At 69.8% G+C, this 55,228-nt stretch carries 55 protein-coding genes, 1 tRNA gene and 5 pseudogenes (1 of these 61 cut by a window edge); 30 read left to right on the plus strand and 31 right to left on the minus strand.

From position 1 onward, the window contains the following. A pseudogene (locus ACFWB8_RS08075) lies at positions 1 to 104 on the plus strand (IS5/IS1182 family transposase); the annotation flags it as partial. A gap of 400 nt (positions 105 to 504) precedes the next feature. Here ACFWB8_RS08075 and ACFWB8_RS08080 read toward each other — a convergent pair. Then, positions 505 to 581: transfer RNA gene (locus ACFWB8_RS08080), tRNA-Met, on the minus strand. A 376-nt stretch (positions 582 to 957) separates the two neighbouring features. Between ACFWB8_RS08080 and ACFWB8_RS08085 the strand changes: the two genes are divergently transcribed. Continuing rightward, positions 958 to 1,119 carry a hypothetical protein gene (locus tag ACFWB8_RS08085; protein WP_037792689.1) on the plus strand — a complete coding sequence of 54 codons (162 nt, stop codon included), beginning with the start codon at positions 958 to 960 and terminating at the stop codon, positions 1,117 to 1,119. Between the two features lie 378 nt (positions 1,120 to 1,497). Here ACFWB8_RS08085 and ACFWB8_RS08090 read toward each other — a convergent pair whose 3' ends face one another. Continuing rightward, entirely contained in the window at positions 1,498 to 2,505 is a 1,008-nt protein-coding gene (locus tag ACFWB8_RS08090; RefSeq protein WP_385223657.1) for a Gfo/Idh/MocA family protein, read from the minus strand. Between the two features lie 450 nt (positions 2,506 to 2,955). Here ACFWB8_RS08090 and ACFWB8_RS08095 point away from each other — a divergent pair, with 450 nt between their 5' ends. The 4 genes from ACFWB8_RS08095 to ACFWB8_RS08110 all read left to right on the plus strand — a co-directional run bounded on the left by ACFWB8_RS08095 (position 2,956) and on the right by ACFWB8_RS08110 (position 5,546). Next, a complete protein-coding gene (locus ACFWB8_RS08095; RefSeq protein ID WP_385223658.1) occupies positions 2,956 to 3,639 on the plus strand; it encodes a hypothetical protein in 684 nt (227 codons plus the stop codon). Positions 3,640 to 3,733: 94 nt separating this feature from the next. Then, positions 3,734 to 4,270, plus strand: a complete 537-nt coding sequence (locus ACFWB8_RS08100; protein WP_385223659.1) for a hypothetical protein — start codon at positions 3,734 to 3,736, stop codon at positions 4,268 to 4,270. A 426-nt stretch (positions 4,271 to 4,696) separates the two neighbouring features. Next, on the plus strand, positions 4,697 to 5,131 hold the full coding sequence (locus tag ACFWB8_RS08105) for a hypothetical protein (RefSeq protein ID WP_385223660.1): 435 nt from the start codon (positions 4,697 to 4,699) through the stop codon (positions 5,129 to 5,131). Positions 5,132 to 5,180: 49 nt separating this feature from the next. Next, the gene (locus ACFWB8_RS08110; RefSeq protein ID WP_385223661.1) at positions 5,181 to 5,546 is read left to right on the plus strand and encodes an iron chaperone; all 366 of its coding nucleotides are present in this window, start codon (positions 5,181 to 5,183) and stop codon (positions 5,544 to 5,546) included. Between the two features lie 721 nt (positions 5,547 to 6,267). Here ACFWB8_RS08110 and ppk2 read toward each other — a convergent pair. Both ppk2 and ACFWB8_RS08120 read right to left on the minus strand, forming a co-directional pair. Next, positions 6,268 to 7,257, minus strand: coding sequence for a polyphosphate kinase 2 (ppk2, locus tag ACFWB8_RS08115; protein WP_385223662.1), 990 nt, complete (start codon positions 7,255 to 7,257; stop codon positions 6,268 to 6,270). Positions 7,258 to 7,650: 393 nt separating this feature from the next. Continuing rightward, a complete protein-coding gene (locus tag ACFWB8_RS08120) occupies positions 7,651 to 8,301 on the minus strand; it encodes a TetR/AcrR family transcriptional regulator (protein ID WP_385223663.1) in 651 nt (216 codons plus the stop codon). 63 nt (positions 8,302 to 8,364) lie between these two features. Here ACFWB8_RS08120 and ACFWB8_RS08125 point away from each other — a divergent pair, with 63 nt between their 5' ends. After that, positions 8,365 to 8,850: an SRPBCC family protein gene (locus tag ACFWB8_RS08125; RefSeq protein WP_385223664.1), complete on the plus strand. Its 486-nt coding sequence runs from the start codon at positions 8,365 to 8,367 to the stop codon at positions 8,848 to 8,850. Positions 8,851 to 8,882: 32 nt separating this feature from the next. Here ACFWB8_RS08125 and ACFWB8_RS08130 read toward each other — a convergent pair whose 3' ends face one another. Further along, positions 8,883 to 9,827, minus strand: a complete 945-nt coding sequence (locus ACFWB8_RS08130; protein WP_385223665.1) for a LysR family transcriptional regulator — start codon at positions 9,825 to 9,827, stop codon at positions 8,883 to 8,885. A 118-nt stretch (positions 9,828 to 9,945) separates the two neighbouring features. On the opposite strand from ACFWB8_RS08130, the gene ACFWB8_RS08135 reads away from it, so the two are divergent. Next, complete coding sequence (locus ACFWB8_RS08135) at positions 9,946 to 10,758, plus strand: inositol monophosphatase family protein (protein ID WP_385223666.1); 813 nt, start codon at positions 9,946 to 9,948, stop codon at positions 10,756 to 10,758. 59 nt (positions 10,759 to 10,817) lie between these two features. Then, positions 10,818 to 11,471 (plus strand): NADPH-dependent F420 reductase, encoded by a 654-nt coding sequence (locus ACFWB8_RS08140; protein ID WP_385223667.1) that lies wholly within the window; start codon positions 10,818 to 10,820, stop codon positions 11,469 to 11,471. Positions 11,472 to 11,487: 16 nt separating this feature from the next. Here the strand turns inward: ACFWB8_RS08140 and ACFWB8_RS08145 are convergent, their stop codons facing one another. Together ACFWB8_RS08145 and ACFWB8_RS08150 are read right to left on the minus strand one after the other, a co-directional pair. Next, positions 11,488 to 11,709 carry a hypothetical protein gene (locus ACFWB8_RS08145; RefSeq protein ID WP_385223668.1) on the minus strand — a complete coding sequence of 74 codons (222 nt, stop codon included), beginning with the start codon at positions 11,707 to 11,709 and terminating at the stop codon, positions 11,488 to 11,490. 233 nt (positions 11,710 to 11,942) lie between these two features. Then, positions 11,943 to 12,212: pseudogene (locus ACFWB8_RS08150) on the minus strand (phospholipase A2); the annotation flags it as partial. A gap of 45 nt (positions 12,213 to 12,257) precedes the next feature. Between ACFWB8_RS08150 and ACFWB8_RS08155 the strand changes: the two are divergent. Next, positions 12,258 to 12,947: a D-Ala-D-Ala carboxypeptidase family metallohydrolase gene (locus ACFWB8_RS08155; protein WP_385223669.1), complete on the plus strand. Its 690-nt coding sequence runs from the start codon at positions 12,258 to 12,260 to the stop codon at positions 12,945 to 12,947. Between the two features lie 797 nt (positions 12,948 to 13,744). Here the strand turns inward: ACFWB8_RS08155 and ACFWB8_RS08160 are convergent. Further along, entirely contained in the window at positions 13,745 to 14,020 is a 276-nt protein-coding gene (locus ACFWB8_RS08160) for an isoamylase early set domain-containing protein (RefSeq protein ID WP_385223765.1), read from the minus strand. Positions 14,021 to 14,224: 204 nt separating this feature from the next. Between ACFWB8_RS08160 and ACFWB8_RS08165 the strand changes: the two genes are divergently transcribed. After that, a complete protein-coding gene (locus ACFWB8_RS08165) occupies positions 14,225 to 14,446 on the plus strand; it encodes a hypothetical protein (RefSeq protein WP_385223670.1) in 222 nt (73 codons plus the stop codon). Between the two features lie 217 nt (positions 14,447 to 14,663). On the opposite strand, the gene ACFWB8_RS08170 is transcribed toward ACFWB8_RS08165, so the two are convergent. Together ACFWB8_RS08170 and ACFWB8_RS08175 are read right to left on the minus strand one after the other, a co-directional pair. Beyond that, on the minus strand, positions 14,664 to 14,912 hold the full coding sequence (locus tag ACFWB8_RS08170) for a hypothetical protein (RefSeq protein WP_385223772.1): 249 nt from the start codon (positions 14,910 to 14,912) through the stop codon (positions 14,664 to 14,666). A gap of 67 nt (positions 14,913 to 14,979) precedes the next feature. Beyond that, a pseudogene (locus ACFWB8_RS08175) lies at positions 14,980 to 15,138 on the minus strand (IS5/IS1182 family transposase); the annotation flags it as partial. A gap of 259 nt (positions 15,139 to 15,397) precedes the next feature. Here ACFWB8_RS08175 and ACFWB8_RS08180 point away from each other — a divergent pair. From ACFWB8_RS08180 to ACFWB8_RS08190, 3 genes are all read left to right on the plus strand, one after another. After that, positions 15,398 to 16,039, plus strand: a complete 642-nt coding sequence (locus ACFWB8_RS08180) for a DUF4937 domain-containing protein (RefSeq protein ID WP_385223671.1) — start codon at positions 15,398 to 15,400, stop codon at positions 16,037 to 16,039. A gap of 365 nt (positions 16,040 to 16,404) precedes the next feature. Beyond that, positions 16,405 to 18,363: an amino acid transporter gene (locus ACFWB8_RS08185; RefSeq protein WP_385223766.1), complete on the plus strand. Its 1,959-nt coding sequence runs from the start codon at positions 16,405 to 16,407 to the stop codon at positions 18,361 to 18,363. A gap of 54 nt (positions 18,364 to 18,417) precedes the next feature. Continuing rightward, positions 18,418 to 18,585, plus strand: coding sequence for a hypothetical protein (locus ACFWB8_RS08190; RefSeq protein WP_385223672.1), 168 nt, complete (start codon positions 18,418 to 18,420; stop codon positions 18,583 to 18,585). 22 nt (positions 18,586 to 18,607) lie between these two features. On the opposite strand, the gene ACFWB8_RS08195 is transcribed toward ACFWB8_RS08190, so the two are convergent. From ACFWB8_RS08195 to ACFWB8_RS08205, 3 genes and pseudogenes are all read right to left on the minus strand, one after another. After that, a complete protein-coding gene (locus ACFWB8_RS08195; RefSeq protein ID WP_385223673.1) occupies positions 18,608 to 19,309 on the minus strand; it encodes a CorA family divalent cation transporter in 702 nt (233 codons plus the stop codon). Between the two features lies 1 nt (position 19,310). Beyond that, positions 19,311 to 19,569: pseudogene (locus ACFWB8_RS08200) on the minus strand (cation transporter); the annotation flags it as partial. Positions 19,570 to 19,711: 142 nt separating this feature from the next. After that, the gene (locus tag ACFWB8_RS08205) at positions 19,712 to 20,962 is read right to left on the minus strand and encodes a PP2C family protein-serine/threonine phosphatase (RefSeq protein ID WP_385223674.1); all 1,251 of its coding nucleotides are present in this window, start codon (positions 20,960 to 20,962) and stop codon (positions 19,712 to 19,714) included. A 1,067-nt stretch (positions 20,963 to 22,029) separates the two neighbouring features. On the opposite strand from ACFWB8_RS08205, the gene ACFWB8_RS08210 reads away from it, so the two are divergent. Further along, entirely contained in the window at positions 22,030 to 24,210 is a 2,181-nt protein-coding gene (locus ACFWB8_RS08210) for a SpoIIE family protein phosphatase (protein WP_385223675.1), read from the plus strand. Here the strand turns inward: ACFWB8_RS08210 and ACFWB8_RS08215 are convergent. Further along, positions 24,198 to 24,377, minus strand: a complete 180-nt coding sequence (locus ACFWB8_RS08215) for a hypothetical protein (protein ID WP_385223676.1) — start codon at positions 24,375 to 24,377, stop codon at positions 24,198 to 24,200. The genes ACFWB8_RS08210 and ACFWB8_RS08215 overlap by 13 nt on opposite strands. A gap of 145 nt (positions 24,378 to 24,522) precedes the next feature. On the opposite strand from ACFWB8_RS08215, the pseudogene ACFWB8_RS08220 reads away from it, so the two are divergent. The 3 genes and pseudogenes from ACFWB8_RS08220 to ACFWB8_RS08230 all read left to right on the plus strand — a co-directional run. Then, positions 24,523 to 25,593: pseudogene (locus ACFWB8_RS08220) on the plus strand (BCCT family transporter); the annotation flags it as partial. A 224-nt stretch (positions 25,594 to 25,817) separates the two neighbouring features. Beyond that, positions 25,818 to 26,042 (plus strand): hypothetical protein, encoded by a 225-nt coding sequence (locus tag ACFWB8_RS08225; RefSeq protein WP_385223677.1) that lies wholly within the window; start codon positions 25,818 to 25,820, stop codon positions 26,040 to 26,042. A 461-nt stretch (positions 26,043 to 26,503) separates the two neighbouring features. Continuing rightward, complete coding sequence (locus ACFWB8_RS08230) at positions 26,504 to 26,719, plus strand: DUF6243 family protein (RefSeq protein ID WP_385223678.1); 216 nt, start codon at positions 26,504 to 26,506, stop codon at positions 26,717 to 26,719. Between the two features lie 252 nt (positions 26,720 to 26,971). On the opposite strand, the gene ACFWB8_RS08235 is transcribed toward ACFWB8_RS08230, so the two are convergent. The 4 genes from ACFWB8_RS08235 to ACFWB8_RS08250 all read right to left on the minus strand — a co-directional run bounded on the left by ACFWB8_RS08235 (position 26,972) and on the right by ACFWB8_RS08250 (position 30,166). Continuing rightward, complete coding sequence (locus ACFWB8_RS08235; RefSeq protein ID WP_385223767.1) at positions 26,972 to 27,370, minus strand: STAS domain-containing protein; 399 nt, start codon at positions 27,368 to 27,370, stop codon at positions 26,972 to 26,974. 627 nt (positions 27,371 to 27,997) lie between these two features. After that, entirely contained in the window at positions 27,998 to 28,735 is a 738-nt protein-coding gene (locus ACFWB8_RS08240; RefSeq protein WP_385223679.1) for a class F sortase, read from the minus strand. Beyond that, positions 28,732 to 29,559: a hypothetical protein gene (locus ACFWB8_RS08245; RefSeq protein WP_385223680.1), complete on the minus strand. Its 828-nt coding sequence runs from the start codon at positions 29,557 to 29,559 to the stop codon at positions 28,732 to 28,734. The genes ACFWB8_RS08240 and ACFWB8_RS08245 overlap by 4 nt, the downstream gene beginning before the upstream one ends. 166 nt (positions 29,560 to 29,725) lie before the next feature. Then, entirely contained in the window at positions 29,726 to 30,166 is a 441-nt protein-coding gene (locus ACFWB8_RS08250; protein ID WP_385223681.1) for a ribosome-inactivating family protein, read from the minus strand. A gap of 771 nt (positions 30,167 to 30,937) precedes the next feature. Here ACFWB8_RS08250 and ACFWB8_RS08255 point away from each other — a divergent pair. Continuing rightward, positions 30,938 to 31,225, plus strand: a complete 288-nt coding sequence (locus ACFWB8_RS08255) for a hypothetical protein (protein ID WP_385223682.1) — start codon at positions 30,938 to 30,940, stop codon at positions 31,223 to 31,225. A 510-nt stretch (positions 31,226 to 31,735) separates the two neighbouring features. Continuing rightward, complete coding sequence (locus tag ACFWB8_RS08260; protein WP_385223683.1) at positions 31,736 to 31,975, plus strand: hypothetical protein; 240 nt, start codon at positions 31,736 to 31,738, stop codon at positions 31,973 to 31,975. A gap of 100 nt (positions 31,976 to 32,075) precedes the next feature. Here ACFWB8_RS08260 and ACFWB8_RS08265 read toward each other — a convergent pair whose 3' ends face one another. Then, positions 32,076 to 33,473, minus strand: coding sequence for an MFS transporter (locus ACFWB8_RS08265; protein WP_385223684.1), 1,398 nt, complete (start codon positions 33,471 to 33,473; stop codon positions 32,076 to 32,078). 101 nt (positions 33,474 to 33,574) lie between these two features. On the opposite strand from ACFWB8_RS08265, the gene ACFWB8_RS08270 reads away from it, so the two are divergent. Then, positions 33,575 to 34,102 (plus strand): winged helix-turn-helix transcriptional regulator, encoded by a 528-nt coding sequence (locus ACFWB8_RS08270; protein ID WP_385223685.1) that lies wholly within the window; start codon positions 33,575 to 33,577, stop codon positions 34,100 to 34,102. 516 nt (positions 34,103 to 34,618) lie between these two features. Here ACFWB8_RS08270 and ACFWB8_RS08275 read toward each other — a convergent pair. Together ACFWB8_RS08275 and ACFWB8_RS08280 are read right to left on the minus strand one after the other, a co-directional pair. After that, positions 34,619 to 35,086, minus strand: coding sequence for a hypothetical protein (locus ACFWB8_RS08275; protein WP_385223686.1), 468 nt, complete (start codon positions 35,084 to 35,086; stop codon positions 34,619 to 34,621). Positions 35,087 to 35,164: 78 nt separating this feature from the next. Next, complete coding sequence (locus ACFWB8_RS08280) at positions 35,165 to 35,869, minus strand: hypothetical protein (RefSeq protein WP_385223687.1); 705 nt, start codon at positions 35,867 to 35,869, stop codon at positions 35,165 to 35,167. 63 nt (positions 35,870 to 35,932) lie between these two features. On the opposite strand from ACFWB8_RS08280, the gene ACFWB8_RS08285 reads away from it, so the two are divergent. Together ACFWB8_RS08285 and ACFWB8_RS08290 are read left to right on the plus strand one after the other, a co-directional pair. Then, the gene (locus tag ACFWB8_RS08285; protein WP_385223688.1) at positions 35,933 to 36,697 is read left to right on the plus strand and encodes a polysaccharide pyruvyl transferase family protein; all 765 of its coding nucleotides are present in this window, start codon (positions 35,933 to 35,935) and stop codon (positions 36,695 to 36,697) included. Then, the gene (locus tag ACFWB8_RS08290) at positions 36,694 to 37,548 is read left to right on the plus strand and encodes an aspartyl/asparaginyl beta-hydroxylase domain-containing protein (protein WP_385223689.1); all 855 of its coding nucleotides are present in this window, start codon (positions 36,694 to 36,696) and stop codon (positions 37,546 to 37,548) included. The genes ACFWB8_RS08285 and ACFWB8_RS08290 overlap by 4 nt, the downstream gene beginning before the upstream one ends. Before the next feature lie 5 nt (positions 37,549 to 37,553). Here ACFWB8_RS08290 and ACFWB8_RS08295 read toward each other — a convergent pair whose 3' ends face one another. Beyond that, positions 37,554 to 39,665: a sulfotransferase family protein gene (locus ACFWB8_RS08295; RefSeq protein ID WP_385223690.1), complete on the minus strand. Its 2,112-nt coding sequence runs from the start codon at positions 39,663 to 39,665 to the stop codon at positions 37,554 to 37,556. Continuing rightward, on the minus strand, positions 39,662 to 41,023 hold the full coding sequence (locus ACFWB8_RS08300) for a 2OG-Fe(II) oxygenase (RefSeq protein WP_385223691.1): 1,362 nt from the start codon (positions 41,021 to 41,023) through the stop codon (positions 39,662 to 39,664). The genes ACFWB8_RS08295 and ACFWB8_RS08300 overlap by 4 nt, the downstream gene beginning before the upstream one ends. Before the next feature lie 56 nt (positions 41,024 to 41,079). Between ACFWB8_RS08300 and ACFWB8_RS08305 the strand changes: the two genes are divergently transcribed. After that, on the plus strand, positions 41,080 to 42,024 hold the full coding sequence (locus tag ACFWB8_RS08305; protein ID WP_385223692.1) for a hypothetical protein: 945 nt from the start codon (positions 41,080 to 41,082) through the stop codon (positions 42,022 to 42,024). On the opposite strand, the gene ACFWB8_RS08310 is transcribed toward ACFWB8_RS08305, so the two are convergent. Then, positions 41,975 to 42,778 carry a hypothetical protein gene (locus ACFWB8_RS08310; RefSeq protein WP_385223693.1) on the minus strand — a complete coding sequence of 268 codons (804 nt, stop codon included), beginning with the start codon at positions 42,776 to 42,778 and terminating at the stop codon, positions 41,975 to 41,977. The genes ACFWB8_RS08305 and ACFWB8_RS08310 overlap by 50 nt on opposite strands. A gap of 88 nt (positions 42,779 to 42,866) precedes the next feature. On the opposite strand from ACFWB8_RS08310, the gene ACFWB8_RS08315 reads away from it, so the two are divergent. Continuing rightward, positions 42,867 to 43,082, plus strand: a complete 216-nt coding sequence (locus ACFWB8_RS08315) for a hypothetical protein (RefSeq protein WP_385223694.1) — start codon at positions 42,867 to 42,869, stop codon at positions 43,080 to 43,082. A gap of 158 nt (positions 43,083 to 43,240) precedes the next feature. Here the strand turns inward: ACFWB8_RS08315 and ACFWB8_RS08320 are convergent, their stop codons facing one another. Genes ACFWB8_RS08320 through ACFWB8_RS08330 form a run of 3 tightly spaced genes read right to left on the minus strand, consistent with a single transcriptional unit; the run spans position 43,241 to position 45,048 of the window. Further along, positions 43,241 to 43,618: a hypothetical protein gene (locus ACFWB8_RS08320; RefSeq protein ID WP_385223695.1), complete on the minus strand. Its 378-nt coding sequence runs from the start codon at positions 43,616 to 43,618 to the stop codon at positions 43,241 to 43,243. A gap of 41 nt (positions 43,619 to 43,659) precedes the next feature. Next, positions 43,660 to 44,064, minus strand: a complete 405-nt coding sequence (locus ACFWB8_RS08325; RefSeq protein ID WP_385223696.1) for a peptidase inhibitor family I36 protein — start codon at positions 44,062 to 44,064, stop codon at positions 43,660 to 43,662. A gap of 24 nt (positions 44,065 to 44,088) precedes the next feature. Continuing rightward, entirely contained in the window at positions 44,089 to 45,048 is a 960-nt protein-coding gene (locus tag ACFWB8_RS08330; protein WP_385223697.1) for a hypothetical protein, read from the minus strand. 145 nt (positions 45,049 to 45,193) lie between these two features. On the opposite strand from ACFWB8_RS08330, the gene ACFWB8_RS08335 reads away from it, so the two are divergent. Further along, positions 45,194 to 45,697, plus strand: coding sequence for a hypothetical protein (locus tag ACFWB8_RS08335; protein ID WP_385223698.1), 504 nt, complete (start codon positions 45,194 to 45,196; stop codon positions 45,695 to 45,697). A 5-nt stretch (positions 45,698 to 45,702) separates the two neighbouring features. Further along, complete coding sequence (locus tag ACFWB8_RS08340; RefSeq protein WP_385223699.1) at positions 45,703 to 47,031, plus strand: hypothetical protein; 1,329 nt, start codon at positions 45,703 to 45,705, stop codon at positions 47,029 to 47,031. A gap of 100 nt (positions 47,032 to 47,131) precedes the next feature. On the opposite strand, the gene ACFWB8_RS08345 is transcribed toward ACFWB8_RS08340, so the two are convergent. Both ACFWB8_RS08345 and ACFWB8_RS08350 read right to left on the minus strand, forming a co-directional pair. Continuing rightward, positions 47,132 to 48,559, minus strand: coding sequence for a serine/threonine-protein kinase (locus tag ACFWB8_RS08345; RefSeq protein ID WP_385223700.1), 1,428 nt, complete (start codon positions 48,557 to 48,559; stop codon positions 47,132 to 47,134). Further along, the gene (locus ACFWB8_RS08350) at positions 48,556 to 49,311 is read right to left on the minus strand and encodes a serine/threonine protein kinase (RefSeq protein ID WP_385223701.1); all 756 of its coding nucleotides are present in this window, start codon (positions 49,309 to 49,311) and stop codon (positions 48,556 to 48,558) included. The genes ACFWB8_RS08345 and ACFWB8_RS08350 overlap by 4 nt, the downstream gene beginning before the upstream one ends. A 534-nt stretch (positions 49,312 to 49,845) precedes the next feature. Between ACFWB8_RS08350 and ACFWB8_RS08355 the strand changes: the two genes are divergently transcribed. Further along, complete coding sequence (locus tag ACFWB8_RS08355; RefSeq protein ID WP_385223702.1) at positions 49,846 to 50,313, plus strand: Imm50 family immunity protein; 468 nt, start codon at positions 49,846 to 49,848, stop codon at positions 50,311 to 50,313. Continuing rightward, positions 50,306 to 50,701, plus strand: coding sequence for an Imm50 family immunity protein (locus ACFWB8_RS08360; protein WP_385223703.1), 396 nt, complete (start codon positions 50,306 to 50,308; stop codon positions 50,699 to 50,701). Before ACFWB8_RS08355 ends, ACFWB8_RS08360 begins: the two co-directional genes overlap by 8 nt. Before the next feature lie 369 nt (positions 50,702 to 51,070). Here ACFWB8_RS08360 and ACFWB8_RS08365 read toward each other — a convergent pair whose 3' ends face one another. Next, positions 51,071 to 51,475, minus strand: coding sequence for a hypothetical protein (locus ACFWB8_RS08365; protein WP_385223704.1), 405 nt, complete (start codon positions 51,473 to 51,475; stop codon positions 51,071 to 51,073). A 169-nt stretch (positions 51,476 to 51,644) separates the two neighbouring features. On the opposite strand from ACFWB8_RS08365, the gene sigJ reads away from it, so the two are divergent. Beyond that, the gene (sigJ, locus tag ACFWB8_RS08370; RefSeq protein ID WP_385223705.1) at positions 51,645 to 52,634 is read left to right on the plus strand and encodes an RNA polymerase sigma factor SigJ; all 990 of its coding nucleotides are present in this window, start codon (positions 51,645 to 51,647) and stop codon (positions 52,632 to 52,634) included. A gap of 36 nt (positions 52,635 to 52,670) precedes the next feature. Here sigJ and rph read toward each other — a convergent pair whose 3' ends face one another. Then, positions 52,671 to 55,228, minus strand: partial view of a rifamycin-inactivating phosphotransferase gene (gene rph, locus ACFWB8_RS08375; RefSeq protein WP_385223706.1) — the 3' portion only. The gene runs 73 nt beyond the window's last position; only the last 2,558 of its 2,631 coding nucleotides appear in the window; its start codon lies beyond the right edge, outside the window; the stop codon is at positions 52,671 to 52,673.

The following is a 55,228-nucleotide window of genomic DNA, read 5'->3' on the forward strand; positions in this document are numbered from 1 at the left end:
CCCTCACCACCAGCTCCGAAGCCATGATCCACGTCGCCTCCATCGACAACCTCACCAAGCGCATAACGGACGAGACCACACCAACCTGGCGAGGAACTTACTAGGGCATAAGCGGCAATACGCCTACTTCAAACGCCCTCTAAGAGGCCCCTGAGGTGGGCTGCCGGCTGTCACGGCCATGGCTGTTCCCACTGAAGGCCAGTGCACGGCTGTCAGCCGTTCGGTAACTCGCGGGTGTCTCGCCACCGGGGCCACGGGGCCGGGCCGCCCGGAGGGCACTGGGTGCCCGGAGGAAGCGGGGCGACTGCCGTAGCCCCAGGGCGTGACTTCGACGCCGGGTGTTACTGCCAGAACGCGGCGCCTGAGCTGGCGCGGGCCGGCCTTGGGTGTTGATGGTGCTCACAGGGCCCGGATGTTGTGGTTCGCTGCGGCGCCTGGCCTGAATCGCCGGGGCACGGCAATGGCAGAAGGGCCCGGATCGTTGAGGATCCGGGCCCTTCTGGGTGGTAGCGGGGACAGGATTTGAACCTGCGACCTCTGGATTATGAGCCCAGCGAGCTACCGAACTGCTCCACCCCGCGTCGGTGAACCCCACTCTACGGCACCGTCGGACCGCCCCTGACCAGCTATGCCCATGTTCAGGTGTCCTGCTGTCCGGTGAGGGTATTGGTCGTGACCACACTCCTGCTCCCGATCGCCACCCCCAAACCCCGTATCGGGGACCGACTTCCCCACCGACCGTCAGGCCGCGCCCGCACGGGCTGTCAGGCGGAGCGGATCCAGGGATGGGGGCATGGTTCCTGCCGTGGCGTGCGCTTCCCGGGCGTCGATCGGGACGTGTGCCGACCGGTGAACGCGGTGCTCACTGTTGCCCGCCTACGCGGTTAAGAAACCCATAAAATTCGCATGCATGGGCGACGGATGGTCGGGCAGAAGGCGCTTCGGAGGTTGATAACTATGGTTCCCCTGCTTCTTGTTCTTCTGCTCGCTCTGATCCTCTTCGGTGCCGGTTTCGCGGTGAAGATCCTTTGGTGGGTCGCGATCGCGGTTCTGGTCCTGTGGCTGATCGGTTTCGTCGCCCGTCCCAAGGGCGGCAGTGGCCGCTGGTATCGCTGGTAGCCGCACGAGACCGGCCCGGTTCTGAGTCTGCGTGGCGGTGGCCCGCCCCCTTTTACCAAGGTGGCGGGCCACCGTCATGTCGTCGTGTCCAGGCGGATGGCCGGGGAGCCGGGTGAAAGCGGACGCTCGGGGGTATCCGGGGAACGTCGGGGCGGTCGCCGTGACGCAGCAGGGAACCTGCTCACCTCCAACGATCGACGGCCGTCCCGGCCCCCGAAGCCGGGAGCGACGCCGACCGCGACGACCATTGAAGCCGCAAGGTTCAGAGGGCAGGGGCGCCTTTGCATGACAGAGGAGCCGGGGCTGTTCACCCACCTGTCATTGATCACCGCCGCACTGGCCGGCGACTGATCGGGCGGCCACGCAGGGAGTCGCGGATCAGTCGTGATCGTCGTGCGGGTATCGCAGGCCGATCCGTTGCCTAACGGCATCCAGCGTACGGAGAACCGCGAGTGTGCCGTCCAGGGGCACCAGTGGCGACTCGGTCTCCCCGGCCCGCAGGCAGCGCATCACCTCGGCGGCCTCCGGGCCGTAGCCGTGGCCGATGACGGCCGGGGCGGCAAAGTGCATCGGTTCGACTCCCTCGCGATGGAGGACAATCCCGTGCGGGTTGAACAGGTTCGCCGGAATCTCGATGCGTCCGCGTGTGCCGTAGACGACGGCGGCCTGGCTCAAGGTGGCGGCGAAGGAACAGGTCAGCGATGCGGTGGCCCCGCCGGGGTGGCCGAGCAGGATGCTCGTGTGCTCGTCCACGCCTTCCGGCGTCAGCTGAGCCTGCGCGTGGATGCGGTCCGGGCTGCCGAGCAGGAAGTGCGCCAGCGCGACAGGGTAGGCGCCGGCGTCGAGCAGGGCGCCGCCGCCCGCGGCAACGTCGCGGAGCCGATGCCGCGGGTCGACCTCGGCACGCCAGCCGAGTTCGGCGTGGAGGGAGCGGACCTCGCCGATCGCACCTTCGGCGAGGAGGTCGGCTGCCTTGCGCAGGGCGGGGTTGAGGAGCATCCACATGGCCTCCATCAGGAACGTACCGCGCTCGCGGGCGAGGGTGATCAGTTCCCGCGCCTGCGCGCCGTTCACGGTGAGGGGCTTCTCGCAGAGCACGGGCCGCCTGGCGTCCAGCAGCATCTCGACGGCCGGGTGGTGGTGGCCGTGCGGCGTGGCAACGTACACCACGTCCACGTCTGGATCGTCGGCCAGGCCCCGCCACGATCCGTGAGCTCGAGGGATCGCGTGCCGGGCGGCGAACGCGCGTGCCGTCCCTGCGTCGCGGGAGGCGACGGCCGCGACCACCGCGCCCGGGGTTTGGTGAAGATCCTCGGTGAACGCCGCGGCGATGCTCCCGGTGGCCAGGATGCCCCAGCGGATGGGGCGTTCATGAGCCGAGTCCACGGATCACCTCTTGTCTAGACCAATGCTGCGGGGCGGGCAGTACGGTACTGGAGGCTTCACTGACGGGCAACCGTGACCCGGGCCTGCTGTTCAGTGCGCGCTTTGCGTGCGCTGCCCAGCTCGGGCCGGCCCGTCATCCACCCGGCGAGCCTGTCGGGCACCGGACCCCCTTCGAGGCGGGTCGAGGTATCCGGCCCCGGGCCGCCCACTCCAACCTCCAGTGCCGAGAGGCCGGACCTTCCTGTCGCTCCTCGACGCGGGCAGCCGCTTCCGGGTCGGCGCCCCACGCCGTCCAGGCGGGCCACCTGCCCGCTTCCCCTGAACCCACACCGGCTGTCGGCATGTGGCGCGACACTGAAGGTCCGAACAGAGGGGAGTGGCGCGTTGTCGAGTGAAGGTGACCAGGCCTCAGAGAAGTGCGCGGGGCTGCCGGAACCGTTGAGGCGGACAATGGAGACCCGTGAGTTGATTCCAACGCCGTGGCCAGAGCTGACCGAACTTGCCGAGCTGAACCATCGCCACAAGGCCGGCATCATCGCGCAGCGGGGCAGCCGGGAAGCGAAGATCGGTCGGGACATCGCGGTCCACGCCGCCAAGGCCGGCGTGCCCACCGTTCTGTACACCGGCTACCCGCCCGAGACGATTCCCGGCTGGCTGTCCGTCGACGAGACGCCCGCCCCCACCGCCGCCGACGTGAACGCGAGGGCGAAGCGTCTGATCAACGGGCAGATGCCCGCGTTCGTGGTCATCGAACGCTACGAACGCCTCCACCCGGTACCTCCACCCGCCACCGACTGGGACGAGCCGGTCGATGATCCGTACGACGACCCCGAGAACGAGCCGGATTCGTGGGCGGATCAGCTGATGTGGTCGGTCCGGGACATCAGGATCGACATCCCCATGCTGTTCACCACGGTCGTCACCCCCGAACCGGACCTCTCACGGCGCATGTCCAAGTGGCTGCACATCGACCACCCCGCCATGGTGATGACCGATGTCTGCAAGCCCACCCTGCTGCTGAACCGCACCAGCCCCCACACCGTCGAGGCGCTGATGGAAGTCGACCCGCACGAATACCGGACCGGAAACCGCAGCGTCCTCAACTGGGCCCCGCTGAACCTGAATGAGCCCTGACCCACCCCGGCACGGTCACCGGCACCCTCTAGGCTGTGGCCTGCCACCGGGTACGACGCTCCGGCGGCAGGCCACACGGGTGCGGGGGATGAACGTGAGCAGGAGCAGGGGCGGAGTCGTGTGGGCGGCTGCCGCAGGGGTCGCGGCGCTCGCGGGCGCCCTCGTCGTCGGCGGGGTGGTCCTGGCTTCGGCCGAGGAGGACGGCGGGGACGGCTGGGTCCGGGAGCCCGGCGGCGGGAAGGCCCCGGCCCGCGCCGGGGGAGGCCCCTTGCGCGGTACGGTCGCGGCGGAACTCGCCGCCGCTGCCACCGCCGCCAGGCTCACCCCGGGCGCCGCGTCCGTCGCCGAGGAGGGGGAGCTCGCCGACTGCATCGCGGACTGGACGGGCGACGGCCCAGCCGACGAGGGCCGGCTGGCGGCCCTTGAGACCGCCCTGGAGGAACGCGGCTGGCAGGTCACGGCCCGCCACGGCGAGCCCGTTCCGGCGGTGGCGCTGACCAGCGGCTCCTGGCGCCTGGAGGTCACCAACGGCGGCCTCGTCAACAACCTCTCGCTGGTGGCCACCCGCTCGGGCCGGATCTGCGACGAGGCTTTCCGCCGCGCCGAAGCGACCCGAGGGCCGCGGGGCTAGGGGCGGGCGAGGGCCCCTTTCCCTGACGATCGCCTGCCCCGACCGAGGTCGCCGCTCGCCATTCGGAGCGGTGATCGTCCCCAAGGGCGAGACATCCGTCGATCGGTGGGCAGCCGAGACGGCGCCCCGCACCGCAGGTGCTGCCTAGCGGACGCTTCTCGCCGCCTGTGACGCCCCGGCCAAACTCCCGCCATCAGGCCGCTGGCCAGCCCAAATGCCGAAGTACGGCTGGAGTGCTCGTGCTGCTCCGCGGGGGTCTGCAACCGGCCGGACCGGATCCGAGCGGCCCTCCAGACGCCAGGTCGATCTTGTTTCGTGAAAGAACTGGCCGTGAGGCGTGGTGAATTCGGCCACTGCAGCGACTTCGCTTCCCTTCCATCGGACGACCCCATAGCGTGAACGGGTAAGAAATTCGAGGGGGCAACCATGAAGGCTCTATTCTCACGCATTTCCGTGCCTCGCAAGATCGCCCGAGTCGGTACGGTACTGATCGCCTTAATGGCGGGGATGGCGGCTTTCCCCGTCTCGGCGTCGGCCTACAGTGCTGGTCAGTGCCACTACGGAGAAGGTACGGGAAATGGTGACGGGCACAACAATGTGGTCCTGATGCAGATGTACCGGTGCCCGGACGGTCATGACTACGTCTCCGGACTGATCAAGAATTCCAGTGGCGGGTGGGCGCGCGTGTGGATCGACGATTCCACCGACGGCGGGGTGACCTGGAAGGGATTCCGCCTGTATGCCGAAGGGTATGACGCCGTGACAACTGGTAACACGCTGTACTACGACGGGTTCCCTCACAAGACGCGGGTCTGTGGTGATGCGGATGGTGGGTTCACCTTCTGCACGAGCTGGTACTAAGGCGTGTTTGAGATGTTGATCAATGTCTCGTTTCGTCTACGCTCAGATCATGATGCAAAGCCAGGCAGAAGATGTGGACGGCTACCTCGCCGAGGTGCCTGATGAACGCAAAGAGGCTCTGACCCGGCTGCGTGAGCTGTGCCGTGCAGAGCTGCAGGGATTCACCGAAGTGATGGCGTACGGGATGCCCGCCTATGAGCGAGACGGCGTCGGGGAGATCGGCTTTGCGAGCCAGAAGCGATACATCTCCTTCTATCTGCTGCGCAGCGATGTCCGCGAAGCCTTCGCGGAGCGGCTGGCAGGCCATGACATGGGCAAGGGATGCCTGCGCTTCCGTAGGCCGGAGAAGATCGATTTCGCGCTCCTCCGGGATCTGCTGCGTGCCACGGCGGCTGGACCGGGCAAGATCTGCTGACTGCTGTGGCGCGCGGTCGTCGCCCGGACATAGTCGTTGATCAAGATCGTGGAACGATCTGCGAATGTCTCGTGGCGATCTGTCTTCGACGGGATCTGGTGGCGGGCGCGGACCGGCTCGCCGTAGCGGGACCTGCCTGAAAGGTACGGACCGTGGGAGACGGCGTATGCGGTGTTCCGAAGGTGGCAGATCGACGGAATGTGGGCCGATATCTTGCAGAATTTGCAGGTCGAGCTGCATGCCGACGGGATCATCGAGTGGGAGGTCGCGGTAGGAGAAAGCCGCCAGCACCACAGCCCAGATTCCGCTCCTGACGGCAAGCCAGGCCCAGGCGGCAGCCGCGCAGCCTCTACGACGCACCGAGCTGTCCGATGCGGACGCCCGCCCGTCGCGCCGCTGTTGACCCCCTCAGGAGCCCGCCGTGATGGCCTGTTGCTCCTTGGTATCCCGGGTCGGGGCTCGCCTGACCCGGGATACCAAGACCTTCGGAACCAAGCGCTACCTCCACCCCGTCGCAGGTGACCTCACCCTGGACCGGCAGATCCTCACCTGCCCCCACGACCCGACCAGGCTGTCATGGTCATGACCGCCGCACCCGGGACCGCTTCCCGCCAAACGCTGCGCTTCCTGGCCTCCTGGACGTCCGCCCCGACAGAGCTGGGCAGCCCCCCGCGGAAGGCCGGACTCGAGGCGGTCGAAGATCCGGGCTGAACCGCCTGGGTCATGCGGGTTCGCTCGGTTGCGGGTGCTGTGGATGACGGCCGGGGCCGAGGGGAGGGCCCGCGAGTGGCGTGGGGGAGAGGGCGGTGGATTCCTCTCCGGCTTCCAGGAGGGTGTCGGCGGCGCCCACGATCAGCTGGTCGGGCCGCCCGACGGCTTCGGTGTCCTTGCGGTCGTAGTCGATGCGGTCCAAGAGGCTGCGGATTGCCTCCAGCCGAGCCCGCCGCTTGTCGTTGCTTTTGACGACGGTCCAGGGTGCGTGCTCGGTGTCGGTGGCCCGGAACATGTCGACCTTGGCGGTGGTGTACGCGTCCCACAGGTCCAGGGAGGCGAGGTCGGTGGGGGACAGCTTCCACTGGCGCACCGGGTCGACCTGGCGGATCGCGAAGCGGGTGCGCTGCTCGGCGCGCGAGACGGAGAACCAGAACTTCACGAGCAGGATCCCGTCCGCCACCAGCATGTCCTCGAAGGCGGGGCACTGCCGCAGGAACAGCTCGTAGGCGTCCTGGGAGCAGAAACCCATGACCCGCTCGACGCCGGCGCGGTTGTACCAGGAACGGTCGAAGAAGACGATCTCACCGGCGGTGGGCAGGTGGGCGACGTAACGCTGGAAATACCACTGTCCGGCCTCCCGCTCGGTGGGCTTGTCCAGGGCGACGATCCGGGCCCCGCGGGGGTTGAGCCGCTCGGTGAACCGCTGGATCGTGCCACCCTTGCCGGCAGCGTCCCGGCCTTCGCAGACCACCACCAGCCGCGATCCCGTCTCCTTCACCCAGTGCTGGAGCTTCAGCAGCTCGATCTGCAGGATCCGCTTGGTCCGCTCGTACTCGTTCCGCCGCATTTTTCGGTCGTACGGATAGTTCTCCTGCCAGGTCCGGATGGGGGCGCCGGCCGCGTCCAGCAATACCGGCTGTTCCGGCCGGTGGTCGTCCACGCTCAGGCCCGCCAGCAGGTCCTCGGCCTCGGGCTGCTCCTTCTCTCGCTCGTTCACGTCCTGCTCCTACCCACTTGGACGTGATATCCCGGCGTTGGCGTGAACGATTCTGCTGGTCGCTGGCAGTCACCGGCCTCGCTCTCGCCGGGCCGTGAAATGCGGGGCCTTCTGCGCCCAGCGTCGTGCTGCTGTCATGGCCCGGCCCATCGGGCGGTGAGCCGCGCGCGTAGACCGGCGGGCCCGCGGCGAGCCCCTGGGCTGGGCCGGGAGAGAGCGGATGCGTCATCGTCGGCAGAGCCGGTGTGAGTTGAAGGTCGGCGCGGGCTGCTGCTGGCACGATGCCGTCCATGGAATGTGCTGCCGATCCCGTGCCCGGGTGAGCTGATCTTGCCGCCGTTTGGGGTGGGTTGGGTTGGGTGTGGGCGTGGGTGGTGAGGCCGGGTGGCTGATTCAGGTGGAGGTGTGGTGTGGCTTGTGGTGCGGCGAAGCCTTCCCGGTCCCCGCGGCCACGGTCTGGGTGGCAGCCAGCAGTGCCGCCGCGCATTCTTCGGTGAGGTCCTCCGCGTGCGGCGGTAGCGGCTGCCCGGCGCGCAGATGGCGGCGGACCACGGACAGCGGCAGGTCGATCAGGGCCAGGGTGATGCGCTCGTGGTCCTGGGGGCCCGTCGCGCCGAGGGCTTCGGCGAGAGCGCGGAGGGAGCCGAACACACGCTGGTTGCCCAGGTCCGCGCGCTCCTTGTGTTGCTCGGACCACTCGGCGCGGCCGAACTCCTCGGCGCCGTAGAGGAGGAGCGAGGCTTCCCGCGGGTGGGCGCGGCTCCAGGAGACGACGTGCCGGGCGGCTGCGCGGGCGGCCGGGCGGGGGTCGGGGGTGCTGCCCAACGCGGCGAAGTACCCCTCCTGGAAGCGCTCTACGGTACGCAGCCACACCTCGGCGAGCAGCGCCGTACGGCCGGGATAGCGGTGGTACATGGACCCGCTCGGTGCACCGATGGCCTGGGCGACGGCGGACATGGTCACGCCTGCCGGCCCGGCGGAGGCGGCCAGTCGGACGGCGGCGTCGAGGATTTGGTCGGTGTCGAAGCGGGGTGGTCTCGCCATGAATCAGAGAGTACCCTCCAGATTATTAGAGACTGGTCTCTAATAATCTCAAGGGGAGGACGCATGGGCGTCTACAACGTGCACGAGCGCCTGCTGGACGCCAAGGGGAGCGAGGTGGGCGCGCTCATCGACAGCCTGGCCGGCGGCGCGGCGGACCGGCTCTGGCCGCACTCGAACTGGCCCGCTGTCGAGTTCGACCGTCCACTGGCGGTCGGAGCGAGTGGCGGCCACGGCCCGGTCCGCTACACGGTCACCGCATACGTGCCCGGGACCTGGGTCCGCTTCACCTTCAGCGGGCCGCGCGGATTCCACGGCTTCCACGAGTTCGCGGTGCTACCCGTCGACGAAGGACGCACCGTGCTGCGGCACACCCTCGCGATGAAGACCAGCGGCCTGGCACGCCTGACCTGGCCCGTGGCCTATCGCCCGATGCACGACGCCTGCCTGGAGGACAGCCTGGACTGCGCCGAGCTCGCCTGCACGGGCACGGTGGCTCGCCCGGCCCGCTGGACTCCGTACGTACGCCTGCTCCGCGCGCTCGCACGCTAGGTCCGTATTCAGCCACGGGCCGGGCATACCCGTTACCTCCCGGTCCGGTTGGTGAGCGGCTGTTGAGAGGCGGTCGGTGGCGTGAACAGTGCCTGGACGGTTTCGGCGGCCGTCTCGCGCAGCCAGGTGTGGGCGCGGTCGTCGTCGTAGCGCTGGTGCCACAGCAGGTACAGGGGGACGTCGGGCAACTGGAGGGGCAGCGGGAGCGTGACCAGACCGAGCTGGTCCCGGGCCGCGCGGGTGACCGCGTCCGGAAGAGTGACGACCAGGTCGGTGCCGAGCGCGAGTTGCAGAGCGAAGGCGGCGGTGGGCCCGGCGGCGATGACACGGCGTTCATTGCCGCACGCGGTCAGGGCGTCATCGATCTGGTCGCGCAGGCGTCCGCGCCGCGAGACGGTGAGGTGTTCGGCGGCCGCGTAGCGCTCGAGGCTCAGCGGGCCTTCGGTGAGCGGGTGGCCGGGGCGGACGGCGACGACCAACCGGTCCCTGCCGACGAGGCGGTGGCGGATGTCGGGGAGCGTCGGAGCGCTGGAGCTTGATTCGAGGTCGACCTCACCTCGGCGCAGCTCGGGGGTGTCCGTGCCGGGTTCGGCGGGCAGGCGCAGCTGGACGCCGGGGGCCTGGCGGTGGACGGCGGTGATCAGGGTCGTGCCGCAAGCGGCGGTCAGGGCGTCGTGCCAGCGCACGGTGAATACCCGCTCCAGAGCCGCCAGGTCGAGTTCCTGCTGCGCGGACAGAAGGTGGTGGGCCTGCTGCACGAGGGCGTGGACTTGGGCGCGCATGGCCAGCGCGCGAGTGGTGGGGACCATGCTGCGGCCGGTGCGGACCAGGATCTGGTCGTTGGTGGCCTTGCGGATGCGGCCCAGGGAGCGGCTCATCGCCGGTGCGGTGACGTGGAGGCGGGCTGCGGCACCGGCGACACTGCCTTCTTCCAGTAGAGCGTCCAGGGCTGTGAGCAGGTTCAGATCCAGTTGCATGAGAGTAACTCTATGAGTGAGCAGCATGCACTTGTTGTTAATCGCCCGGGGGCCTACGTTCGAAGTGTGGGCGCGGGACAAGCCGCCCCGCATCGACCGAACCCCAGGGAAGCCCGCCATGAGCACAGCCATGCCTTTCGCCGCCGATACGACGCTCATGTCAGATGTGACCGCCGCGGTGAAGACCGCCGGCCTCACGCTGCGCGACCGCTACACCTCGCACGCCCGAGGCGTGAGTCTGGACGAGGTCGTCGACGAGATCCACGCCAACGACGGCGCGGTGCTGGACGTGCTGCGGGAACCGCTGCTGCGGGCCCGGCGAGGATCCCAGTGGGCCGAGGACGAGCTGGCCGGCGGCGCGCTCCCGCCCGGGGAGTGGTGGGTCGTCGATCCCGCCGAGGGCAACATCAACCACGTCCACGGCATGGAGGACTGGGCCGTGACCGCCACCCTGGTCCGCGACAACCAGCCGGTCCTCACCGTCGTCCACCTGCCGCTGACAGACCACACCTACACCGCCGTCGCCGGCGGCGGTGCCCGCCTCAACGACCGACCGCTGAAGGTGTCCGCCAAGACCGATATGGGCGCCGCGCTCATCGGCACCGGTCAGGCCAAACCCGGCGAGGACGAGCGCACCTTCCGGCGGATCGGTGACTCCGTCACCGCCATGCTCGTCAACGGCCTGGTCGTGCGCGTGTCCGTTCCCGCCACGATGCAGCTCATCCACGTCGCCGCCGGACGCATGGACGCGTTCTGGCAGTTCTCCGATGTCCGCTCCGGCCTGGTCGCCGGTGCCCTGCTGGTCTCCGAGGCGGGAGGCGCCGTCACCGACCTGGCGGGCGAACCCTGGAGCACGGGCAGCCGCGACTTCCTGGCCGCCGCCCCCGGCATCCACGCCGCCGCCCTCAAGGTCCTCTCGCCGATCGCCTGACCGCGAAACGGCCCGCGCTTTCCGCTCGTCCCACCCGACACAGCAAGGACCACAACCTCATGACCAGCATCGGCATCCTGGGTGCCGGCCGCGTCGGCGTCAACCTCGCCGGCAAGCTCGCCGCCACCGGACACCACGTCATCCTCGGCCGCCGGAACCCGACGGAAGACACGGCAGCGGCAGCGGCCGCCGAAGCCGCAGGCCCCCGCGTCTCCTTCGCCGACCAGCGCACCACCGCCCGCACCGCGGACATCGTGATCAACGCGACGCCCGGCGACAGCGCCCTGGACCGCCTCACCGACCTGCGCACCCAACTCGCCGGCAAGATCCTCATCGACGTCTCCAACGCCACCCGCGACGCCGGTGACGGCCTGCCCGGCGACCTGTGCTATCCCGGCAGCAGCCTCGCCGAGCAACTCCAGGCCGCCCTCCCCGACACCCATGTGGTCAAGACCCTCAACACCATGCTGTTCATGGTCATGACCGCCCCCGAAACTCTGACCACCCCACCGACCGTCTATGTCTCGGGCAACGACGAACACGCGAAGACGACCGTCACGGGCCTGCTCGGCGACCTGGGCTGGCAGCCCGCATGGATCGAGGACCTCGGCGACATCACCACAGCCCGCGCCACCGAAGCCATGATCCTGGTCGTGCCCCACATCCTGCGCCGACACGGCTTCAAGCCCTTCGCCGTCTCCCTCGCCCGCTGACCGCTCCAAGACCGGGTCACACCAAAATCGGGTTTCGCGCCATGCGCGGCAGCTGATTTGCGGGGGATGACGGGCAGGATCCGTCGATGACGCAGCGGGTCACGGAGGTGGGGTGTGCCGCCCGTTTTCCGCCGGCGCTCTCCACGACATGGTCCAGCAGGGCGACGCCCGAGGCGGCGTTGTCGAGGGTGCTCGCGGTCAGGACGGTGACGGCGATGACCTGGCCCAGCACGTCCACGACCACGCGCCTCTAGCGGCCCGGCGTCCCGGCCGTCACCCCCAAAAGGCTGGCTGCCACGTCCGGACCGGCGACTGCTGACTCATCCGGTCTGTTCCTGGAGTCGGGCACAGACGTGGGGCGCGGTTCATGGCGCGCCCTGTCGGAGTGGGTGAGGAGCGCGCGGCGCGACGCGGGGCGCATCGGCCGCTCTCTGCTCACTTTGCCGACCCGCTGACTACGGCTCTTGGTGAAATGCGGGTCTTGTTGGCGCTGAACTGTCCGGCAGCCTTGTAGTTGCGGTAGCCGAAGTCGTGCCGGGCGCAAGAAAGGTTGAACGGGAAGCCCAGCGGATTGTCGGGCGACGAGGAGCAGTAGTCCGTGGACCAGTTGAAGCCGTAGGTCGACCAAAAGCCCTGGTCGTTGCGCGCCGAGATGAAGGTGTTGTGACTGGAGGCGCTGGTCTGGGTCCAGCTGGACAGAACATGCGCTTTGTCGGCGGGAGCTGCCGAAGCCGGTGCTGCGGCACTCGCCTCTTCAGACCACTTCTGGCCATGGTGCTGTTCGCCATGAGCCTGTTCGCCGGCACCGTGGCCATGGCGGGAGCAGCCCATGCCGACGGCTGCTTCACCTGGACGCGCACCCTGGCGCAGGGAGCCTCCGGCTCCGACGTCACGCAGCTGCAGATCCGGGTCGCCGGCTACCCCGGTTCCGGAGGACCCCTCGGCATCGACGGCGCCTACGGCCCCGCGTCCGCGGCTGCCGTCACCCGCTTCCAGCAGGCCTACGGGCTGCCCGCCAACGGCGTCGCGGACACTGCCACCTTCAGCAAGATTTACGCCCTGCAGGACAACGACTGCACGCCCGTCAACTTCTCGTTCGCGGAACTGAACAACTGCAACACCACCTGGTCCGGCGGCGCGGTCTCCGCCGCCACGGCCAAGGCCAACGCCTTGCGCACCATGTGGAAACTGCAGGCCATGCGCCACGCTCTCGGGGACGTGCCGATCACGGTCACCAGCGGCTTCCGCTCACGCGCGTGCAACGCCGCGGTCGGCGGCGCAGCGGACAGCCGTCACTTGTACGGAGACTCGGCTGACCTCGCGGCCGGACCGCACTCCCTGTGCAAGCTCGCCCAGCAGGCGCGCAACCACGGATTCAGCGGCATCCTCGGGCCGGGCTACCCGGGCCACAACGACCACACCCACGTTGACCACCGACCGAGCCGATTCTGGTCGGCGCCCTCCTGCGGCATCTGATCTGCGCGCCTCCCCTTCCCCTCCGGCCGCGTTCGGGGGAGAGGAAGGGCCGTCCGTGCCTTCACGGATGAGGGGGAAGACTGCCATGACGGTGACGACGGAGCAGGCCAGGAGGACACTGAGCAGGTCGGCCGGGCGGCCCGTTGGCGACCACGCGGGTCATCTCCGACCGCCGGCGGCCCAGTTGCGCAACCGGCCCGCTCACCTGGCGGGACGCCGTGCAAGCCGGCCGTACCCAGCCAAGGAGAGAGCCGCTTTGACTGACAGGTGGAGCTACAACCCCGAGTCGCACTACACGCCCGGCATCAGCCTGACCGGCTTCAAGGTAGCGGCGAGCGACGGCAACATCGCCAAGGTCGACGTGCAACCGAGGACGTCGGCTCGGCGCGTCCTACATCGTCGTGGACACAGGCCCGTGGATCTTCGGCAAGGAGGTCCTGATCCGCGCCGGGACCATCGTCCGCGTCAACACGCACGAAGGAGGAGACGGTCCGGATCAACCTGACCAAGGACCAGACCAGAAACTCCCCCGAGTACGACAAGGACAAGCACCGCGGTGACGCGGCCTACCGTGACCAGCTCGGCCATTACCACTACGGACGCGACCGCATCTGATCCCGCGCTCCGCGGCCCGGGCACGCGCGAGGTCGAGCCCTGGCGCGGGTAGGACGACGGCTCTGCCGCCGGGCGGGGTGGCAGAGCCGTCACACGGATACCGGCCCGGGGGGTGCGGGGCCGGCTGGTACGTGTCCCGCTCTCAACGCCTGCGGCGCTCACACGTCACGCAGGTTGGGCCATTAGGTACGCACGCGGCTGTTGGGGCCGTCCTGGTCGCTGGCGCTTTCGTCGTTGAACCAGTAGTCGCCGGCGGCCAGGTAGCGGAAGGAGTGGGTGCTCCTGCCGGGCAGTGCGACCGTGACGGCGCGCTTGCCGTCCTCGCGCGGTTGGAGGGTGTGGACGCCGGGCTGCCAGTCGTTGAAGTCGCCGACCACGCTGACCGGCCCGGGCGGACTGTCGGCGGGAAGAATGAAGGTGACCTCGGTACGGTCCTTGCGAGGCTTGCGCTCCAGCATGACGTTCGGCTCCTGATGGCGCGTGATGGATGGGGGTGCGTTCATCCTCCGCATCAAGGTGGCGGCCCGCATTTCGACGCATCCACGCTGGGCGCGCGATCACCCCCCATCTCATGCTGTAGCCGAAATGATGCGAAGCGTCACCCTTCGTGTCAGCGTGGTGCGTGAGCAAGCCACACCCCCACGTATCAAGGAGTCGTCGTCATGGGCGGTATGCAGAACAAGCGCCAGGAGCCGGGCAAGGGCCGCGAGGAGCAGCAGCGTCCGCAGCGGCCCGGCCAGGACGACCCGGTATCCCCCGAGCCCGGCAGCCCGTCCCGCGGCGGCCAGCGCCCCGAGGAGATGGAGCGGCGACGCAAGGAAGACCTGCACCGCGACGAGCGCGACGTCCGCGACGTCCGCGACGTCCGCGACGACGACTTCTAGGCACCCCACGCACGCAGAGCCCGGCCGGGCCCGTAGTCACCCGGCCGGGCTCTGTCACCGCCTCCAGGCGTCGGCCTGACTTCGTGGAATGAAGGGCGTCGGCCCCGAGCGAGGCACTGACCGCGCCCCTGCGGGAGGGGCTTGCGGCGGCCTCGGAGCAGCGCGACCATCGATTCGGGCCATCCTGTGCCCGGATTTGGGGCATCGCGTTCTTCGCCTACAACTGGCTGCGGCTGCGGCCGCAGCCAGTTGTAGGCGCAGGCACGTCGGCTCGTGGACCTCCCGACGGCCTGTACCCGCCCGTCGGCCGGAATGGGAAATCGGCGGTCTTGATCAGGTCGTCGTCCCAGATCATTGCGGCGCGGAGGTGGAGGCCGGCGAGGTGGCTGTCCGGACGCTTGTCGCAGCGGGTGACGATGCCTCGCCAGGCCTTCAGCTTGTTGATCAGGCGCTCGACCGTGTTCATCTCCTTGTAGAGGTCGGCGTCGTGACCGGCGGGTCGGCCGCCTCGTGCGCCCTTCTTCTTCCGGTTGGCGGCCTTGGCCCCGCTTTTCCGGGATGACTGTCTTGATACCGCGTCTGCGCAGGTAGGAGCGGTTGCCGCGGGACGAGTAGGCCTTATCCGCGGCGACCGCGCCGGGAGTCGTGCGGGGACGGCCGACGGGCAGGCGGACCTTCACCCGCGCGAGCACGGGAACGAACTGCGGGCTGTCCCCGGCCTGTCCCCCTCGAACTGCTCCCGCAACCGCTCCGGGTACGGGCCGTACCTACCGATCGGCAGGTACGGCTCGATGAACTTCCACTGGGCATTGGTGAGTTACCCGACAGCTGATCACGACATCATGCGCGGGTCGTAGCGCGTTGCCACCTCAGACCGATTGACGCCGACCTGGCCCCAGAGGGGATGATCATGATCGGCAGGCTGGTGGTGCAGAGGGAAGGCGCGAACGCATGTGGGGCAAATGGATCGGCTGTAGTGTCCCGGTGGCTGCGCGTGGACGGTTCACCGTCGCCCAACGTGCATGGGCAGCGATCAGCGACCAGCCCGGCCTGATCGGACAGGTGGGCGGATGGGACCCCGCCACCGGCCGCGCGCACGTCCTGGCCTTCTGGAGTGACGCCGAGTCCTACGGGCGCTTCATGCGAGAGCGGCACGACACGGTGTTCGCCGAGAGCGGCCAGCAGAAGAGCTACACCGCGATCGAGACCGCCACCGGCGAAACCGTCCTCGCGATGGCCGGTGATACCGGCGACCTGCCCGTGGCACTGGAGAGTGCCACTCTCCTTCGCGTGGCCGACTGCCGACTGCTGCCCAGCCGCGAAGAGCACTTCCTCGAGGTGCAGCGAAGCGTATGGGCACCGGGCATGGCAGCAGCCGGCGGCATGCTCGCAGGCACCGTCACCCGGCTCGACGAGCACCGCCACCTCGTCACCACCCTGTGGTCTGGCGCGGACGCCCATGCCCAGTACGTCACCTCCCATCTGCCGGCCCTGCGCTCACGCGCTGCGCTCGCCGACGACCTCCGTTCCACCACCGGCCACGTACTGCCACTCGACCCGGCCTGGCGCATCCTGCCCGCCCCCGCCCGCTAGGAGCACGTGCCCAGCCTTGCCGCCGGATCGGTCCCTGCATGCCAACGGCGCCGGGACGGCCGACGTTCCGGGTGGGCGCGGTCGCTGTGCCGTCACCGCGTGCGCGGACGGCCCGGTAAGGGTTCTACGAGGTCCCTCTGGCCGCTCTGCGCGGGTCGTTACGGCCGGCGTGACCCGAGGGGTGTTGCATGAACACGGGGCATACGGGGCCAGGGAGCGTACGGGCCGCTGGCCTGACGCTGCAGGTCCGTGCACGAGGCAGGCCCATAGTCGATGATCGTCGTGCGGCACCGTCGCGCGGAATGCGCTGGCAGGCCGGGAAAGGTTGATGGGGGAGGGACATGAAGCAAGCGAGCGAGCCGGTGATGCCGGAGGTGGTCGACAGCCCCGCGTTGCGGGCGCAGCCCACGGGCAAGGTGGCGCTGTGGATGCTGCGGCACCGGGTCCAGCCGGTGGGGCCGGCAGCGGGTGAGGCGCATGCCGAGCCGCACGCCTGGTGGAAGGTGATGTGCCTGACCGGGGTGGACTACTTCTCCAGCCTGGCCTACGTGCCCGCGATCGCGGCCCTCGCTGCCGGGGCCGTCTCCCCTTTGGCGACGCTGCTGATCGTGGCACTGACCCTGTTCGGGATGCTGCCGATGTACCGGCGGGTCGCAAAGGAGAGCCCGCATGGCGCCGGGTCGGTGGCGATGCTGGAGGACCTGCTGCCGTTTTGGTGGGGCAAGCTGTTCGTGCTGGTCCTGCTCGGCTTCGTCGCCACCTCCTGGATCATCACGATCACCCTGTCCACGGCGGACGCTTCCGTGCACGTGGTGGAGAATCCCTTCTTCCCCGAAGTGCTGCACGGCCACGAGGTCGCCCTGACGGTGGCGCTGCTCCTGGTTCTGGGCGGGGTGTTCCTGCTGGGGTTCAGCGAAGCCGTCAGCGTGGCCATCCCCCTGGTCGCGGTCTTCCTCGTCCTGAACGCGGTCGTCATCGCAGTGGGCTTGGTCCACGTGTTCACCACCCCCGGTGCGTGGTCGGCGTGGACGGACGCCCTGGTCGAGGGCGGAGGCGGCTTCGGCGACCTCATGGGCCCAGCGCTCCTGGCGTTCCCGCTGCTGGTGCTGGGCCTGTCGGGCTTCGAGACCGGCGTGAGCATGATGCCGCTCATCGCAGCCGAAGGCGCAGACCCTGAGCAGCGGCTGCGCTCGCGGATCCGCAACACCCGACGCCTGCTGACCACCGCCGCCCTCATCATGAGCGTCTACCTGCTGGCGGCGAGCTTCGTCACCACCCTCCTCATCCCGCATGAGCAGTTCGAACCCGGCGGCGCGGCCAACGGCCGCGCGCTCGCATACCTGGCGCACGAGCAGGTGGGGGAGGCGTTCGGCACCGTCTACGACATCAGCACCATCCTCATCCTCTGGTTCGCCGGCGCCTCCGCCATGGCCGGGCTGGTCAACATCGTCCCCCGCTACCTGCCCGACTACGGCATGGCCCCCGAATGGGGACGCGCCGTCCGCCCCGTCGTGATCGTCTACACGGCCCTGTGCATCCTGATCACGATCGCCTTCAACGCCGACGTCGACGAACAGGCCGGCGCCTACGCCACCGGCATCCTGGCCATGATGGTCTCCGGCGCCTTCGCCGTCACCGTCTCCGTCGCACGCCACCGCCGGCGCGTACCCACCGTCGGCTTCGCCCTGCTTACCGCGGTCCTGCTCTACGCCCTGGTCGCCAACATCATCGACAAGCCCGACGGCATCCTCATTTCCGCCTTCTTCATCGCCGGAATCATCATCGTGTCGCTGATCTCCCGCGTCTCACGCACCACCGAACTGCGCGCCGACCGCATCGTCTTCGACGAAGACGCTCGCCGGTTCATCGACGACACCATCGCCCACGACGGCGCCATCAACATCATCGCCAACCGCCGCCAGGCCGGCGACCTCGACGAGTACAGCGCCAAGGAACGAGAACAGCGCGGCGTCAACCCCGTGCCCGGTCACGCCGACGTACTGTTCCTGGAGATCGACGTGGTCGACCCCTCCGACTTCAGCGACACCCTCACCGTCCACGGCGTCGAAGTCGACGGGTACCGGATCCTGCGCGCCGACGCCCCGGCGGCACCGAACGCCATCGCCGCCATCCTGCTGGCCCTTCGCAACGCCACCACGGTCCAGCCGCACTGCTACTTCGCCTGGGCCGAGGGCAGCCCGCTGGTCCACATGGTCCGCTACTTCCTCCTGGGCCGCGGCGACACCGCTCCGGTCACCCGCGAGATCATCCGCAGTCACGAACCCGACCCCGATCGCCGTCCCGGCATCCACGTCGGCGGCTGACCCCATTCCCGTGTGCAGCCGCCCCTGGACGGGCAAGACCGAGAGGCTGGCCAGATGACGTCTACGCCGGAACGTCAGATGCGGCGCAGGATCCTCACCCTCACCCTTGCCGCGGCCGTCTTGGCCGCTGCGGGAGCAGTCGCCGGCTGGTGGTGGCTGATCGGGATCGGGGTCTGGGTTCTGATCATGGCGTTCCTGCTCGAGATGATCTACCGCCCATAGGCGGGCCCCGGGTGCGTCAGCATCACACCCGGGCCGCAGTGCCACACCACCCCATCAGCGAGTCTCGAGCATCGCCACCGACCCGTGCGGGCTCTCCTCGGCCATCCGCCGGTACCTCGGCAGCATCCCCAACAGCATCAGCGCGACGATCAGCAGCGTCGCCGATGGCGACACCGCCCCCGCCGCCCGCGCCGAGGTGGACCCAAGGCGCGCTGCCGATCAGTTCATCGAAGGACAGGATCTGCTCGCTGACCCGCTGGTGGTGGTCGGCGACATCCCGGAAGTAGCTGGCCATCTCCTTCGGGATCTGCGGGATAGTGCCCTCGCTGAGGCGCTGCAAAGCTGACGCCAGCGGCATGACAGCGCGCTTGAATTCCAGGAGTCCGCGTTTGAGCTGGTAGATGCGTCCGGCGTCGACGGGCCGGGCGGGGGAGAAGACCTCGCTCTCCAGGGTGTCGACGTCACCGGCGAACGCGTCAGCCATTTCGACGTAGCGGTCCACGACCATGTCCGCGACCGCGTGGAGGACGCCCGCGGGACCGCACCCGAGCTGCTGCGGGTCGTCCTGGAGCTGCTGGCGTACGCCGTCCAGCGACGGGGCGCTGCCGTGGCGCACGGTGATCAGGTAGCCAGGCCCGGCGAAGACCGTGATCTCGCCGGTGTCGACTATCTCGCTGGTCGCGGTGACCTTCTCGTGGTCGACGTAGACGATCGTCTTCAGCACCAACGAGGGCGGCAACGGGGTCGGCCCAGGACCAGCCGAAGAGGCTGTTGGCGAGCAGACCGAGGAGCAGGACGGCGGAGAGGTAGGTGCACAGCAGGGTTGTTTGGAGTCCGCGACCGCGGAGGCGGAGCCGAGTTCGCGTCCGGCGCGGCGCTGGGCGGCGGACAGGAACGGCTCACGGGCAGGGAGAGGGCGCCGAGGACGATGCCGACCGTGGAGTGCTCGGCCTCACCCGCGCCGGCAAGGGCACGGACGGACTCCGACCTTGCGAGGCCGGTAGAAAGACCTTCGCCCGGTCCCGTGGCCGCGCCTCCACCACGCGGCGGGCGGAAAGGAACTGGTTGGCGCGAGCCGGGATAGGCCCGGTTGCCGGGCGGTGTCCCCTGCCCTGCACGCCCGGAGTCATCGCTGGGGAGCGGGTGGTCCCGTCCTTGACGGTTGTGAGGCGTCGGTGAGGTTGGCGCCGGTTGCGGCGTCACGCTGGGAGTTGGCGACGCCGTGCCAGTCCAGGCACATGACGGTCGCGTCGTCGTCCAGGTGACCCTTGCCGGCGTCGATGATCGCTCCGATGAGGGTGCGGGCGGCTTCGCGGGGATGCAGTGCGCGGGTGCGGATGATCAGGTCCGACAGGTCGAGATTCTCGGCGTTGCGCTCCAGCATGCCGTCCGTCAGCATCACCAGCCGGTCACCCGTCTGCAGGTCCAGGGTCTGCACCCTGTAGGTGTTGGCCTGTGATGCCTGGACATTGAGGCCGAACGGCCGGTCGACTTTCGGAATGATCTCTTGGACCTTCCCGTCGCGCATCCGCAGTGGCCAGGGGTGTCCGGCGTTGACGAATTCGGTCCGGCCGTCGAGCAGGCTGATGCGCAGCAGCTGACCGGTGACGTAGCCCTCGCGGCCGTGATCGTGCATGGCCTGGTCGGCCTGGCGGGCCTGTTCCGCGAGGTCGGCGCCCGCCCGCCGCGCCCGCCGCAGGGCGCCCACCACCAGGGTGGCGAGCAGTGCGGCGTCGACGTCGTGGCCCATGGCGTCGGTCACCGAGAGCTGGACGGTGTCCCGGTCGATCACGTAGTCGAAGGTGTCGCCCCCCACGTGGTCGGCGGGTTCCAGCGCTCCGGCTACCGCGAACTGTGCCGCCTCGCACGCCAGCGACGCCGGCAGTAGCCGGTGCTGGATCTCTGCGGCCAGGCTCAGCGGCTTGGTGCGGCGGCCCCACTGGTACACATCGGTGTGGGACCGGTTCGCGATGACGATGTACGCAAGCGCGTGCGCGGTTTCGCCGATCTCCCGCATCACCGCCGCGTCCGGCGGCGCGGGCAGGAACAGTTCGAGGAGTCCGATGGCGTCCCCGCGGTTGGTCACCGGGGCGACGACCCGCACCAGCCGGCTTTCGCCTTGGTGCGCCACCTTCGGCTGCTGGCTGCGGATCACGTCGTCGTACAGGGTGCCGCGCAGCGAGATGCGCCGGGCCGGCTCATCGGTCTCGACGCTGTCCGCGGCCCCCAGCCGTACGACTGAACCGCCGGTGAAGTCAGTGATCAGGAACGACACCGATGCGGCCCCGAGGTGGTCCTTGAGCATGCGCGCGACCACGTCGAGCGATTCCACGGGCGCCGCGGCCTCCGCCGCCTCCAGCGTGCCCGCCAAAGTCATGGCCCTGCCCCGGCGGCTTTCACTCACGGCGGGACGAGAGGCCTGCCCGCCGTCCGGCTCTCCTGCGGTCACAGCGACCCCTTACTGCTCGATGCCGCCGGGACTTCGTCCCGGATACGCGAAGACCCGCGCCGAGGCGGCACCGGACTGGCCAATTGCACCACGAGGGGCTCTCGGGGCCCGACAGTCCGGTGGCCCGTCAGCGTCTCTCTCTACTGCGGGTATTACTGGTTGAACCCGCTTCTCACACCGTCAGCGGCAACTGCGATCTGCGGGTCGTCTGCCATGCCAGCTTGCCCGTCTGCCGGCCTGACCGCCACGGACCAGGTGCTCACCCTCGAAAATGGCCCCGTCAGCCGCCCGGCCGAGTAGCGGCGGCTCGGACTGTGCCCCGATGCCGTCCTCGAGAAGGAGAGCGACGGCTGACCGCCTGGCTCGAAGGTGCCGGCGCCTGCGCCCAGGAACGCTCCCATCCGGGATGCCAGGCTCCCCATCCCCGGGCTGGGACCCTGCTCGCCACGGTGCCTGGCGCCGCGGGAACGTCTTCGTCCGTGGGTCCCCGTTGGCGCCGTCTGTCATCGGACGCCGCCACGTCGGGAGATGCGCTTGACGAAGGGTGTGACGGGCAGACGGGCAGACGGGCAGACGGGCAGAGAAGCGGTGTCGGGTGCGGCCGCCGGCAAGCCCGCCCCGGCCGGCGCCGTACCCCCGCTTACACCTACACCTACACCTGCGGCTCGCGGCCGCCAGGTCGCCCTGGACATCGCGTCCGCTTTCGGTGGCTGGGACGTCGGCACGGCGCGTCGACGACAACTGGCTGTGCTCCAGGTAGCCCTCGTCGCAGGCGGCCACGAGGTGGGCCGACTCTACGCCTCGCCGGCAGCGCCGGGCTGGGTGTACATGTCGGCCACGGCCACTGAGGCGCCCCGGTTTCCGCGGACCCGCGACCGGCGCCCAGCTGCTCGACGCCGACGGCACCGTCCTCGCCACGGTTCACTTCCAGCCGCGCATCGCCCAGGGGATCCGCATAATGGATGAATAGAACGGCGGGCGGAAGGGGATTTCCAGTGTCATCGGCGCGGCCGGGGGGCGAGCAGGCTCACGGCCCGTTCTGGTCCGAGCCGGGGACACTGCTGGAGCACGTGCCCGTGGCCGTCTTCGGCATAGATGACCGAGATCTCGTCTGTTACTGGGGGCCCGGCGCGCAGGAGCTGTTCGGGTACGACTTCACCGCCGTCCTGTCGAAGCCCGGCGCCGTTCTCTTCGCCGACGGGCCCCAGAGCTCATCCGAATCGTGCGCCCGGCTGACGGAGCGAGGCCGGACCCAGGGCTATTGGAGGGGCCGGCTGACGGCACGGCATCGTGACGGCACGGTCTTTGACTGCGGCTTCCGGGTCTTCTCCGTGACCGGAGCCGGAGGACCTTCGGTGGTGATGATCCTGGCGAGCCGTAGTGACGAACTCGATCGGGTCAAGACCAACCTCGCGTTCCTCGACGCCCTCTTCGAGACCTGCCCCATCGGTCTGGTCATGCTCGACCCGGACCTGCGGTACGTCCACCTCAACCAGGCGCTTGCCGATATGGACGGCCTTCCGATCGAGGCGCACCTCGGGCGGCGCATGGACGAAGTCATGATCATGTCCGACGGCGGCGAGTACCAGCGCATGCTCCGCGACGTCGCCCTGGGCGGAGCGCCGGTCGTGGGGACGCTGGTCGGCATGCGCCCGCGGGGGTATCCGGACCGTGACCAAGTGCGGTCTGTGAGCCTCTTCCCCCTCAGCCAGGCCGTCGGCTCGCGCCCCGGAGTGGGGGGGCTGATGGTGGATGTGACGGACCGGGAACAGGCCATCCTGGAAGCCACGGCCAGCCGTCGAAGGCTGGCTCTGCTGGATGGGGCCTCCACTCGGATCGGGACCACCCTGGACGTGAACCTCACGGCCCAGGAGCTGGTCGACGCGGCGATGCCGGATTTCTGCGATGGCGCAGTGGTCGAAGTCGTGGAGTGGATGGACAACGGGGAGGATTTTGATCCGGCGCGGGCGCTGATCACCCGCCGGATCGCATCAGGGACGATCCTGCCCCCTCCGGCCACCGAACTCGTGAGCGGAGTCGAGACGGTGCGGTACCCGCCCGGCTCCGTCATCCACGACATGCTGCAAACCGGGCGGGCCATCTCCGCGGTGGTGAACGAGGAGTTCCTGGCCCGGACCGTCCTCATCGAGTCGCGCGCACGGCTCATGGCCGAGAGCGGGGTGGCCTGCGTCCTCGTCGCCCCGCTCATCGCCAGGGGCACCGTCCAGGGAATCGCCATGTTCGGCCGGTCCGCGGGGCGGCCGGCCTTCACCCAAGACGATGTCAGCCTTGCCGGTGAGCTCGCCTCACGTGCTGCGATCTGTCTGGACAACGCCCGTCTGTACAGCCGTGTCCAGGACATCGCCCTCACACTGCAGCGGGCGTTGCTGCCCAGCGCGTTGGCGACCAGCCCGTACGTGGACGTGGCCCACCGGTACGTGCCCGGCAGCCGGGTCACCGAGGTCGGCGGCGACTGGTACGACGTGATCAACTTGCCCGACGGCCGGGTCGTTCTCGTGGTGGGCGACGTGATGGGGCACGGGGTGTCGGCCGCCGCGGCCATGGGCCGCCTTCGCATCACCACCAAGGCTCTGGCCAGGCACGACAGTGAGCCCGACGACCTGCTCACTGAGCTCGACGCGTGCGCCCAGGAGGCCGACATCGAGCTGGCTACGTGCCTGTACATCGTCTACGACCCGAACAGCGGACGCGCCCGCATCGCCAGCGCCGGCCACCCTCCTCCCCTGGTACTCCGGCCAGAAGGCACAGTGCAGACCATCGACGACGTCCTCGGAGTCCCCCTCGGCGTCGGCGGCTGCCCATTCCGGACGATCGAGATCGACCTCCCCGACAACGCGACCCTCGCCCTGTACACCGACGGCCTCATCGAGGCACGCGGCCGGGACATCGACGCCGGCCTGGAAGCACTGCGTGCCGAACTGGGCAGAGACCCAGGGTCGTTGGAAGCAATGGCGGACCGCATCCTCACGAATCTACTGTCCGCCCCGCCGACCGACGACACGGTTCTCGTCCTCGCCCGCGTCCACCGCGCCCCCACACCCGCGGCTTCACCGTCCGACCCCGCCACTGGGTCGTCGAATGAACCCTCGGCCGGCTCATGCACCGCCGCCTCGCCCACGGCTGCGAAACCCACCCACACAGATCAGCAGCCGTGATCCAAATCGCGGAGGATCAGGTCTCGCACGCGGGCGGGCAAAGCCTCGCGGTACTCGGCGGCCAGGTTGGTCCAGTCCGTGGCCCAGAGCGGTCCGGTGAACCGTGCGCTCACTCGCCGCAGCGAGCTCTCGTACCGCTCCTCCTCGACACCCGTGCGGCCTATCACCGCATGGAAGGGCGCCCGCGACGCCCGTTGATGCCGGGACAGGTGCGCGCGCCGTGGTACGGGATATCAGAAGCCAAATCGGGCCATGATCGCGAAAGGTGCGCCTGTGTCTCAGGAGTAACGTAAACGGGGAAAAAAGCCGCGGCTGCCCGTGAAGGCGGCCCTGCCCGGTCGCCACCCGCACGAGGACGAGGCGCCCGTCACCGACCGGGTGGTCTTCGGCGTGACGGCCGTGCTGACCTCGGGCTTCGTGATCTGGGGCGCCACGGCCACCAGCGCGCTGGAGAGCGTTTCGACGCCATGCTGAACGGACTGATGCACAAAGGGGGTTGGGCGTTCGTCTTGGTCGCCTCGGGGTTCGTCGTCTTCGCACTCTGGCTCGCCATCAGCCGGTACGGACGGATCGAGCTGGGCCAGGAGCATGAGAAGCCGGAGTTCAGCACCGTGTCCTGGGTCGCCATGATGTTCAGCGCCGGCATGGGCATCGGCTTGATGTTCTACGGCGTCAGCGAACCCCTCGCGCACTACACCAATCCGCCGCCGGGCACCGACCCCGCCGACCCGGCGGACGCCATGCAGACGGCGCTCGCCACCACGCTCTTCCACTGGACGCTGCACCCGTGGGCCATCTACGCGGTGGTCGGCCTGGCCATCGCGTACAGCACCTTCCGGCGCCGCAGGCGGCAGACGATCAGCGCCGTCTTCGTCCCGCTCCTCGGGAAGAAGCACGCCGAGGCACATCAACATGGTGCTGGCCGTCATCCTCGCGGTCTTCGTGTTCATCGTCGGCCCCACCATCCTGGTCCTCGACCTGATCCCCGCCTCCCTCGCCGCGTACTTCGACGAGCTGCCCCAGCTGATCGGCCGCACCGAGGCGTCCACCGGCAGCGGTGATGTCGCCGACTGGCTGAGCAGCTGGACGGTCTTCTACTGGGCCTGGTGGATCTCCTGGACGCCGTTCGTCGGCATGTTCATTGCCCGCATCAGCCGGGGCCGCACGATCCGTCAGTTCGTCGGCGGCGTCATCCTGGTGCCCAGTACCGTGAGCCTGGTCTGGTTCGCCATCTTCGGCGGTACGGCCATGCGCCTGAAGGAGCAGGGAAACCTCGGCAACGCGACCACGCCCGAGGCACAGCTCTTCGGCGTGCTCCAGGAGTTCCCGCTCGCCGGCGCGATGAGCCTGCTCGTGATGATTCTGGTCGGCATCTTTTTCGTCCGAAACATGCCCTGAGCTGCACAAACACTCGAGTTGGTGCGGTCAACACACCGAGGGGGAGCCGGTCACCTTCGACGTCGCCCAGGGACAGAAGGGCTCCCAGGCCGAGAACATCGTCTGCGCCTAAGCAGGGACTTGACCCGACCCGCCCCGTCCCGCTGTCAGTACCGGATGACACACTGACGCGGAGCCGCCATAGGCGGCCGCCACGACGAAGGGGAGCAATGGAGCGCAACGTACCGCCGGACAGGCAGGGCACAGGTGCCGATGTGCTGGACAGCACTCTCTTCCTGCCCGGCCCTCCCACCGTCACTTCCGGCATGGCCAAGGGCGGCGGGCAGAAGCGGACCACGCTCGTTGAGCAGATGGCGCTGATGCCGCAATTCCTGGAACCCCTGGGCCTGCGCGTCGTCGACGACGTCGACGACGATCCGGACGACGAGCGCTGAGGGCACGAGCCCTGGCTCGTCCGACTCCCGTCCCTGCCGCAAGGGGCCCGCGCGCTCGTCGAGGCCGGAATCGACTCGTCTAAGGTAGTTCCTAGCGGCGGGGCGCAAGTGAGATGATTTCTCATGCCGTCAGTGTGCTCGCGACCACTGGCAACGCCCGCGGCGGCCCAGTAACGCCCATCGGGACCTGCCCCGGGCGGGCGGCGTCCACCGGCGGGTGCTGGCGGTGCTCGGAAGGAAACGGCTGACCCCGGGCGCTCACCGAAGGCCCGGCCGACGCCGGGGCGGCGAAAAGGTTGGTGTGCGGGGTCGACGGAACCGGGTAACGTCTTTGTCATGTTCTTCCAGACACCGATTTACGAGTGAGAGCGTGATGGGCCCCTGCGGACGTCCTTCGACGTCGCCGCCCGTCCCCCACCGATGAATCCGTAGATCACTTCACATCATTACCGGGAGAACCCGTGACCGTGAGCAAGAACATCAACAACCCCGTGGGCCAGGGCGGAGGCAAGCGCAAGAGGCTGTCCCGCGCCGAACGGCAGAACAACGGTCCGCACCGCAACCTCGACCGCCAGGGTGCAGCCGACCAGAAGGCGGAGCTGGTGCGCAAGATGCGCGAGAAGGCAGGCGCAGCTGAGGGCGCCGGGCAGGCGCGCGACGACACCGCACAGAGCTGACGCACCGCCGCCGCAGGGCGGCACCGCACGGGGCAGGGCCCGGACCGCGAGCGCGGTCCGGGCCCTGTTGCCGTATCGGGGCTCTGCTGCCGTTTACCTGGCGCGGCCGGTCCCGCTCAGCTCTCGGCCGCCACCCGCGTCTCAGCTGACCACCCGGGGCAGCCGCAGATTCGGCAGCCCGTCACCGCCACCACCCCGAGCTGCACCAGCAGCTCAGCGCGCTCCCCGTGCCCAGCCCGGCGACACCGCAGCTTAGAAGTGGCCCACTCGCTCGGGTCCGAAATCCACGATGTCCCGAGCGCGTTGTGCCCGTTCCTGGAGCAGGCGTCGGAAGCTCGCCACCGCGTACCGCTCTCCGATGGCTGAGCCCGGGCCGCGAATACCGGCGACCGTTGCCATGAGCTGCTGGGGCTGGGACTGCCAGCCGACGGCCAGTACGCGCAGGCCCAGACACTCCGCGCGCCTGTGCAGGTCGAGGAGGTGGAGCAGGCCGTCGGCGTCCATGGACACGACGCCGTGCAGATCGATCATGAGGTCTCGCGCACCGGCAGTGACCTCGGCGAGTGCCTGCTGGAGTGCACTGCCGGCATCCTCGGTGAGTCTCCCATTGGCGCTGACCATGACTGAGCTGTCGCTGCGCTGGACATCCATGGTGATCAATACGTCGCTCCTTCTTGCCCGAGGCGGACTGCCTGGCGGGCGACCATCCTGGTGCGCCGCCGCTCGGGCCGCCCCGGATTCACGATGTGTCTCGATAGTCTGAGGGATCGCGGTACCCCGGGCAGGGAGCCGTGCGGCGGGTCCGGTCAAGGCTCGGCCGGACAACTGCGCGGAAGGGGCGTCACCATGCTGTGGACGGTGACCGTCGGTTCTGAGACTGCGTGGCGGGGGGGGCCCCCCCCCTAAAAAACAGGGGGGGGCCCCCCCCCACGGAGTATTGGAGGGCGGTGGGGCGGGGGCCCCCCCCCATTTAACCATGGGGGGGGGCCACCGCCATGTCGTCGTGTCCAGGCGGATGGCCGGGGAGCCGGGTGAAAGCGGACGCTCGGGGGTATCCGGGGAACGTCGGGCGGTCGCCGTGACGCAGCAGGGAACCTGCTCACCTCCAACGATCGACGGCCGTCCCGGCCCCCGAAGCCGGGAGCGACGCCGACCGCTACGACCATTGAAGCCGCAAGGTTCAGAGGGCGGGGGCGCTGTCGCAGCGCACAGGAGCCGATGCGTGATCAGTACGATCCTGGGGCTGACAGATGGCCTTCCCGTCGCCCTCTGTCCTGGTTACGCGGTCCCCGTCATGCGGGCGAACACGACCACGTTGCTGTCGTAGTAGTGCTTCTTCGGGTCGAAGTCGCCGCCGCAGGTGACCAGGCGAAGGCCCGCGTGATCGAGATTCTTGTAGACCTCGAGCGTGGGGAACTCGGCCTTCGGATATTCGGCGACCCGGTCCACCGTGAACGTGACCGTCTTTCTGTCCTGTCGCGTCACCTTGATGGTGTCACCGGCCTTCAGCGTCTTCAGCTTCTCGAACACGGCAGAAGCGCCGTTCCATGTGACATGGCCTGCGATCACGGCCGGCCCCTGCGAGCCGGGGGTCGGCCCTGGCTCGTACCAGCCCGCGAGAGCGGGGTCCTTCGGGGTCTGCATGGTTCCGTCCTGATTCAGCCGCAACGTCTCCAGGGAACTGGAAAGACCGAGTGACGGAATCGTGATCTTCTGCGGCTCCGACCGGGCGAGGACGGGCTCGGCCCGGCCCGTACCGCTCTGCGCCCCGCCCTCGGACGCCATGTCGTGGCCGCCGGTGGACGCCTTCCCGGCAGGAGCGCTTCCGGCGCCGTCGGCGGCGGGTGTCCCGCTCTGCTGGGCCTGCCCCTGAGGGACGGGGGGCGCCCCCGCGTCATGGCCGGCGCACCCCGCGAGGAGCAGCGCGGCCAGGGCGGCGGCAAGGGGGCCTGCGGTCCGGCGGCGGCGGGGCCGCACGGCGGACACCGCAGGAGCGGAGGCGCGGGTGTACGTCACGCGGCGCCCCCGGAGGTCTCCGTACGGCCGGGGACCACGGCGGCCCGCCTCCGCGCAACGCCGATCGCGCCCGCCGTTGCCGCGTACGCGACGGCTGTCACCCCGGCCGCCATCCCGAGCGGCAGCGTCACGCTCTGCGGAGAACCGCCGCCGGTCTCGATGCCGCCGACCGGAATGGAGCCCACGGCCGCGCCCTTGACCTCTCCGCAGTTGGTCGGTGCCGTGGCCTCCTGGGGCAGCTTCGGGTCGAGCTCGCTCTTGCCGGCGCCGTCGAAGTCGTACTTGTCGTTGTTGTTGCGGTCGATGCCGTGCTGTACGACGTGCAGGTCCTTGATGTGGTCGACCACATCCTGGCCGACGGTGATCGTCCGCTCGTACGAGACCTTGCCCTGCTTGTCGGCGATGGGCATGCGCTCTACGGCGAGCCCGCTGGCCGCCTTGGTGTCCCCGGACGTGGTGAGCGAGATGTTGATGTCGCCGTAGTCGACGGTGGCCTCGGTGTTGCTGAGGACTCCGTCGCCGTCGGTGTCGTCACTGGCATTCGGGCAGTGGAAGTCGTGACCCTTGGTCGAACCGTGCAGATGCTGGGCCGACGGCTGTCCGGGCACCATGCCCTCGGACTCTATTTGCACGGTCAGCTGGTTGCCCTTGAGGCTGAGCATGACGGTGCCCCGGGAACCGGAGTCGTTCAGCTGCGCCAGGTCGATCTGGTAAGCCTTCCCACCCTCAGCGAGAGCTGGGCCTGAAAGGCCCAGCGTCAGGAACACGGCCGCGGGCACTGTTGCCAGCAGCACGAGACGGCGACCAGCGCGCTTTGCTATCACATTCACTCCTGTTCCGTGCATCCCCGGGGCGGGAATCGCAGGTCGTATGGGGTTGAATGATCTTCCGGAGAGGATCTCGCTGCTTATTCGAGGCGCCAACGTCCTTGGATTGGCGCATGTTTGAATTATTTTCCGGACCCGATGCGAAGAACTGATCGCCCGCTGGTCACGCGGCTGCCCATGTCGCCGTCGACAGGGGTCCGCCGGTCATCCAGATGCGTGACACATCGTCTGCCAGCCGGGGGGAACGGGCAGCCGCGGAGAGCATCTCCGAAAGCACGAGAATCCCGCGTGCGGTGCACTTCGGATCGCTGTTCCGGTGCAGCCAGATGACGGCATTGATCATGGGGCGGCGTCCCAGGGGAAGGGTCGTCCGCCGGGCATCGGCCGCCGCCTCGAGGGCAGAGCGGCCTCCGCCGAACGGCAGGGCTGCCGTTCGGGGGATTCCCGGTGGCGCGGCCGAGTCCCGCACGTGGCGAAAGAGTGCTTCCGGCGGGGCATGCCCATTCTCGAACGTGTTGCGGAACCCGATGATACGAATGTCCGAGTCCTGCGAGAGGAGCGCGGCGTAGAGCTCGATGAACAAGCCTCTCTGCTGAATGTTCATGGGGAGGTACCGCACAACACTTCCCTCCCCCCACCCCACCCTTCCGGGAAGCCACGGAGCCTCCGCTGCTCTGGACCGGACGGCAGAGACGAGGAGTTGGTACTCCTCCACCGAGGCATCCTCCACGGAAAACGACACGGGTTTCAGCACGACGGAATCCGTCAGGGGGAGGAGATCAGAACTCGGGCTCCCTGGAGGATGTTCCACCGCAGCCGGTTCGATCTTGCTGCACTGGCGCTTGCTGCACTGGCGCACGACAAATCCACCGCCTTCGACATAACTCCGATCGACGACGGATCGCAGCATCCGTGTCCCCGGGCCTGGTTCGGTCCGGTTCTTTGTAGCCGCTCGCACGGCGGAGGGGCGAATACTTGCCCTCTGATGCTAAGAACTCATCGCGGGATGACGAAGCACTACGGCACCGGGCTGGTGCGTCAGCTGCAGGTCCGGCACCTGGCGCTGGAGCAGTACCCGTTCTTCGTTCCGGGGCTGGTGCTGTCGGCTTACACCCGAACGTGCCCAGTCAGGTACACGGCTACGTACCCGGCCTTCGCGGGCCTTGAGGCGGTGGAGGTGCCGGGTTCACCGCGTCGTCAGAGTGCGGGACAGTGGCAGCCATCAAGGGCGCCCTTCGGGCGCTGCGCTGCGCGCTGGGCTCCGCCCCAAGGCCTGCTGTCCCCGGTCAAGGGCTCAGGCGGAGCAGGCATGGTTACGTCCTCAGCTACTGGGTAGCGTGTGCGGAGTGATCAACACCCGATACAAGGAGTAATCGTGCCTGAAGAGACCGCGGACAACCTGATCATCCCGAGCGAGGTCACGGAGGCGGAGAACGCGACGCTCGCGTTGGAGGAAAAGGATGGCACCTACGCGTTGAAGGCAACCGGCGGTCCCACCGTCCCGGCCTCCATCCGCGTGGTTGACGCTGCGGGCAACGCTGTCGCCACCTACACGGCAGGGCCGCCCATCACGTCGAGGATGTCGATGGGCGAGCGCTATGAGATCGTCATCGACTTCGACCAATTTCAGCCGGGGTCGCAGGCACCGGGCACGCTTTCCTGAACGTTGTGGCCGCCCGGGCTCCGGGCGGCCACACGGATGCTCTGGGAGGACCAGCGCATTCAGCGGCCCCGGACTGCGGAGGGTCGCCACAGGGGTGACGTGGCCATGTTGCCGCTGAGCGCCTCGTGGAGCTGCCTTCGCCGGGGCCAGCCGGCAGCCAGGGTGGGTAGGCGGCAGGCATTACTGCGCCGATCGCGGAAGTCCGGCTGCCGCCGGACCCGGGCCTTGACGGCCTTTTCCGCGCTCCTTCGCCCCCGTGGTCGGCCTCCGTGCGCCGCCAACCTGAGTGGCGCGAGGGCAGACACCACGCCAACCACCAGGGAGCGCCTGGCCCTTCGACACGCTGGCGCGTGATAGGGAACTGGCCTGTTGCCACTGTCTCGGGACTGGCTACTTATCGGGCGACCCCAGTGCCTTGGTGTTCAGCGTGCTGGGTACGTAGCCGTGTACCGAGCTGGGTACTTTCACGCGAACGCCGACAAGTGCCCGCATCGGGGCCGGGCGGCGGCCGTGCTGGCGCTGCTGACCGGGATGCGCAAGCGCGAGTGGTCCTCGGTGCTCGGTACCTTGGGCCACCGGCCCTGGTTCGAGGACTTCAGCCATGCCTCGACGCCTGCGGAGGCTGCCGCGCGGTTGCTCGACTTCATTCTGGCCGAGCCTGTCGACCGGGCGACTTATGGGGAGCTGGTTCGGGACGGCAAGGTGCTGCCTCGGCACGGCAGGGGCATGGCCGCTCCGCGTGCGAGCTGATCCGGGTTCGCGGGTGCCGCGCTCCTGAGAGCGCGGCCCTTCAGAGGCCCTTCGGGCGAGTGTGAGTCCCGTCCGTCCATCGACGGACGGGACGCGCTTCTCAGGCGACGCCGGCCTTCGTGGCCTTCGCGGCCTCGGCCGCCTTGGCGGCGGCCGGTCGCGGCTTGCGGAGGAGGGGGACCGTCGCGCACGCGGCGAGCAGGGACGCCACGGCGACCGCGTACCAGCCGTGCTGGAACGCGGCGACAGCGTGTCCGGGGGCCGGGGTGCCGAGGATGCCGACCAGGATCGCGACGCCGAGGACCGCGCCGATCTGGCGGCCCATCGAGGTGATGGCCGAGCCGGTGGCGAAGCGGGCCGGCGGCAGGGCGGCCGCCGACGCCCCGGTCAGGACCGGGAGGGTCATGCCGACGCCGAGGCCGGTCAGCATCATGCCGGGCAGGAGCGAGGCCACGTAGGCCGAGCCGGTGTCGAGCGTCGCGGCCCACCACAGGATGCCGGCCGCGAACAGGACGGTTCCCGCCAGCGCGATGCGGCCCGCACCGAATCTGGCGACGGCGGGCCCGATCCGCAACGCGACCGGCGGTACCAGCAATGGTCCCGGCGCGATGGCGAGGCCGGTGCGCAGAGCCGAGTAGCCCCACACACCCTGGCACCACAGCACCGCGCCGAGCAGCATTCCGGCGAACGCGACGGTGAACAGCGTCAGGGCGGCCGCGGCGGATGCGAACGCCGGAACCCGGAGCAGCGGCAGCTCGACGATCGGCACGGGGTGGCGGGCCGAGCGCAGGACGAACCAGACGCCGAGCAGCACCGCGGCAGCCAGGCCGCCGAGGGTGCCGGCGCTCGTCCAACCCCAGTCAGGAGCCTTGACCAGGCTGAGCGCGAGCGTTGCGATCGATCCGGTGAGAAGGGCGGCGCCGAACAGGTCGGGCAGCGGACTCTTCTCCGCCCCGGCGCGTCCGGGCGACGGCAGCACCTTGACGCCGAGCGCGAACGCCGCGATCCCCACCGGCACGTTGACGATGAACACCCAGGGCCATCCGGCCTCGACCAGCAGCCCGCCGACCACCGGTCCGAGTCCGGCGGCGATCCCGCCGATCGACGCCCAGGCCCGCACCGCCCCGGCGCGCTTCTCGGGCGCGGTCGTGTCGAGCAGCAGCGCGAGCGACGTCGGCATCAGCAGCGCAGCGCCGGCGGCCTGCACGAGCCGTGCCGCGACCAGCATCCCGACGTTGGGAGCGAGTGCGCAGCCGACCGAGGCGAGGGTGAACACCGCCAATCCGGTCAGGAAGACGGGCTTGTGGCCGGAGCGGTCGGCGACGCGGCCGGCGACTACGAGGAGCGCCGCGAAGACGATCGCGTAGCCGTTGAGGACCCAGGAGAGGGAGCCGAGGCCGCTGCCGCCGAAAGAGCGGCCGATCTCCGGGAGGGCCGCGTTGACGATGAAGAGGTCGAGGTTCGACATGAAGACCGCGGCCGCGACCGTCGCGAACACGGCTCGGGACGCCCTTTGTGGGTTTGAAACTCCAACTATCATGGATCGGAGGCTAGCCGTGTGGGTTTGAAAACACAACGGACTCGAGAGAGGATGGGGACGTGACCTCGAACGCGAAGCAGGGCGAGAACTCGGTTCCGCACCCCGAAGTGCCCGGTCGGCCGTGCTCCGTGGCCGCCGCGCTGCAACTCGTCGGCGAACGCTGGGCCCTCCTGGCGATCCGCGAGATCTTCTACGGCAACCAGCGCTTCGACCAGATCGTCCGCAACACCGGCGCCCCCCGCGACCGCCTCGCCGCCAGACTGCGCGCACTGGAAGAGGCGGGCGTGGTCGAGCGCCGCGCCTACAGCGAGCGCCCGTTGCGCTTCGAATACCACCTCACGGAGGCCGGCCGCGATCTCGCACCGGTGATGCGCGCGCTGCTGGTCTGGGGCGATCGCTGGGCGGTGGACACTCCGCCGGTCGCCTTCCGGCATCGCGGCGGGCCCGGCTCCGAGCACGACGCCGAGCACGACCTCGATCTCACGTCGACGTGCCGGACCTGCGGTGAGGAAGTCGGGTCGGGAGGTCTCACGATCGACGTGCGGGCGCCTGGATGGGATCGGGCCGGCCCGATCGAAGGCTCCTGAACTCAGCAGCGACAGACAGGGAAACGGTGGAGAACACTCCTGGTACTCGTTGATCTCCAACGGGATCCTGGCAAGGAGAGCCGCACGCCCGGCCACTGAGCTGGTACTCGGCGTGAACGGGGGACCGGCCTCACATGAAGCGAGCGCGAGCTGTTGAACTGGTCGAGGGGCTGCGACCACTCGCTCGTCCGGCCTCCATGCCGCTGGCGGGCCCGAATCACCTGACCGGCCGCCAACTGGACAGGGAGGGGGAGCGTCGCCCCGCCCGATTCGGAAGGTCCGGCCTCCTCGCTGATGAGGACGGACCCGTCGATCTCGATGTCCACCTTCGCGAGGGGAAGGAAGCCGAAGACGGTGACCGTCGTGGCGCACCGGTAGGACTGGGCCAGGGTCGGTGGCGAGAGCAGGGAGGGCCTCTGCCCCGGCTCGAGTTTGCTGACATCGACCGCCTGGTCGTCCATCAGGGGCTCCTTCCCCACCGTGACGAGCTCGGCGTGAACCGGGCGGAGGACTCCCTCAGGCGTACGCGTACGAGCTTGACGAGTACTCGGAGTACGAGCCGTTCATCTTCACGCGGGGAACGTCGCTGCCGCACTGCGCGCAGTGCACCGGACGGCCGCCGTCGCGGCCGCGGATGGTGAGCCAGGCCCCGTTCCTGCCGGTCAGTACGTCCCGTAGGCCATCCTTGGAGTGTCTGCCGAGGTCGACCGCCGATTTGGCGAAATCGAGGAAGGTGACGCGGCGCTCGCAGGAGGAGCACTGGGCGTCGAACACCTTCAGCGTCCCCTGGAGCGAGCTCGCGGGGGTACCGAGGTAGTCGGCCAGCTCCTGTGTCTCCGCGTCATTCATCACCCGCATGTGAGGCGCCTCGGTGAGCGGAAGGGCGTCGATCACGCCCTCCGCCACGCGATAGGTGCTCGTCGTCGCCGGCCTGTTCTTGAGGTGATCCAGCACCTCGTCGAGCGTCAGCTGTGTCTGCTCCACCTCGGGCACCTCTCCGTACGGCCTCGTGACATGGCGTGTCTGCCAGGCTGGCACCCACCGGGTGTCCCCACCACTCGACTACCCCGACCGGTCCCGGCCGAATGGCTCAGCCGTGGGCGGCTCGCGGACGACGAGGTCCAGTTCCTGCCGCAGCCCAGAGTCGATACCGGCTCTGCTCCAGTACCAACGGCAGAGCAGCGGGGGCGCGTCAGCGCTCTTCGCGTCGTACCAGGTGAAGGACGGGCGGTGGGCCGCGTGGGCGTGCGCGCCGAGCACGTTGAATTCGGAGAATCCGCGCGGCGGGCGGCCCGCCACGTACCGGTCGAGCGGAATTCCATGGCGCTCCAGGCACAGGGCGCGCAGTTCTGGGTACAGCCGGCGCGGAAAGGTGAACGGCGGCTGCTGCATGAAGTCGAACGCCACCGTACGGCCCAGGAAGCTCTCCGTCGGAGCGAGCCAGGGCCGATGCCGGCCGAGCTCGGCAACGGCTCGGCGGACGATCCAGGGCCGACCGTCGACGAGCAGGTCGGCGGGGGACACGGGACGGGAGAAGATCATGTCCGAGTCGATGTGGCAGATGAGGTCGGCGGCGGTGAACTCGTCCGCGTGCAGTTTGCTCACCTGCTGGCCCAGGTAGTCGTCGCGGTAGTCCGGGCCCACCTCCAGGCGTACACCTCCGCCGGCGGCCCGCCGTACGGCGGCCGCTCCCGTGCGCGGAGTGACGACGATCACCTCGGCGAAGCCCCGGCACCACTTCCGGACGGCGGCCAGCGCATAGCGCAACCAGGCGACATCGCCGTGGTAGGTACGGATGAACAGGGCGGTCCGGTCGCTACAGTGGGCGACGTGGTTGAGGCTGTGCCCGCCTTCTGGTGCCGGGCTCCCAGTCAGGGCAATGTCGGCGACAGGCTCACTCCCTGGCTGGTCCGGCGGATCTGCGGCGCGCCGGCACGGTGGGTCGCACCGCACGCGCCCGGCCTCAAACACTTCGTCACCGGAAGCGTGGTCTCCCTCGCCGGGCCGGGAGCCGTCGTCTGGGGAGCCGGCGTCATGCACGCCGGCGAGGACATCGACCCCCGGTCCGAGCTGGTCGCCGTACGAGGCCCCCTGACCCGGGAGGCGGCGCTGCGCTCCGGCGCCTCCTGTCCGCCCGTGTACGGGGACCCCGCCCTGCTGGTGCCCAGATACCTGCCCCGTGGCGGTCGCGGCACGGGGCGGCGTCCGGTGGTCGTCCCGCACTTCGCTGACAAGGCCCAGGCCCAGCGCGGCACTCCGGACGGCTGGCGGCTCGTCGATGTGCAGCAGCCGGTGGAAGACGTCGTCGAGCAGCTGGTTCGGGCCCCTCTGGTCGCCTCGTCGAGCCTGCACGGGATCATCCTGAGCCACGCGTACGGCATTCCCGCCGTGTGGATCCGCTACCGGGACCTGCCCAGCGGCGACGGCAGTAAGTTCCACGACTATTTCCTCTCGGTCGGGGTGCCGGTACCCCCGCCCGTGCCCGTCGGCCGGACCGGCGGCGGGCTGGACTCGGGGGAGGTTGCCGATTTCGCGACGCTCCCGGCACGGCTACCGGACCTTGACCTGCTCCTGGAGAGGTGCCCGTTCCGTTGACAGCCCAAGAGCCGCCGATCGCGCGGGATCAGTACCTGGACCAAGGCGTGCAGGGCGTGCAGGGCCTGCAACAGGTCCTCGACGGCATCCGGGATGCCAACTACCACCGTCCGGGCATTCGCTGTCTGCGGCTGATGGAGACCAACGCCGCCACGGCCGCGCGGCTGAGCGCTGACGTGGCGCTGCTGAGGACCCGGCAGCGTTCCTCGTCGGCGGACGCCCCCGGACATGTGACGGCATGGACCGGCCCCCGCGGCCGGGTCGAGCAGTTCAGCCTGCTCAACGCCTCCGGGCGCTGCGACGACTTCTCCCGCGACCACGACCTGTCCTGTTTCGGCAAGCGCTTCCACCATGGCGCGCACCACCCAGCCCTGGCCGCGCTGATCGGGTCCCTGCCGCACCTGGTCAACTTCCGGGTCAACGTGCTGGGTCCGGGCGCGTCGCTGGCCGCGCACGAGGAACACAGCGTCGTACGCGCGCGATCGGGCGCGGTGGGCATCCGGGCCCGTTTCCACCTGCCTCTGATGACTCATCCCGCGGCGACACTGCTGCTGGACGGGGACGTCCACCACCTGGAGGCCGGGGCGGTCTACCTCGTCAACCACGGGTGCGTGCACGCGGCCGAGAACGGCGGGCCCGCCGACCGCATCCACCTCGTATGGGACATGCTTCTGACGGCCGAGGCAGCAGCGGTCATGTTCGGGCAGGGGCCGGCGCCGGACGGATTCACCCGGACCCCCCTGCGCGCCGCCCCGCCGGCCGGACGGCGGGCGGTGACGCGGTGGGAGCGCATTGCTCCCCAGGTCAGGGAGGCCGAGGCACGTGGCATCGGCCTCCTCGATGTGCAGTAGGCGTTTCAGTACAGGGTCCTGCGGAACTCGGCGGGGACGTAGTGGAACAGCAGCGAGGTGTGGGTGCTGCCGTCGGGCAGCGGCGGGCGTCCGTGCGGCAGCCGTGTTCCCCTGAAGAGGACGGCCTGGCCGGGCCGCTGGACGACGGACACCTCGCCCCGGGGGGTCCCCAGGTGCAGCGGCCAGCCCCCCTCGATGCCCGGACCCGACTCCCCCAGCAGTAGGGAGACGGTGTACTCACACTGCTCCCGGTCCACGTGGCGGCCCAGGACCGCGCCGCCGCGGTATGCCGACACGTACGAGTACGAGGGGCGCACCGGCCGGCCGGCGATCCGCCCCACCAGGGGGCGGAACTGGTGGTGGAAGAAGCGGGACAGCGACTCGTTCTGCCAGCCGTAGCGGCCGGTCACCTGCGCGTCTCCCAGGGGCCACGAACCGGTGGCGATGAGCTGTTCGTAGTAGTCGAGCAGGGCCTCGCGGTGCCGGGGGTGCACCATGTGGTCGATCCGGCACATGTCGGCGTGCTCGAAGTCCGCGGCGGCGGCCGCCACGACGGCGTCGGCCCGGGCAGCCGTCCGCGCGCGTCGCTCCGCCGACCCCAGGGCGCCGGCCCGGGCGAGTGCGGTGCGCAGACGAGGGGGAAGGTTCGGCGGGAGCGGCCGACCCGGGACCAGCGCGCGCAGGACCCAGAATTCCTCGAAAGAGGTCCAGAACGGCGCGAGCGCTCCGGTGCCGGGGTCGTCGGTCCACAGGATCGGCAGGTCGGGCAGGAATCGGTCCCGGAACCGGGCACGGCGTACGAGGCTCAGTGGGATGGTGACCCCGCCCTGGAGCACCACGGCCGGATCGAGGACCTCGTCGTGCCCGAGATCGGGCAGTACGGCGGGATCGTGTTCCGCCGTGCCGGGATCGGCGAGCCAGCACACGAAGGAAGGGCGCCGACGGAGGTCGCGGGTCGCCTGGGGCATCGATGGACGTCCGTTCGTGAGGCGTCGGCAGGTCCGCGTCACGGAGTCGAGGGCCGACGGGTCGAAGCCGGGTGTAAGGCGCCATTTGCCGGGGCGCGGCGGTGTGATCGTCGTGGCGGACAGCGGCAGGTCCCGTCCCGGTGGTCCGGCGGGCAGCCCGAGTTCCCGCTCCAGCCACCCGAGCGTCCGGGCCGGGGCCCCGCTCAGCGCGGCGTAGTCGACGTCCACCCAGCGGCCGGCCGTCCGAGCGTTACGGCAGTCCAGTACCGCGTCCACGGCGGCCGCCCACTGGCGCGCGGCGATCCGCGACAGGTCCTCGTCGGCCCATCTGCGCCAGCCTGCCGGCAGCAGCAGGTGCCAGGCCCGCCGGGGCCAGCCGGGCAGGTCAGGGATGTTGACGAAGGCCGGATGGGTCCAGGCGCGCACCATGCTGGCCACAGTGTCGCGCGGGTCGCGGTGCAGATGGACGACGGTGGCATCGGGAAACATCCGCAGCAGGAAGGGGAGCCGCAGACAGTTCTCCGGGGTCTTCTCCAACAGCCTCGGGGGCGGGGCCTGCGGGCCGCCGCAGTCAAGCCAGTTCCGGCCTCTCGCATCGCGCAGCTCTGCGAGGAACCCCGCGCGCACGGTCCCGCCGTGCCGGTCGGCGTGCTCCGCCCCCAGCGCATGCGAGGCGTACCCGCCGGCCGACGGGTGGAGCGCGGGAACGCCTTCGATCACACCCTCGCTCTCCCCGCCGATCGTCCACAGAGCCGGGTGCCGGGCCAGGGCATCGAACAGAGCCGTACTGCCCGAACGCGGAGGCGAGACGATGATGACGGGCGCATCGGCCGCGGCCGCAGGCACCGCGCGCACCGGGCCGGTGACGGGCGGCCCGAGACGGCTCAGCGTGGGGTCCTGCGTGGCCCGGAAGGCCTCCGCCGCCGGTGCCGAGGCGAACAGGTACCGGGCGCGTACACCGTGGGCATCGGTGCGCACGCCGCGGGCAAGCAGCTCCGCGACCCTGGGGAAGGGGGCGTGGTGCAGGACGCGCGCCGCCGGCCGTGCCTGGCCGGACGGGAGAACCACCTGGCCGATCACGGCCCAGGCGACGGCTTCCGGTCCGGTCTGCCGAGGGCCGGCCTCCCGTCCGCCCGGAGCGTCGCTCACTGCCGGTGGATCCAGCCGGTGACGCTGAATCGGCTGTCCGCGAACGACTTGCTCGGCACCCGGACGGGGAGCACCTCGTGGTCGTGCCGGCTCGGGAAGAACATTGCGAGATTGGCGCGCGGAACGATGGTCTGGCTGCGGTCCGTGGGGACCACCGTGCCGTTTTCCAGGACCGTCTCGAAGACCCGCAGTTCCCCACCGGAGAACCGGCGGGGTTCACCCGGGAAGAAGTACACGAAGCTCAGCTCGCGGGTGTCCCCGCCGTCGCTGTCGCGGTGCATGCCGAAGTAGTCCCGGTCGCCGTTGGCTGTCACCTGCAGTTCAATACGGCCCAGGGGGAACGCCGGGTGATTCATACGACCTCCGACCTGCTGGAGGTGTTCCTTGATGCGCTCCGTGAACAGCGCTTCGTAGGGGCCCAGTTCGTCGAGGACGAGACTGCTGCGCACGCGTTCGTCAACCACCGGATCCGTGGCCCCGGACATCTGGACCGTGGCCGGTTTGAACTCGGATTCCCGACTGAGCACGTACGCGCGAAACTCGTCCGCTTCCGCTTCCGCCAGGAACTGCCGTACGCCCTGGGCCACTTCTGCGATCGCATCCCTTTCGTAGCGGCCGGTGCCCGTCGGCACACCGGCCGGCTTGCTGTAGTGGCCGCCGCGCACCAGGCGGGCGATCTCGGAGGGCACGGACGGCCGGTCCACCACCCATTCCGCGCGGGAACCCAGGTAGATCGTGTTGTGGAACGCCGCGTTGAGCTCGAACACATCGTCGTCGAGGGCGCCCGCGAGCACGTCGACCGTGTCGGCCTCGGCCAGCCCGAGACCTTGCAACAGCTCGCCGGCCGGTGCGCGGTAGGTGAGGTAGCGCGCGGCCTCCGTGAGGAACGCGTCCTCCGTACGCTCGAAACCGACGCGGCGCAGGATCAGGTCCGCGAGCCGCGAGCCCTCGGCGAGGAGGTAGTGCACCTCGGCGTTGGGGTCGACGGCCAGGGTCTCCAACGCTTCCTTGTACACCGCGGCGCACAGCCCGACGTTCGTCAGGTCCTCGTCGGCGACGTGCACGGGGCTCAGTCCCCAGCAGCCGTCGCCGACCAGGTGGGTCTGTACGAAGGCGACGATGTTGCGGGCGCCGAGCCCCCACGGCGGCCACGGCCGGTCGCGGACGGCGGCGAAGACCTGCGAATCGCCGTCGCCGAAGAGCGGCAGCACGACCTCGTCCATCAGGTGGGGCGTGCCGACCCGACGGAAGAAGGTGTGCAGAGCCGCCTTCGCGGTTTCGCTCAGTTCGTCGAAGATCTCGATCCGCGTGCCGCCGTTGCCATCGGTGAAGAAGTCGCGTCTGATGGGCTGGGTCATGGCCTCTCCTGTGGGTGCTGCCGTGGCTCTGTGCCGATTCGAGTGAGGTTCGACTGGTGAACCCTGTTGTGGGCACACCCTTCCTGCGGGTGACCGGGCCGGGCGGCGAGGAGCTGCCCTGGGTCATGGTCCGCGCGCCGATCGTTTCGCGCGCCCACCACCTGCGCCTGGCCGAACTGGCCCGCGCCGGCAACCGCTTCGCCGGCGCCACCAGCTATCTGGGCTTTCCGGGGGCACACTGGCGCGACGAGCGCGACTACGGACTGCTGTGCGAGGCGTGGATGCACTGCTTCCGCGATCCGGACCGCTTCCTGCCGCCGGCCGGCCCTCGTCTGCGCACCGGCGAATCCGACTTCACCGACCCGCTCCGCGTGGATCCGGCGCGGGTGGCCGCGGCGGGCGGGGCAGCAGGGGTGGCGCCACGGCTCGCCGCCGACGTGGTGCACGTGTCCGGCCGGGAGCCCTGGCGCGGGGAGGCGAAGAACTGGCCTCTCGCCGCGCGCTGTCTGCGCCGGCTGGCCCGGGAGACGAAGCTGCGGATCCTGGTGGTCGACCCACCGGCCGAGGCCGAGCCGATCCCCGGCGTACGGCTGGTCGGGCCGCTGCGCTGGCGGCAGTTGCTCGCGGTCATCGCCGGTGCGGGCTGTCTGTTCGTGCCGGCCGTACTCGATGCGTCGCCGCGAGTGCTGGCCGAAGCGCTCTGCCTCGATGTGCCGGTCGTCGTCAACCGGGAGATCATCGGCGGATGGCACTACGTCAATCCGTTCACCGGGGCGTTCTTCGACGGGGACGACGATGCGGTGGAGACGGTGCGGGCGGTGCTCGGTGCCGGACAGCGGCCCCGGGCCTGGTTCAGTGCGAACCACGGGCCGGCACGGGCCGGGGCCCGGGTGCTCAGCCTGCTGCGCCCCCTGGACGGATCCCTGCCCGAGCACCTCACCCATGTGCTGCTCACCCCCGACGGGGGTTCGCCGACACCGACCGCGCCGGTGACACGTTGAGGACCAGCCTGGTTCTGCCGCGCATGGGCGAGCGGTGGATCCACACGTCGCTCACCGGATGCGGGGACCAGTGCCGGCGTACGTCGAGATGCCGGAAGTAGACGGTGGTGTCGCGTGGCACCTGCCGGACGGCGGCGCCCGGTCGTAGGAACGAGGGGCTCTCGTCCATGGCGCACAGCTCGGCGAGCGTGGCGTCGCGGGCGGCGCTGCCCTCGGCGTGACGCTCCGCCAGGTGGGACAGCCGCTCCCGGCGCGCCAGGTAGGCGTAGAAGTCGCTCATGCCCAGCACGTCTTCGCAGGCCACGTACTCGGTGGTCGGACCGTTGTAGACCCGCACCGCTCCGACCGTGGGACTCTGCGGCGGCACCGTGTCCACGTGGAAGCCGCACCGGCGTGTGGGGGCCTCGGTGAACACGCGCACCATCACGTGGCCCGTCCGCGCCGTGTCCACGACCCGCGTCAGGATCTCCGTCATGTCTTCGACAAGAGGGCGCGCTACTGTGGCGGGCGCCTCGGCCAGGGCGGTGTGCGCCCAGTCGGCGAACCCGTGCGGGGTGACCGAGGCGAGGGTGGTGCGGGGGATGACCAACCGCCCCCCGGCCACGAGCCCGGCCAGCTCGTCCAGCCACGGTGCACGCCGACCGTAGGGAACGATGACCGCGCTCAGCGCGGGATCGTCCGCCAGCTGGGCGATGTCGTCTGCCGACGATCCGTGCAGGACACCGGCGCTTGTGTTCCGGGAGATGGGGACCACGGACCGCAAGGTAACGGGTGGCCCGAGGGGCCCCCGCCCCGACAGGCGGGCCCATCGGCCGGAGAACCCGTTCGGCCTACTTGCCCCGTTGGCGGCGTACGAAGGCTCCACGAAGAAGGGCAACCGATACTCGGTGCGCCTCATGGGCGTCGGATCCAGTGGCGTCCCGTACATCGTCGACCTCGATCCGGCGGGCATCGGGACCGTGGTCGCCGTGAACGTCAGCGGCGACGCCGCCTACAGCTACGGCACGGCCCTGGGACCCGTCGCCAGCAGGCTCTTCGCCCAGTCCGAACACCCCTGAAAGCGGGACTCGACCGCTGGCGATTCCCAGGGCACCGAAGCTGGTCGGAGGAGTGCCGGCGAGCCGAAGGCGGGTGGGCGGCAGCTCGTCGCTCACCCGGTACCGGCGGTCCCGGCGCGGGTGGTACGTCCGCGCCGGGACCGGACCTCCCGGCTTGCTCAGGGGCAGACCTGGACCGGGTCGGTCTCGCTGTAGATGTCGGTGTCCCGCATCATCCCCCAGGCCCCGTTGTCCGCCTGGGTGTACAGCCAGCGGTGCGGGTGAGGCCCCCCGATGTCGGCGCCGTAGTCGTACCGGCAGGCGAACCAGCTGTGGGTGCTGTACATCCAGCCCACGATCTTGCCGGTGTTGCTCCCCTGGTAGACCGGAGCCCCGTAGACGTTGGAGCACCAGAAGATCGCCGCGCCGGACGGCGCGGTGTCACGGGTGCAGCCGGTGGCGGCTTGGGCTCCGGTCGCCGGAACGAGGGCCGCGAGGGTCAGGGCGGCCGTCGCGAGGATCTTGGCCGTCGACCGCAGTGGTCTGGCGATGGTCATGGGGACTTGCTCCCTTGTTGGATGGGGTCGGTACGGGCGCGTCAGCAGCGCTGCTCCCAGGTGTGCGCGGACGCCTGGTTGTCCTGGGAGCCGTCGAGCGAGGCGTAGGCCTCTCCGGGACCGAGGCAGGCGAGCAGGTTGCCGTACTGGTGGTCCCAGGACGTGTTCTGGAAGACCCAGACGCGGGCCCAGCCGTCGTCGATGCCGTTGTTGGCCCAGGAGGAGGCGCGGTCGTTGGCGCCGCTGCGGGTGTAGTCGTCGTTGTTGCCGGCCCAGGCCCACATCCGGCCGCCGAAGTTCTGGTTGTCGTAGATGCAGAAGTTGCCGGAACCGCAGTTGGAGGGCATCCACTGCGCACTGGCCGCCGCGGTGGGGGCCGTGAGGGTGAGGGCGCCGAGGCCGAGGGCGGACACGGCGAGTGCGGTCATGAGTGTGCGCAGGCGCATGGCGGATCTCCTTGTGAGAAGGGTTCAGCGGAGCGCCGCCGCCCGGGCCCTGGGCAGGGCCTGGAGCTGGAGGCGGCGATAGGTGTCGAGGTCGGAGCGGTACGGGGCGCGGACCTCCTCGGTGAGGGGGTCCACGAGGCCGTCGACGACGCCGGCCAGCCCGCTGTCGGCGGCGCACTCGGCCTCGGTGACGGCGATCCGGCGTTCGGTGGTGCCCGCCGGGTCGTCCCCGGCGAGCAGTTCGGGCAGGCGCGCCTTCAGCGCGCCCGGGGACGCGGCACTCACGCCGTGCGTCTGCATGCAGGCGGACCACCGGGCGGCGGCGGCCTGGTAGGCGGGTTCGGCATGGAGCCGGGTGCCGGTCAAGGCGGTGAGGTTCTCGTCGATGACCTTGCCCGTGAACCAGTGCGGCAGGTCCCGGTACAGGGCGTGCCGGGCCCGCGCCGTGCAGCCCTGGTCGCTCGCGGTGACGGTGCCGGAGGGCAGCCGGGCGCTGAGCCCGGTGCGTTCCTTGCCGTAGAGGACCGTGAGAAACCTGCGGCGGTCGGGCTCCGGCAGCTTCTGCGCGTACCGGCTGGCCGGAGTGCTGCCCGGGCCGGCGCCGGACCGCCGTTGTTCGGCGATGCCGTAGCCGTGTTCGGCTGCCCAGGAGCGGTCCGCCAGGACGTGGGCGAGACGGGCGGGTCGGGGTGGCACCGGCTGCGCGTCGGGGCTGTCGGGACTGTCGAGCGGGAAGCCCTCGTAGCCCTGGGCCCGCATGCAGGCCTCGACCAGCACGTGTTCCGCCCGGGTGAGGGTGTCCTGCTCGTCGGAGGTCAGTGCGCGGTGTGACGGAGCCTCGGGTGGGGTGCGGTGTTGCGCGGCGCAGCCGGTGAGCGTCAGCCCGGTGAGCGTCAGCCCGGTCAGCAGGCGGCCGGCCATGCGGCGGAGCGCCGTCCGGGTGCGGGGCGGCATCGACTCTGTGCGCGCTGCTGCTCTCTTCACTGCCGGCTCCTTCCTGGCGGGTTGCGACGACCCGACTGTGCAGGGCCGCCGGGCCCGCGGGTACCTGCAACGTTCTAGGTGGGCGCGGGCCGCTCGGGGCGCTTGCATGGCGGTCACACATCAACCCCCGAAAGGCGGAACACAGATGTCAGGTCTCCGTTTCTCCGGTTCTCCCGCGCGGATCCGAGCCACCACCGGAGGACGCTCCCGTATCCGCCGCGCCCTGGGCGCGGTCGCGACGACCGCGCTGCTGGCAGCGGCCGGAGCCATCACTCTGCCCGCGGGCGCGGCGCAGGCCGCGGGATCCAGCTGCGGCGGCGGACCGACCGTCCGCGACTACCAGGGCCGCACCTTCTCGACCCGTACCTGCCCGACCTGGACCTCGGCCCACGTGCTGGACACCCGCTGGCCGACCGCCGGCCTGAGCGGGGAGCTGTACGCCGGCAACAACTGGGTGGTCTGCCAGGCGATCGGGCGGGAGAACCCCGAGCTGGGCGGAGGGAAGAACAACTACTGGCTGTACACGCAGGGCGACGTCGCCTACGACCAGCAGGGCTGGGGCTGGGTTCCCGCCACCGCCATGAGCTACGGGGTCAACTGGGGACGCATTCCGGGTGTTCCGGACTGCGCGCCGGACTTCCAGGGATGACGGCCGTGCGGAACCGTTCCGGCAGGCGGCCGGCAGATACCGCCTGGACGCGGTGGTGGGCGCCGTGGCGCATCGTCGTCGTCCTCATCGCGGCGATGGCCCTGGGGGCCCCGGGCCTGCCGGGACTGCCCGGCCTGTCGGCGACGCCGGCCCACGCGGCGCCCGTCCCGCCGGGCGGCGCCCACACGGGAGGACCCATCACGCGTACGGAGGTCCTTGCCCGGGCCCAGGGCTGGTACGAGCACGCCCAGCAGCGCAAGCCGGGCGAGCCACAGGACCAGGCGGTCGTCACGTACAACTCGAACAAGTGCTACCTGACCGGGATCGGCACCATCGCCAACACCTGGACGGGGCCGGGCGGATGCGAGGACTCCACCGCGCCGGACGGCCCCAAGGGCTACTACCGCGCGGACTGCTCCGGCTTCGTCTCCATGGCCCTCATGCTCGGCCACAGCTACGCGGTGACGGTGCCCGGGGGCTCGCTCGCCCAGAGCGCCCTGATGAAACCGGAGGGCAAGGAGGAACTCAAGCCGGGGGACGTCCTGATCCACTTCGACAGCGACACGAACAAGCGGCACACGCGCCTGTTCGACATGTGGGTGGACGGGAACCACAGCGAGTACTGGGCGTACGACTTCGGTGCGACTCCGGTGAAGCACAAGCGCTACGCCTGGTCGGACGGCTACTTCGCCCCGTACCGCTATCTGAAGATCGTCGACGACGACACGACCCACTTCCTGCCCGAGGGCGCGACCGTCCCGCCGGGCGTCAACTACCTGACGGTCAAGTACTACAAGCCGTGGGCCGAGGACGGCGCCGCCACCTTCACGACGTGGGGTGACGCCTTGAACGTGCGGGCTCAGGCCAATACCTCGAGCGGGGTCGTCGGCACGATCGCGGGAGGGTCGAACGTACGGATCTCGTGCCAGGTCCACGGCCAGAGCGTGACCGCCGAGGGAACCACCAACGACGCCTGGTCCTACCTCCCGGACTACGGGGGCTGGATCACCAACATCTACCTCCAGGGGCCGGCCTGGATGCCGGGGGTCAATACCTGTGCTGCCGGTGGCGGCGGGAACGGGGCCTCGTTCATGACGTGGGGTGACGCCTTGAACGTGCGAGGGCAAGCCAATACGTCGGGCGGGGTCGTCGCCACCATCGCGGGAGGGACGAGCGTACGGGTCTCCTGCCAGGTCCACGGCCAGAGCGTGACCGCCGAAGGGACGACCAACGACGCCTGGTCCTACCTTCCGGACTACGGGGGCTGGATCACCAACATCTACCTCCAGGGGCCGGCCTGGATGCCGGGGGTCGACACCTGCCTGATCGTCTGACGACACCGCCACCGCCCCCTGGGACCGGATTCCGCTCCGGCCCCGGGGGCTCGGGGGCCACGAGCTCGCGGGCTTGCGCTCTGCGGCCCGTTGGGCGTGCTCAGCCCGGGGACGCCGCTGGACACACCGGCACGCCCGGGTCGTCCCGGGTGCGTACCGCGGGCAGCCACCCGTAGCCCTCCGGGACGTCGTCGAGCCGGATCTTGTACCACCGCGGGGTACCGACGCCGAGCTCGTCCTCCACCCGGTCCCCGTCGTTGACCACGCAGTCCGTCTCCAGGGCGTCCCCGTGCCAGACCCGGTGGGTCACCACGTTCATCCCGTCGTACTTGCGGTGCGGGTCGCGGGCCAGTCCCAGGCTGCACGCCGGAACCCGTTCGGTCTGCGCCTTGCAGTTGCCGTCGATGTTGTAGACGTGGACCGTGGCGGCGGCCCTCGCGCTGTCGAACGGCCACAGCAGGCCGAGGCCGCCGGCGACCGCGGCGAGGACGACCACCGCGACCACCGCCGCGACGACCCGGCCCCGGAGCCTGCGGCGCAGCGGACCCCGGCCGCGCGGCGCGCCGTGCGCGGCGGCCTCCTCGATCCTCGGCAGCAGGGACCGCATGGTGTGTCCGGCGCGCACCGCGGGGTCGGCTGAGAGGCAGTCGGCCAGTACCGCACGCCAGAGTTCGGACACCTCGGGATCGAGCCGCAACCGCGCCCGGTCGGCGGCGTACTCCTGCACCGCGGCGCCCCGGGACACCGGCGTCGCTCCGGCGAAGGGGAAGCCTCCGTTGGTCAGGGCCTGGTGCGCGGTGATCCCGAACGCCCACACGTCCGTGGCCGGCCGGGTCAGCACACCGCGGTGGCTGACCTCCTCCGTACGCCGTTCCGGCGGCAGGTAGTCGGGGGAGCCGAGGGGCGGCGCGTAGCCGTGGGTGCCCTCGAGCTGTGTCGCCAGTCCGAAGTCGGCCAGGCGGACGGAACCGTCCGCCATCAGCAGCACGTTGCCGGGTTTGAGGTCTCCGTGGACCCAGCCGGATTCGTGGAGGTGCGCGAGCGCGCCCGCCAGCTGCAGGAGCACTGCGTCGGCGTCGTAGCCGGAGGCATCTGCGAACAGGTCGAGCAGGCTGCGCTCGGCGCGTTCCATGACGAGGACGACGGCGCCGTCCAAGGCGGGTTCCTCCGGATCGGACACCACGGCGGTGTCGTAGATCTGGATCACGTGCGGGTGGGCGGCCGAACGGCTGAAGGCGACTTCCCGGTCCGCGGTCTCGGCCAGTGCCCTGGCCTGGCGCGGGGCCAGCCCGGCGGTGGACAGGAACTTCAGGGCTGCCTCGGTCGGTTCACCGGGCGCGGCGGGCTCGATGCGGCGGGCGAGGTGGACGCTGCCCCAGCTACCCGCCGCGAGGAAACCGGTCACCTCCCATTCCCCGATCCGGTATCCGGGCGGGACGGCCACCGTGCCCGGGGCGTAGGGCGCGTCGGGGGAGTTGGCGGAGTCGGGGGAGTCCGGGAAGTCGGGGGAGTCGGGGGAGGCGTTCACGACGGCTTCCGGGTGGTCGGGATGCGGCGCGGCAGCAGGGCGAGGTGTTCCTCCTGGACCAGCCCGAAGCGGATGGCGACCGAGACCACGGCCTCGCGCTTGCCGTTCATCCGCTGTCCCTCGGCCGCCGACCTGCGGACCCGTAGCTTGCTGCGGGCGAGGTAGTCGATGTGGAAGTTGACCGAGTGTTCGCTGATGTCCTGGCAGCCGGGCAGCCCGCCGAGCCGTTCGACGAGCTGGCGCGTGGTCGGTACGGCCGACACGGACTGGTCCCGCAGCCTGGGCTCGCACAGCGCCACCAGGATCAGGAAGTACGTGGCCGACTCGTCCAGGGAGAAGGCCGCGAGCGTCGCGTCCCCGGCGAGGTCCGGCCGCTCGGGCGTCTCGCAGTAGACGTGGGCCGGGGCGTACACCTGGAAGAACTGGGCTTCCCCGAGGGACGGCAGGACGACCCGCGCGAACTCGAAGGGGATGGGCGCCGCGATCCGGCGGGGCGCGACGCGAAGGAACTCGCCCGCCCCCTCCGGGTTCTCGACCAGGTAGCTGCTCGTGGTGCTGAAGTTGGTCAGACGCCAGTGGTCCTCCACCGCGTGGATCTCACCGGCGATGCGCGGGATCGCCGCGTCTTTGAAACCGATCCCCACGGGTTGTCCGGGCGTCCCCCGGCCGAAACGGACGGATTCTCCCGGGCCCAGCTTCAGGTTGGCCGGGGCGCCGTCGTGGTACGCGGGAACGTGAACCAGCACGCTCATTGTTCTTCCCCCTCTGCGTGAGCTTCGCCGCAAGGCCCGCGGAGGTGGTCAGCAGCCACGGGCGTACGTCCGGCGAAGTGGCGCGACGATATCAGTGATCGCGACATGCCAATCCACGTCTGTCGACGACGGCTGCCAGCGACGGCGGCGGCCGCTGGCCGGGGCCGGATGCCCTGGCCGGAACCTGCCCGTCTCGAATCCCACCGGGGCATTGCCGAAGGGGGGTGACGGTGCATCGGGCGAGGCTGGACGGCGGTGACGGGGCCTGGGCGGACCAGACTCGCCGCCTTATATTCGGACGCCAGGAGAGGACCCGCTACGCTCCTCCATCTGGAACGAGGCCCGTCTCGGGCGATGTGACAGGACCTTCGACAAGCCCGCCCTGTCACTCCAGTTCAGCGGCACTTTTCCAGGTATCTGGCCGCCCCCTGGACGATGATCGGGCCGGCCTCGCTGGGCGCGAGGTGCCCAGAGCAGAGGAGCCCACGCATTTCAGCCGACACGTGGCCGGAGCTCTTGCTCCCCTCCGAGCGGTTGACCGCGCTCTATACCGAGCTGCCACCCTTGGAACACCTGGTGCTCAGGTCGGTCCACCTGAGCCCCTACGGCCCCGGTGTGAAGTTGCGGGTGGACCTTCCGCGCTTCCCGGACCTCGCCCCCCTGGCCTGGACCAAGGCTGGCTGCGATCGGTTCGAGGCCCAGATCGAGTTCATGGCTGTCGGCGCGGACCTGCGGATGCGGGGTATCCCCGACTGCACGGTGGTCGACATCGAGTTCAGCCCTCTCGTCCAGATCCGCGAGCGCCGGATCGGCGTCGCGGTGCACGGAGCAGGGTTCTCGCTGCAATTCACCGCATACGCCGCGCTCAAGACGAGCCGTCTCAACGCGTATCGCTCTGGCGACGCGGACCCCTATACGGCTGAGCGCTGGTTCGTGAGCCGAGTCGACCAGCATCTGCACCAGGTGCTGCCTCCCACGACCAGGAGGGGATTCTATGACTGACCGTGACTGGTCTGCCGAGGTGGCCAATCCCGGGACGCTCCGCGAGGTCCTTGGCACACCCCCGCCGCCGCTGACCGACTACGACCTGCTCGCCGTCCACATCGACGAACGCGCGGCGTCGGTCACCTTGAGGTTCTTTGCCTTCGCCGTCCCGGCGGGAGCCGCTGTTCTATGGCACGCGCAAGGACACAACGCGGTCGAGTTCTTCCTGGTCTGCACCCAGGTGGAGAACCTTGCCGTGGACGGGTGGTCCACCCGCCCGATCACTGCCATCACTCTCGACGGGACGTCCGTCGTGCTCACCGGCCCAGGAAAGCAGGTGTCCTTCGAGGCAGGCGAGATCCACGCCGAGGCTCCAGTCGGGCTGTTGGCCAGTAGGTCGCAGTGACGTCACCGGCACATCGGAAGTGCATCCGCCAGTCCGGCCTGGCAGACAGCCGAGCACCTCACCGCGGCTGGTCCGGAACATCCGTGGACCTCCTCGACTGGGGCAGCCTGTGACGTCATCGAGGGGTGGGCGCGGAGATCAGCGTTGACACAGGCGTCGACCGCGGGATGCCTGTTGACACCCACAAGGACCGGCCTTCCGGTGCGGCTGCCAGGAGCGGGGTGGGAGGGAACGCCGCCGGAGTGGCGAAGTAGCGCTGGTCGTTGGACTCGTCCGGCCCGTACTGGCTTTTCACCTCGCTGCACCGACACGGGTGGAAGGCTCCTTGTCGGCATGGCGGTCGTTTCTCCGTGGACGGTCGCGCGGCGGCTACGGCCGGGTGTCGGAGCGCTCCGACACCCGGGTGGACAGGGCCTGGCTCAGGGCCAGGACGCTCAGGCCGAACATCAGGATGCCCAGGGGGACATGGAGCGACGGTATGTGCGCGACGCCCAGGACCACCTGTACCGAGGCGAGTACGAGGAAGCCGGACGCGTACAGGATCGGGCGGGGAGATCCGCCGCCCGGCCGCCACGCCAGGATCGCGGCGAGCACGTACAACATCGATGCGCCGTACATCACGCGCGCGCCGACGCTGTGCAGTGCCTCGCCGTAGGACGAGGACAGCAGCAGTCCGGCGGTGACTGCCTGGCAGAAGATGGCCAAGGTCTGCAAGGCGATCGCGACCTGCAGGAAGGTGAGTCCGCCCCGTACCGCCGTCGTCTGTGTGGCCATGTCGTGGTCCCCTCATCTGCCTCGCGGCGGTGATCGGTAGTGTCTCGCTGGTCCGACGACGTGGGCCCGGGAAATGTGAGGCGAAGCGTCGATCTCGTAGTCCGGTGCGGTGTTTCGGCGAAGTGTCGAGAGCGGAAGCGGACGAGAAGCACCAGGAGCGGTGACGACCATGAGCATCCCGTCCGAGCCAGGGCATGACCGGTCCGAGCCGGGCCTGAGTGTGATCGTCGGCGAGCGGCGCCAGCTGATCAATCTCGCGTACCGGCTGCTCGGTTCGCTGGCCGAGGCTGAGGACGCCGTTCAGGAGACCTACACCCGCTGGTACGCGATGTCGCGGCCACAGCAGGAGGCCATCGAGTCGCCCGGCGCCTGGCTGACGACGGTGGCCAGCCGCATCTGCCTCGACGTGCTCGGCTCGGCGCGGGCCCGGCGCGAGCGCTACGTCGGCGCATGGATACCCGAGCCGCTGCCCGACCGTACGGAGTGGTTCAGCGGGCGGGCGGGCGGCGGCAGGGCCGAGCCGGCCGACCCCGCCGACCGGGTCACCCTGGACGAGTCGGTGAACATGGCGTTCCTCGTCGTACTGGAGTCGATGACGCCGGCCGAACGTGTGGCGTTCATCCTGCACGACGTCTTCCGCTACTCCTTCGCCGAAGTCGCCGAGATCGTCGGCCGGACGCCCGCGGCATGCCGGCAACTGGCCTCCTCGGCCCGTCGACGTATCCGCGCAGCGCAGGTTCCGGTGCGTCCGGCGGCCGGGCAGGCAGGTCTGGTGCGGCACTTCAAGGAAGCGTGGGAGGCCAGGGACATCGATGCCCTCGTCGGCCTCCTCGACCCCGGCGCCACGATGACCGCCGACGGCGGCGGCCTGGTCGGCACCGTCCTGCGCCCGGTCGAGGGCAGCGGGCGCATCGCCCAGTATCTGATCCACATCGCCGACAAAGCCCCTGGGCTGACGCTCCTGGAACGGACGGTCAACGGCCGGCCCGGCCTGGTCGCCCAGCACGCCGGCGTCACCGTGACCGTGGCGGCGTTCAGCCTGAGTGGCGACCGCATCGATCGCATCTGGGCGGTCCGCAACCCGGAGAAACTCCGCCCGTGGGCCGAGACCGAGACCGAGACCGAGACCGAGACCGAGACCGAGACCGAGCAGAGCTGAGCGACGCCGGTTCGGCCCCGGTCTCGGTGTGTTCGGTCAAGGCAGGATCTCGACGTACCCGTCGGTTCCGTGCACGCGGATCCGCTGCCCGTCCCGGATCAGCCGGGTGGCCTGCTCCACGCCCACGATGGCAGGCAAGCCGTACTCCCGGGCGATCACCGCGCCATGGGTCATCAGGCCGCCCACCTCCGTCACCAGGCCCGCGATGCCGACGAACAGCGGCGACCAACTGGGGTCCGTGAAGGGCGTGACCAGGATGTCGCCCGCTTCGAGGTCGGCATCCGACATGTCAAGGATGACGCGGGCCCTTCCCTCGATGGTCCCGGCGGAGACCGGTAGGCCGATCAGGGCGCCGGCCGGCACGTCGTCGCGCCGGTACGCTCCGGTGAGGGCCTCACCGTCCGATGTGAGCACTCGGGGCGGTGTGAGCGCGTGGTACGACCGGAACGCTTCCTTCCGCTGCTGGATGAGCTGGTCATCCACCTGGTTCGAGCGCACGACGTCGTGGAGTTCTTGGAACGTCAGGTAGAAGGCGTCCTCCTTCTCAGGAAGCACGTTGGCCTGCACGAGGCGCTCGGCCTCCTCCAGCAAGGCCTGCTTGTAGAGGAAGTACCGGCTGACGATGCCGTACTTCGGGTACTCCCGGTACCCGATGAAGGTCCGGACCCGGTCGATCATCCGCTTGGCCTCGTCGGCTTTCTGCTCCCCGTCCGGCAGGGCCCGCAAGCGTGACAGCACGTCCTGTTCCTTCTGCTGCGCCTTCCGCCGGCCTTCCTCGAAGCGCCGCTCGGCGGCCCCCGGCTCGAAGTTCCTGACGTTGTCGAGGATCACGGGCACGAGCGTGGTGGGACGCTCGCGCCAACGCGGCCTCGTGATGTCGATCTCGCCGACGCAGCGCATGCCGTACCGGTCGAGGTAGGCCTCGATGGCGTCGCGCGCTTCGCTCCCGCCCGCGAGTTTCGCCAGCTCGTCCAGGAAGCCCTCTTCCTCGACGCCCTGCAGGAACGCCACCACCTCCGACTGGGGGCGGATCACGTCCGCGACGTCGAGCAGCGCCAGTCCCATCTCCGACGTGACGTTGCCGGGGGCGGACAGCGTGAGCGTGTCAGCCGCGTTCTTCTCGCCCAGCCACTCCTGCAGCGTGTCGTTGAGCCACCAGGTGGCCTCCATCCCGGCCATGATCGCCTGAAGGCTCAGCGGATCACTGAGCACTCGCTTGTGCTCCTCGAAGGCCTCCTCCAACAGGAAGTCGAACAGCGCCGGTCCGGTCTTCGTCCGGATGTCGCGCTCCAGGGCGGCGATGGACACCCGGCTGCGCTCGATCAGCTCGGTGACGATGGCCGGGTCGGTCTCGATCGGGGCGGACGCGCCGCCGGCCGGCGGCCCGCCGGTACCCGCGTCGGGGAGCGGGTCTGGGAGCGGGTCCGGGAGCGACGGGACGAAATCGTCGTGGTCGAGGACGGTCTCCAGAGCGTCCCTGATCAGCGGATCGCCTCTCCCCAGGACGTCCAGGAGACCGGCGCGGCTCGTGGGCGCGGCCAGGCGCCGGGTGACGTCGACGAACAGCCTCCCACCGGCCTCGTGCATCGGCACCATGGCCGTCAGCTGCCACATGGACAGCCCCAGGGGCTTCATGGGGTCGGTCATCATCTGCCCGTGACCGACGGAGACGTAGACGTGGTTCTCCTGGTCGCCGCTCTCGGGGATGGGGACGGGGAACAGCGTCGTGATCGGCCGGCTCTGAACGATCTGGAAGCCGTCATCGACCAGGCACCATTCGATGTCCTGCGGGCGGCCGAAATGGGCTTCGATCCGCCGCCCGAGCTGCACGAGCCGCACGACCTGCGCATCCGTCAGCGCCGGCTGCTCCTGCTGCTGCGCGTCGATCGCCACCTCCTGCGTACCGCCGGCCGGCAGGGCGTGAACGGCACGCTGTTTGGCGGCGATCGCCTTGGCGACGACTTCGCCGTGTCGCACCTTGAAGACGTCCGGGTTCACCAGGCCGGAGACCAGGGCCTCGCCGAGGCCGAAACCGGCGTCCACGGTGGCGACCTTACGGTTGCCCGTGACCGGGTCGGCCGTGAACAGGATGCCCGCCGCGTGCGGGAAGACCATCTGCTGCACGACCACGGCCATGTGGACCGTACGGTGGTCGATGCCGTTGCGCTGGCGGTAGATCACGGCCCGCTCGGTGAACAGCGAGGCCCAGCACCGGCTGACGTACCCGAGGATCGCCGTCGGCCCCACCACGTTCAGGTACGTGTCCTGCTGGCCGGCGAAGGAGGCCGTCGGCAGGTCCTCTGCCGTCGCGCTGGATCGGACGGCGTAAGCGGCTTGCTCGCCGAGCCGGGCGAGCGCGCGGGTGATCGCCGCCGCGAGATCGCCCGGGATGGCGACCCCCTCGATGGTCCGACGAATCTCCTCGCTGAGCGTGCGGATCGCCTCCCGGTCGTCCGGGTTCACGCGCGACAACTGATCGAGCAGATCGTCGAGCGACGGCTCTTGCGCCATGATCCGCCGGAAGGCGTCCGTCGTCACGCAAAAGCCACCCGGCACGCGGATGCCTTCGATCCGCGACAGCCCGCCCAGGTGCG

The sequence above is a fragment of the Streptomyces sp. NPDC060031 genome, from assembly GCF_042736805.1.
In the GTDB taxonomy this organism is placed as follows: Bacteria; Actinomycetota; Actinomycetes; order Streptomycetales; family Streptomycetaceae; genus Streptomyces.

What these genes read in the sequence shown, in the direction of transcription:
- ACFWB8_RS08085 (WP_037792689.1), top strand. Translation starts at nt 958, where the DNA reads ATGGTTCCCCTGCTTCTTGTTCTTCTGCTCGCTCTGATCCTCTTCGGT.
- ACFWB8_RS08095 (WP_385223658.1), top strand. Translation starts at nt 2,956, where the DNA reads ATGGAGACCCGTGAGTTGATTCCAACGCCGTGGCCAGAGCTGACCGAA.
- ACFWB8_RS08105 (WP_385223660.1), top strand. Translation starts at nt 4,697, where the DNA reads ATGAAGGCTCTATTCTCACGCATTTCCGTGCCTCGCAAGATCGCCCGA.
- ACFWB8_RS08110 (WP_385223661.1), top strand. Translation starts at nt 5,181, where the DNA reads ATGATGCAAAGCCAGGCAGAAGATGTGGACGGCTACCTCGCCGAGGTG.
- ACFWB8_RS08120 (WP_385223663.1), bottom strand. Translation starts at nt 8,301, where the DNA reads ATGGCGAGACCACCCCGCTTCGACACCGACCAAATCCTCGACGCCGCC.
- ACFWB8_RS08125 (WP_385223664.1), top strand. Translation starts at nt 8,365, where the DNA reads ATGGGCGTCTACAACGTGCACGAGCGCCTGCTGGACGCCAAGGGGAGC.
- ACFWB8_RS08130 (WP_385223665.1), bottom strand. Translation starts at nt 9,827, where the DNA reads ATGCAACTGGATCTGAACCTGCTCACAGCCCTGGACGCTCTACTGGAA.
- ACFWB8_RS08135 (WP_385223666.1), top strand. Translation starts at nt 9,946, where the DNA reads ATGAGCACAGCCATGCCTTTCGCCGCCGATACGACGCTCATGTCAGAT.
- ACFWB8_RS08140 (WP_385223667.1), top strand. Translation starts at nt 10,818, where the DNA reads ATGACCAGCATCGGCATCCTGGGTGCCGGCCGCGTCGGCGTCAACCTC.
- ACFWB8_RS08155 (WP_385223669.1), top strand. Translation starts at nt 12,258, where the DNA reads ATGAGCCTGTTCGCCGGCACCGTGGCCATGGCGGGAGCAGCCCATGCC.
- ACFWB8_RS08160 (WP_385223765.1), bottom strand. Translation starts at nt 14,020, where the DNA reads ATGCTGGAGCGCAAGCCTCGCAAGGACCGTACCGAGGTCACCTTCATT.
- ACFWB8_RS08165 (WP_385223670.1), top strand. Translation starts at nt 14,225, where the DNA reads ATGGGCGGTATGCAGAACAAGCGCCAGGAGCCGGGCAAGGGCCGCGAG.
- ACFWB8_RS08170 (WP_385223772.1), bottom strand. Translation starts at nt 14,912, where the DNA reads ATGAACACGGTCGAGCGCCTGATCAACAAGCTGAAGGCCTGGCGAGGC.
- ACFWB8_RS08180 (WP_385223671.1), top strand. Translation starts at nt 15,398, where the DNA reads ATGTGGGGCAAATGGATCGGCTGTAGTGTCCCGGTGGCTGCGCGTGGA.
- ACFWB8_RS08185 (WP_385223766.1), top strand. Translation starts at nt 16,405, where the DNA reads ATGCCGGAGGTGGTCGACAGCCCCGCGTTGCGGGCGCAGCCCACGGGC.
- ACFWB8_RS08190 (WP_385223672.1), top strand. Translation starts at nt 18,418, where the DNA reads ATGACGTCTACGCCGGAACGTCAGATGCGGCGCAGGATCCTCACCCTC.
- ACFWB8_RS08205 (WP_385223674.1), bottom strand. Translation starts at nt 20,962, where the DNA reads ATGACTTTGGCGGGCACGCTGGAGGCGGCGGAGGCCGCGGCGCCCGTG.
- ACFWB8_RS08225 (WP_385223677.1), top strand. Translation starts at nt 25,818, where the DNA reads ATGGAGCGCAACGTACCGCCGGACAGGCAGGGCACAGGTGCCGATGTG.
- ACFWB8_RS08235 (WP_385223767.1), bottom strand. Translation starts at nt 27,370, where the DNA reads ATGGATGTCCAGCGCAGCGACAGCTCAGTCATGGTCAGCGCCAATGGG.
- ACFWB8_RS08250 (WP_385223681.1), bottom strand. Translation starts at nt 30,166, where the DNA reads ATGAACATTCAGCAGAGAGGCTTGTTCATCGAGCTCTACGCCGCGCTC.
- ACFWB8_RS08300 (WP_385223691.1), bottom strand. Translation starts at nt 41,023, where the DNA reads ATGACCCAGCCCATCAGACGCGACTTCTTCACCGATGGCAACGGCGGC.
- ACFWB8_RS08320 (WP_385223695.1), bottom strand. Translation starts at nt 43,618, where the DNA reads ATGACCATCGCCAGACCACTGCGGTCGACGGCCAAGATCCTCGCGACG.
- ACFWB8_RS08325 (WP_385223696.1), bottom strand. Translation starts at nt 44,064, where the DNA reads ATGCGCCTGCGCACACTCATGACCGCACTCGCCGTGTCCGCCCTCGGC.
- ACFWB8_RS08335 (WP_385223698.1), top strand. Translation starts at nt 45,194, where the DNA reads ATGTCAGGTCTCCGTTTCTCCGGTTCTCCCGCGCGGATCCGAGCCACC.
- ACFWB8_RS08350 (WP_385223701.1), bottom strand. Translation starts at nt 49,311, where the DNA reads ATGAGCGTGCTGGTTCACGTTCCCGCGTACCACGACGGCGCCCCGGCC.
- ACFWB8_RS08360 (WP_385223703.1), top strand. Translation starts at nt 50,306, where the DNA reads ATGACTGACCGTGACTGGTCTGCCGAGGTGGCCAATCCCGGGACGCTC.
- ACFWB8_RS08365 (WP_385223704.1), bottom strand. Translation starts at nt 51,475, where the DNA reads ATGGCCACACAGACGACGGCGGTACGGGGCGGACTCACCTTCCTGCAG.
- sigJ (WP_385223705.1), top strand. Translation starts at nt 51,645, where the DNA reads ATGAGCATCCCGTCCGAGCCAGGGCATGACCGGTCCGAGCCGGGCCTG.